Raw genomic sequence first — 57,671 nt, 5'->3', positions numbered from 1 at the left:
GATTGAACGGGCAGAACAATTAAAACAATTGATTGAAGCACAGTTTTCACCAAGCGAAGTCATCTTGACGATCGCCGGCGCAGCGATCGGTTCACATACTGGACCGGGACTCGTCGTCATTGGGTATGACCTTCCACGTTAACAGCATTCATTCTTACTTCATTTAAAACAAGTCTGACTCAAAAAAAATGACTCGTCTGTTCACGCCCTTTCCTCAGGCGAGACACAAGCCAGTTTTCCTGCTTCATTCAAGCAGGAAAACGGGTCTTGTTTGTCTCTGATAGCGCATAAATGCGCTTATTCCTGTAGGAGTTGCGTGTGACGCGTCATTCTTTTTATTACAAGATAGGGGTGGCAGATCATCATTCTGCCACCCCTATCTTTATAGAGACTGATTTTTGAATCAGCTCCGTTTTTTATGAATTGTATCCAAAGAACAGCAGTGCCATGCTTAATCCAAGCGAAGAGACGATGAACACGATCGCCATCCCACCCATTCCGAAGACTAACAGTTTCGGTAAATCACGTCGCTTCTTAAGAAGGGCAGTCAATAACCCGACGTTGATCAAGAAGACGACGAGGAACGGAAGCAACAGCATCCAACGCTCTTGCAGTAGAAATAAACTATCCATTTCTTTGCTCCCTTCTTTCAGACCCCAAGAATGGTCGGAATAGATTCAGACATAAGAAACGGAATAAGACATAAGCGAACAGAAGTGTCGATACTACTTCGAAACCAACATATCCGACATCACGCCACGTGATTCCTGTCGTCACCCCAGCGAACCAGTACGGGAAGTCGACCGTCAGCAAACTGCACATCAAAGCGAGAACGGCTTCCTGACGTGTTTGTCGATCGTAAAGTGAGTAAGATACCTTCTTCATGTTAAATATATTCGCGATTCCGTCATCCGATGTGTACCCTTTGATGATTCCAATGACGCCACCTAGTACCGCCAGTGCATACCATGGAAGCGGCCAAGCGACATGAAAAAGCAGGAGTGCGAACACAATCAATAAGACGCGGATTGCCATCAGTCTTCTGTTTTCGACGCTGCCACCGCATCATGGGAATTCAAGTTGACCGTCAACGGTTTTGCTGTTCCTTTACCGGAGAAGTTCTCGATCAACTCTTTGACATCTAATCCTGACGACGCTTTTAACGTTTCTTGCAGTGACGCCATCAAATCCGTTGCGTAACCGGTGACACGGTTCGCACCGCCACCTTCACCACTACCTGTATCAACGACTGTGATTTTATCGATGTTGCCGAGTGGTGCTGCAATCTCTTTCGCGTACTCTGGCATCATCCGAATGACCATGTCGAGAATCGCTGCTTGTCCGAATTGTTCGAACGCCTGCGCGATTTTTTCTTTTGCTTCTGCTTCCGCAAGACCTTTCAAACGAATGATCTCCGCTTCTGTTTCCCCTTGCGCCCGCTCCGCGTCCGCTTTCGCAAGACCATCCAGACGAATTCGTTCTGCATCTGCTTTTGCCGATGCCTCGATCCGGTATTTCGTTGCATCTGCTTCCGCATATTGCTTCGCACGGTCCGCTTGGGCAGCTTGCTCAATCGAGTAACGATCGGCATCGGCGCGTTTTTTGACTTCCGCATCATATTGTTTCTCACGACGGAGGATTTCGCGTTCTTCGAGCTCGATTTGTTTTTGACGCTCGATGATTTTGATTTGCATCTGTTGTTCGGTGACTTCTTGTTGCGCGCGTGCATTCTCAAGATCATACGCTTGGTCGGCTTTCGCCTTCGCGATATCTTGTTCACGGCGGTAATCTGCCATCTTCAATTGATTTTCTTTTTCCGCTTCAGCGATTTCTGTCGCACGTTCGAGTTCTGCTTTTTTCGCATCTTTTGAAGCTTCCGCCCGTTTGATGCGTGTCTCTTTTTCCGCGTCCGCTGTTGCGATGTCCGCATCTCGGCGCACCTGTGCAATCCGCGGTTTCCCGAGTGACTCTAAGTATCCGTTCTTGTCACGGACGTCTTTGATCGTAAACGAAACGATGACGAGTCCCATCTTCGCAAGATCTTGTGAAGCGACCCGCTGGACTTCTTGTGAGAACTTATCACGGTTCTTATAAATTTCTTCGACGGTCATCGAACCGAGAATCGAACGCAAGTGTCCTTCAAGAACTTCACGCGCTTCGCCTTCTCGCTCCTCCTTTGATTTTCCGAGGAACTGCTCCGCTGCCGTCGCAATCTCAGAAATCGAGCTACCAATCTTGATGATCGCTGTACCGTCAGCCATGACCGGTACACCTTGCTCCGTATAGACTTCAGGTGTCGTGACTTCGAGTTTACTCGACAACAAACTTAGTGGTGTCGCCTGTTGGAAGACAGGTAACACGAATGTTCCGCCACCTCGAATAATTTTTACTCGGTTGCCGGACTCATCGGTATTGACGTTGCGTCCTCCGAGATAACTACCGGATACGATCAACGCTTCTTCTGGACCGACCGTTCGGTACTTCGTAATGAATAAGACGATCAATGCAACGATCAACGCGACCGCGACGATCGATACGATTAATACTGGATTCATAAAAACATCTCCTTTTTCCATTGATGGGGATACGTCACGACAGACGCGACGCCTTGTTTGATCTCGATGACGAGCACCTTCGTGCCTTGTGGTAAAGCAGGTCCTTCAAACAGGACGGCTGACTTCGATACGCGTCCTGAGACGTCATCGAGTAAGATTTCACCATATCCTTCAGTCGGAATCGGCACGATGACGGTTGCACTGCGTCCTTCTAGCATCTGTTCCGAAAATCCAAGCGACTGTTCGGCTTGTGCCATCGGAACGAATAAAAAGATATGCATCAGCGTCGTCACTAATAACGCAATCACACTACTGATGATTAAAATCAATATCGAACGAAGCGGACTGAGCTGTTCGAGTCCGAATCCGATCGCTGACGTGATGATGACAAAAGATAAGATCAACGTGGGATGAAAGATTTGGTCGACGCCTGGAATGACGTCTGAGAATAGGATGGACACAAACACACCACAAGCAGCGGCCGCTAACGCATATAAATAAAGTGTACTAACGTCCATCTTCGTTCACCTCGATGTAAGGATGTGAGCCATACAGTTCGTGGTAAGCCCTTAGATAAGCAGTCCGGTTTTCCTCAAACAATAAACGAGCCAATTCTTTGTCTCGTTGATCGATTGCCTCTTCTTGACGGCGTAAGTATTTTTTCTGTGCGGCAAAATGACGTGCTAATCTTGCCTCAATCGACGGTTCTCGTTCACGCTGCAACTCCTGCTTCATCGCTCCACTCCTTTCTGAAGTACTGGCTTTCTTTCTCTTCTACGCTTATTTTTTAGAAAATGTTTCAAAATGAATTCCATTTCTTTTCCTTTCATTAAAAGAAAAAACGCTCGTCCCATACAGAGGACAAACGTTTTTGAATAATTAGCGTTTATGAACGATTTGGTCGACGAACAATCAGACCGTAATAGAGGATGAGCGCCAGGCAATCTAAGGTCATGATGATCAACCCCATCGGAACAGCCGATTGCTCTCCCATGATCCCGACGAGTGGTGACACGAGCGAACCGACGAGCATTGGCAAGAGCCCTAGAAGAGCCGAGGCACTGCCTGCCGTTGCTCCGTAATTTTGCATCGCTAAGGTAAAACCGAGCGTCGAGATCAAACCGACGCTTGAAACGACGAAAAACAGTGGAATCATGACGAAGATCAGCTGATTCGTTAACGTCAAGGCGAGGAACAATAAGATGCTCGCACTCGCAACGATCGTCAAACTGATTCGCATCAGCCGCTCTGAATCGACACGACCCGCAAGGCGACCAGCAATCTGTGCTGCTAAGATGATTCCGATTCCGTTTAAACCGAACAAAAAACTGAACTGTTGCGGCGAAGCGCCATAAATATTTTGTAAGACGAACGGTGAACCGGAGATGTAGGCGAACATCGCGCCCATGACGAATGCTTGCGCGAACGCATAGCCAATGAAGACGCGATCCGTCAACAAACGTCCGAACGTCTTCAACGTCGTCGTCAGGTTTCCTTCAACACGTCTATCAAGCGGAAGTGTTTCCGGTAAACGGAGTGCGACAGCAAGTAACATCATCGTGCTTAAAATCGCAAGCAAGTAGAAGACGAAATGCCAGTCACCGAACCGAAGAATTTGTCCACCGATGACGGGTGCGAGAATTGGTGCTGTTCCGTTGACGAGTGACAAGGCAGCAAAAAACCGCGTCAATTCAGGTCCGTCAAACAAGTCACGAACGATTGCCCGGGAAATGACGATTCCTGACGCTCCAGCTGCCCCTTGGATGAATCGAAGCGCGATCAACACTTCGATCGTCGGTGCCATCGCACAGGCGAGAGAAGCGAGCAGATATGCGAGCAGAGCAACCATCAGCGGTCGTTTACGTCCGCGAACGTCACTCAGCGGACCAACAATCAATTGTCCGAGCGCCATTCCGAGCATACAAGCCGTCAAACTCAATTGAATCAGTGATGCACTCGCATCAAACGAGCGTGACATATCTGGAAAAGCAGGTAGATACATGTCGATCGAGAGCGGTCCGAGCGCAGCAAGCGAACCGAGGATCAAGATCAACGTTAAGCGGCGTGGGGTCATGGTTTCTTTCGTCATGACGTCACGTAATCCAAATCATGCAAGACATAAGCGAGGAAAAAGACGACCGATGGATTTTCATATGTCATCTGAACCTTTTTAAGTTGTGCGCGGTAACCGGTCTCATACTCGACCCCGTTCAACTTCCGTTCCATGTTCATTTTAATCAATGCGTCGAGTTTATCGATCACATCGACCATCTGTCCTTCGTATGTCTCGTCTTTTGCTTCAACGACGAACCGACGGAACGGTGCTCGGATTTCTTTCGGTAGATTATTGATCAACGTCTCTCCTTCTGCCCGTTCGTAAGCTTCGAAGGCTGCTGCTGTGACCGGTGTCGCATGTTTGACAGGTCCAAGAACATCTCCTGTCGTTCCTTCAACGAGATCATGACACAAGAGACGCGAGACGACTTCTTCGATGTCGATCGTGACGCCGTACTTCTCTGATTCAATCAGACCATTGAAGATACCAAGCGAGGCTGCTCGAAACGCATGTGTCGCGTCGTTATCATCAATCGTGTTGAAACGTCCTTTCCAGCGCCGAATCGTATCCATCATCAAGACGTTTTCAATGAAATGAGACATCTCGTCCTCTTCCATGACCGACTGTGTCAAGCGACGGATCGAAACGAGTGGATGTCGTTCCAGAACAGCCTGTAATTCCGCTGCCTTTTGTTCGAAAAAGACGGACTCTGTCATCCGTGCTTCCCTTCGTGCGTACAACATCGCATCGAACGTATCGATGGCTTCGACGATCCGTCCTTCCGGTGATTCATCTTCTGCATGTACGAGGTATGTCGTGAACGCTGGTTGAAGCGACTTTGAGAGTAAGGCAACGAGCTGTTCACTTGCTTGTTGTTCCATTGCCTGAATGTGTGCATGTAACGTTGGCTCTTTTTTTGTCCGGTGTTTGATTGGTCCGGTGATGACTTCGTTCATGTCATGGAATAGAGCTTTTCCGAGCAATGTCAGGCGATCGACTGGTGTTTGCCCGTCTGCTTCTTCTAAATAGCTTGCCATCAAACTGAATAAGGCAACACGAAAGCTGTGACTGGCTGCGTTATCCGGAAAACGTGGTGCATATTCATCCCACCGTGGAACGTTTTGCATCCGCGTCAGCATTCGAATGAAATTACCGTTTTGCATGAAATCTCTCCTAACGAAAGACGGACAGAGAGTACCCTGCCCGCCATTGTATTATTTTGCTGATTTGGTTGAACTGCTTCCGCTACGGAACCAACCAATGATTAAAATCAGAGCAAGTACGACCCAGAAGATCGTTTGCCATAGTGTACTCTCTGGAAACTCATGCGGCAAGACGTCGATTGACGGATGCGCGAGTGTCATGACGACCAGTTTTACACCAACCCATGCAACAAGCCAAAAGGCAGCTTCTTCGATGCCTGGTCGCTTTTGGAGCAAGACGACGAACCAGCTCGCGAAGTAACGCATGATGACAAGACCGATGATCCCACTGAAAAAGACGACCCAGAATTGTCCTGTGTTCAAACCACCGATCGTTCCACCAATCATCGGTAGTGTCGTCGCCATCGCGACAGCGGCAAGCGTTGAATCGACCGCAAACGCTAAATCAGAGAACTCAACTTTCACGACCGTCCACCAAAAGTTCGGTGAGGCTTTTTGTGAGGCAATCGTGTCCGGTACTTGGTGTTTATTCGATCGTGCCTCGACGATTCCTTTAAACGCGACATAAAAGAGATAAATCGCCCCGAGTGCTTGAAGTTCCCAAATCGTCGCTAAGTACGAAGCAAAGAAGATTGCCACGAAACGTAAGACGAGTGCTCCGACGAGACCATAGAAAAGCGCCTTTTTACGTTGATCGTCTGGTAACGGTCGGACGAGGACCGCCATGACCATCGCATTGTCGGCGGATAGTAATCCTTGCAAAATGATCAGTACGAGCCCGACGGTCGCATACTGTGTAATTAATCCAATATCCATACTAACGAATCCCCTTTATTGTTCAGTCTATTTATTATATGCCGGTCGATCGGAAAGAAAAAGATGAAAGCTCGACTCAAGTACTTAACCTTGTGTTTTATTCCCATTGTTTAAGAAAACCTAACACAAAAAAACGACCCGTCATCGACGGATCGTTTCCATTTCTTATAAGTTTTGATCAACTTTCTTTTCAGCATCTGGATTTGGTTTCGTTTTTGGTGAAGAGAACCAACCCCAAAGAGCAAGACCGACCATGACTGTCCAGAAGAAAGCCTGCCACGGTGTACTGTGGGCAAATCCTTCAGGAAGTTTTAAGGCTTCAAAGATTGTTCCTTCGATTGATGCGTGGTATTTCGGGTGTTCGAGCGCAAGAACGGCTAGCTTCACACCAACCCAGGCAACAATCGCAAACGCTGCTGTCTCAAGACCTGGGCGATCTGCGAGCAATTTAACAAAGACACGTGCTGCGAAACGCATCAAGACGACACCCATCAAACCACCTGTTAAGATGACGATGAAGTGACCTGTGTTCAAACCACCGATTTCGCCTGATCCCCAGTTTGGAAGGGCAACGGCAAGTGCTACTGCTGCAAGAATCGAATCGACAGCAAACGCTAAGTCTGCGAATTCGATTTTCGCGACTGTCCGCCAGAATTCACCTTTTGAAACTGGCTCTTCCGACTTCGGTTCTTCATCTAGCTCATTTTCAGCCCCATGGTTCTCACCGAGCTTTCTGGCTTTAACGGTCTTATAAATATGCCGTAGTCCCATGATGAGCAAGTACGCCGCTCCAAGTGCTTGGATTTGCCAAATATCGACGAGGAACGAAATCGCGAACAATGCCGCGAATCGTAAGACGAACGCTCCAGCTAGTCCATAAAAAAGTGCTTTCTTTTGTTGTTCTCCTGGTAAGTGCTTGACCATGACCGCGAGTACGAGTGCATTATCCGCTGAAAGTAATCCTTCAAGCGCGATCAAGACGAGTACGACCCAGGCATACTGTAATAGTAACTGCCAATCCATCTCTGTCATCCCTTTCTCTTACTACCTGTAAAATAAAAAACTTCAATTATTGACCATGACGAAAAAACAATGATTACACGTTCACCTGAACATATACTATAGGATAGTATACCCGATTGCAAGTAAGTTATTCCTATAGATATAGAATGTGTCGATTTTGAGTCGTGCGAGTTTCGTTTATCGAACGTTCGTGATAAAATTCAAGACAATACTTCTAGCGATGAAAAGATGAAACACATTTGCGGAATCATCAGACTTGCTCGTCTCTAGCATTCCTGTCATGTTATTACTATTGAAACACTACAAAAGGACAAAGGGGCCAATGAATATGTCTACCTACCCGATTACGTTACCAACAAAAGAAGAGCGCCATAAGCTGTTCGGTTCGGTACCACCAATCAAAGGAACAAAACCGACTGAAAAAGATAAGATGGTCGACTTGCAAAATACACCGAAGAACTTCCTGTTTGCACTAGATGCTGTCGGAATCTCAAACGTCAAACATCCTGTCGTCATCCAAGACGGAGACAAAACACAAGCGACAGTCGCGACGTTTGAACTGTCGACATCACTCGTACAAGACCGTAAAGGGATCAACATGAGCCGTTTAACGGAGCAACTTGATCAATACCATAACGAAGGTTGGACGGTCACGAACGAGTCACTCATTCAATTCGCGCGTGATTTAGCAGATCGCATGGAACAAACGGAAGGTCAATTGACGATCCGTTATCCATGGTTCTTCACACGTAAAGCACCTGCAACAGGTCTTAGCGGCTTGATGAATGCTGAAGTATGGCAAACGGTCAGCGTCAACACGGAAACAGACGAAGCGACATTGTCTGTCGGCTTGACGATCAACGTCACGACACTTTGCCCATGTTCAAAAGAAATTAGCGAATACAGTGCTCACAACCAACGTGGTTACGTCACGATGGAAGCATCGTTACGTGATGAAGCAGAAGACTTTGACTGGAAACAATCATTGCTTGATGCTGCTGAATCCAATGCCTCAGCGCCACTTCACCCAGTACTCAAACGTCCGGATGAAAAGCGCGTGACAGAGATGGCATACGAAAACCCACGTTTCGTAGAAGACATGGTTCGCTTGATTGCTGCTGACCTGTACGAAATGGACCCAATCGCTTCGTTCTACGTCGAATGCCGTAACGAAGAAACGATTCACCAACATGACGCGATCGCACGGATCACGTTCGATAAAGACGCACAATAAGTAAGTCTGCCGTACTCTCTCTTAAACCGAGCGAGTACGGCTTTTTTGTATACCGGCATTGCTCTCCGTTTTGCGAGCGTTTACACTTAACTCGAATGGAGGAATGCACATGTTGGAACTGATTCCTTTTTTACTCGAACGACTCGGTATCATGATCATCTTAGCGTTCATCCTCGCCCAGTGGGGACCGACACGACGGCTGCTGCGTCAACCGGAAGCGGGCTGGCAATTTCGTGTCCTCGTCCTGTTTTTTGCGACGTATGGCATTTTAAGTAACTATACAGGGGTCAAAGTCGACTTAGCTGAATTCTTACCCCATGCTTGGCTCGAAGAAGTCGACGGAACATCAGCGATTGCGAACACACGAACGATGATCGTCGTCATCAGCGGATTGCTCGCTGGTCCGCTCGGTGGCTTGATGACCGGACTCATCGTCGGGGTTCACCGGTATTCCCTCGGCGGATTCACAGCGTTCGCTTGTGCGCTTTCCACCGTCATCGCCGGCGGTGTCAGCGGTCTCTTACGCTCCTATTGGCGCGACCGCCTCAGTAGCCAAGCGTTATTGCCCGTGTGTTTGACTGCTTTTTTAATGCTGTTTGAAATGTCGTTGATTTTACTATTCGCCCGCCCCTTTGATGCGGCAGTCGAACTCGTCCAGTTCATCTTCTTACCGATGACACTGATCAACGTCCTCGGTGTCTGGTTGTTCTTATCGATCATCCGCCTTGCTGCGCGAGAAGAGGAAACGGTTCGGGCACGAGAAGCCGAACGGTCGTTGCATATCGCCGATTTGACGCTCCCGCATCTGACGCGTGGTCTACATATCCATACGGCAGAAGCTGTCGCGGAAATTCTGTTGCAGCAAACGCGAGCCGAAGCCGTCTCACTGACGGATCGTTCCGTCATCCTGGCCCATATCGGTATCGGGAGCGACCACCATCAAGCTGGCAGTCACTGGACGACGAAACCGACCGAGCATGTCTTGCAGGACGGACAAGTTCGTCTTGTGACGGAACGACTCGATATCGGCTGTCCCGTAACGGATTGTCCGCTTCAAGCCGGCATCATCGCTCCGCTCATCGTCGGGGAAACGACAATCGGGACGTTGAAAGTCTATTATCCTCATGCCGAATTGCTCGACGCCGTCGAAGTCGAACTCATTGAAGGGTTAGCGAAATTGTTCTCGACACAACTAGCACTCGGGAATGCAGAGCGGCAAGCCGGTTTACTGAAAGATGCCGAGATCCGGGCACTCGAAGCACAAATTCATCCCCACTTCCTGTTTAATGCGATCAATACGATTTATGCACTGTGCCGGACGGATGTCGAACAAGCACGCACGTTGTTGCTCGAATTGTCGACGTTCTTCCGCAGTAACCTCCAAGGCGCACGATCGACGAAAATTCCGCTCCAAAAGGAACTCGAGCACATCGAAGCATACACATCTCTTGAAGCCGCTCGTTTTCCGAATCGTCCGTTTCTCGACATTGATTTAGCAGACGAGACGACGGCTTTACTCGTTCCACCGTTCATCTTACAACCGTTGATCGAAAATGCGTTCCTTCATGCGTTTTCTTCTGAACAGACAGGATATGTCGGTGTGACGGCATGGTGTGAGGCAGAGCAGCTGTGTCTCGAAGTCGTCGACAACGGACGCGGCATTGACGCTTCGCGCCTTGCTCGTCTCGGTCGAGAAGTCGTTCCGTCCTCGGGCACCGGTACCGCATTATTCAATACGGCAGAACGGATTCGAAGTTTATATGGTGAAAAGGGACAGTTTACGATCACGAGTGACGGTCAAAACGGCACGACGATCGCGATTCGTCTCCCGATTGAAGTCAGAAAGGAGATCCAGCATGCGCACCTTGTTGATTGAAGATGAACCGCTCGCACGTGACGAGCTCCGTTATCACGTCACTGCAGCCGGTCTTGAAGTCGTCGGGGAAACCGGCAGTGTCGAGGAAGCCGAACGACTCGTTCGCTCCCTTCAACCCGACTTAGTCTTTCTCGATATCGAGCTAACGGACGGAAGTGGTCTTGAAGTCGCCAAACGCTTGAAATCGATGCCACGTCCTCCGGCTCTTTTGTTTGTGACGGCATATGATGCTCATGCGCTTGAAGCGTTTGAGCTCAATGCCTATGACTACATCTTGAAACCATATGATCCGGCACGGATTGTCCGTGCGATTGAAAAAGTTGCGCGACCGCTTCCGAAAAAAGCACCTCGACTTGAACGTTTAGCCGTCGAGACGGGCGAACAACTGAAATTATTGTCTCCTCAAGATATCGATTACATCGTCGCTGAGAACGGGAAGACGAAGATCGTCACGGAACATGAGGCGTATCCATCGAACGAGACCTTACTCGAACTCGAACGAAAGCTTCAAGATCATCGCTTTTTACGGGTTCACCGCTCGTACCTCGTCAACTTATCAGCAATCGATGCCATCGAACCTTGGTTCAACGGAGCCTATAATTTAAAAATTCATCAGATTGATGTGCCAGTCAGTCGGACGTATGTCAAACTACTGAAAGAAGCGCTCGGTATTTGAGCGCTTCTTTTTTGTGATTCAAGGTCCATTTTCAACCTTTCATCGAACGAAACCGACAACTCATCTAAAAATCAAAGAAAGCGCTTCCATAACTTGTATACTAAATCCATCATAGTTCATTCAAGAGGAGGAATTTTAGATGAGCGCTACTCCAATCGTTATTGCTGTCATCTGTATCTTATTAATCGCGTATCGTCTCTACGGCACGTTCATGGCTGCGAAAGTCTTAAAAATCAAAGATGATCGCGAAACGCCCGCTCATAAACTAGCGGATGGAAAAGATTACGTCCCAACGAACAAATGGGTCTCGTTCGGACACCATTTTGCGGCAATCGCTGCTGCCGGTCCACTCGTCGGACCTGTCCTTGCTGCGCAGTTCGGATATCTCCCCGGCTTACTGTGGCTCTTAATCGGTGCCGTCATCGGTGGAGCGGTCCATGATATGGTGGTTCTTTTTGCCTCGATGCGCCAAGACGGTCAGTCGCTGTCTGAAGTCGCTAAAAAAGAGCTGGGACCAGTCGCTGGTTTTTGTGCCGGTCTGGCGATGCTCTTCATCATCACGATTACGATGGCCGGTCTATCGATGGTCGTTTTGCACGCACTTGAACATAACCCATGGGGTACATTCGCTGTCTTCTCGACGATTCCGATCGCGATGTTCGTTGGGATTTACTTACGTAAAGGTGGCAATCTAGCACTTGCTTCAACAGTTGGTTTCTTACTGATTTTAGCGGCAATTGGTTTTGGTCCTCAGTTAACAGAAACATTCATCGGTGACTGGTTCGACCTTTCATCCCGTCAACTCGCGATTGCTTTACCGATTTATGCGTTCTTTGCTGCTGCACTGCCAGTGTGGCTCTTACTCGCACCTCGCGACTATTTATCGAGTTTTATGAAAATCGGTGTTTTCCTTGCTTTGATCGTTGGTGTCTTCATCATCAACCCGGACATTCGATTCCCAGCATTTACGAAGTTCGTTGATGGTGGTGGTCCAATCATCGCTGGTCCAGTCTGGCCGTTCATCTCGATCACGATTGCCTGTGGTGCGATCTCTGGTTTCCACGCTTTCGTAGGTTCTGGTACGACACCGAAGATGATCAATCGGTGGAGTGACATCAAACCGGTTGCTTTTGGTGCCATGCTCGTCGAATGTCTCGTTGCCGTCATGGCATTGATCGCTGCGACATCTCTTGAAGTCGGTGATTACTTCGCCATCAACTCAACTCCTGAAGTATTCGCGACACTCGGCATGAGCACGGTCTATCTTGATGATCTATCCCGTGAAATCGGTCTCGATCTGGCAGGTCGAACAGGTGGTGCCGTCTCACTCGCTGTCGGTATGACGTTCATCTTCCGCGCCATCCCATGGTTCAAAGAAATTGCCGGTTTCTTCTTCCAATTCGTCATTTTGTTCGAAGCGGTCTTCATCTTAACCGCAATCGATGCAGGAACACGTGTCGCCCGTTACTTGATTCAAGATTTCTTCGGGGAGTTCTACAAACCACTCAAACGTGTCGACTGGATTCCAGGTGCGATCTTCGCTTCGGCACTCGGGACGTTCTTCTGGGGCTATCTCCTGTTTTCGGGTGACATCGGTTCGATTTGGGCATTATTCGGGGTATCGAATCAGCTGATGGCGTCGATCGGCTTGATCATCGGAACGACGATCATCTTGAAAATCGCCGATAAAAAAGTCTATGCGCTGACGACATTCATCCCGCTCGTCTATCTTCTGATCACAGTAACGTTCGCGGATATCTGGATGGTCGCAAACGTCTATGCGAATCCCGATTCTCCAGGGTTCAGCATCTTGAATACGGTCTTGTCCGTAACGATGGGACTGCTCGCGATCGTCATCACGATCTCAGCCGTCAAGAAATGGATTGAACTGTTGAATTCACCTCGTTGGGAAAATCAAAAACGATCTGCGTAAGCGGATTGGTCATATGACAAAAGGCAGTGGACGCATCCACTGCCTTTTTCGTATCTAATTTTTAAAACGGATTATAAAAGCGATTACCATCATAGAAAGTGACGACGAATGACAAAACCGTCAAAAGTAGCACACAGCCGATCGCGACATAATCGATTCGTGTCATCGTCTGTTGGTTGTACCACGTCCGCTTTCGTCCGGCACCGAATCCACGGAGATCCATCGCATTGCTGACGGTCTCAATCCGCTCGAGACTCGTAAATAGCAACGGAAGTAAAATCTGGATGCTATTGCGTGCCCGCTGCCAAAGGGAGCCGTGTGAGACAGCAATCCCTCGTGCTTCTTGAGCGTTCGCGATCGTCCGGAAATCAGATTGAACGTCCGGAATATAACGGAGCGCTAAGGAGACCGCAAAGGCAATCTTATACGGAACACCAATCCGATTCAAAGAAGAAGCGAACTCCGTCGGATGGGTCGTGACGAGAAACAACACAGCAATCGGAACGATCACACTGTATTTTAAGATTAAATTGAACAGATAAAATAATTGTTCTGCGGTCATCGTAAATCGTCCGATTCCTTCAAGTAAGACGTGACGCGATCCGTAGATTGCTACGCCTTGCTCTGGTTCAAACAGATAAACGGCGAGCGCATTAATCAGGACGAATAGCGCTGTAAAGATCAAGACGAATCGGACTTCCCGAAACTGGATACGCGACAATCGGAATAACACGATACTGACTAACCCCATTACAAGTAAGACACGTGTATCATAGGTGAACATCGTTGCTGTCGTAAATAATAAGAATCCGATCAGTTTCGTCGTTCCCGTCAATCGATGAATCGGTGACGTTTTTTCAATATAACCAAGCATTTCTACAGCCATTGTTCCCGCTCCTTTCGCTCCGCCGTAATCACGGACTCGACGAATCGTTCCGGGTCTATATCGAGATATTGCGCTATCGTAAAGAGTGATGTTTGTTTTAAATGGGCGTGATGCAGTAATTGTTCTTGATTCAGCAGTCCAAATGATGTTCCAGCATAACGGATACGCCCAGCTTGCACGAGGCAGACTTGATCGCTGTATTCTAAGACGAGGTGCATATCATGTGTGATGATGAGTAACGTCATTCCGTCCTGCTTCAATCCTTCTAAAAAGTCCATCATATCCGAATAATGCCGATAATCTTGACCGGCTGTTGGTTCATCGAGAATCAAGATATCCGGTCGTCGAACGAGAATCGAAGCGATCGTCACCCGTTTCTTCTGACCAAAACTCAGTGCCTGAATCGGCCAATTGCGAAACGGATACAATCCACAGCGACGTAACGTCTGCTCGAGACGCTCGTTTTCTTCCGCCTCACTCAATCCGAGAGCCTGCATCCCGTAGCGAATTTCTTCCTGCACGAGGTGTTTTGAAATCATATGATTCGGGTTTTGCAGGACGAATCCGATCGTTCCTGCTCGCTCTGCGATCGATTGGTTCGTGATGTCGGTTCCGTCCAGTAAAATCCGACCGCCTGTCGTCCGTTGATAACCACTCAACACTTTCGCAAGCGTGGATTTTCCGGCACCATTCTGACCGACGATCGTCGTCAGCGTTCCCTTTTGAAAAGAGGCTGTCACATTCTCAAGCACTGGCGTTCCTTGGCGATAATGAAACGCCAACTGCTCAAGTTCAAGCAATGCAGTAGAGGTTTCAGTCTCTTTTTGAGCAGCTTTCTCTAAACGCTCCAACACGTTCGTCTGGTTGAATCGCTTTAAAAAGGGATCGATGCGGCTAGGCTGGTCTGAAGGTTGAACGGCAAGCCCAGCCCAGCGTGCGGCACTGACATAGAGAGGTTCACGTAAAATCGCTTGTTGAAGCACGCCATTGCTTAAGATAATATCAGGATGGTCATCGGCAATGATTTCCCCATCGACCATGACGATGATGCGGTCAAACGGGATAACTAGAACATCTTCGATTCGATGTTCGACGACGATCAGTGTGCGATTCGTATCGCGCTGCAAACGATCCATTAGCATCATCGCCTCTTGTCCTGCTACCGGATCGAGATTCGCGAGCGGCTCATCAAACAGTAAAATGTCCGCATCTTCGACGAGGACTCCGGCTAATGCCGCCCGCTGTCGTTGTCCACCTGATAGATCATTCAATCGTGCTTGCAAGAGCATCTCGACGTCCGTCATTCGTGCGACGCGTTCGACGATTTCTTGCATTTCTGGTCGCCTGGTCTGTTTGTTCTCGAGCGCAAAGGCGATGTCTTCGCCAACCGATAAACCGACGAACTGCGCATCTGGATCCTGTAACACCGTTCCAATATGCAACGAACGATCAAATAACGATAACTCCCGGGCATCCTGATCCTTGATCAGGACCTGTCCTTCCCACGTTCCAGGGTACGAGAACGGAATCAACCCATTGATGCACTGGGCGAGCGTACTTTTTCCTGAACCCGACGGTCCAACGATTAAGATGCGTTCTCCTGCTTGAATCGTTAATTGAATCTGCCGGAGTGTCGGTTCCGACTGACTCCGATATGTAAATGAAAAATCCTGAAATTCAATCACGTTTGTCATGTCTTTCTCCCCCCAAGCCAAATGAGCTATGATCCTGCCGACTCTTCGCACAGGATCATAGCTCATTCGGTCAAACTTCGCGTTTCAAGCTGCCTGCTTTACTTCTTGTTTTCGCATACGTGACGAGCAACAACGTTCCAATGACACCGACTGTCAAGATATTTGATGTCGCAGCGACAGCACCTTGGACGAAGACTTTATTCGCTGGCTCCGAGTAAATTAAGATATCGAGTACCGGTGCAATGATGATCCAACCGATCGCTTGCACGATGGCTTGTGTCGCATTGAATAAGACGATTTTACGTGTCGTCAATCCACCTTCTTCTAAGCGAATCCGGTTAGCGATCAATCCGATACCAAACCCGACGAAGCCGGAGACGATGACCCAGCTCCACCACGGGGAACCATATAAAATCGCATCTTTTAATCCATGACCGATTAAACCAATCAAACCGGCTGTGACCGGTCCGAACAAAACTGCCATGAATGCGAGAAATGCATAGGCTGTCTCGATTGACGTGTTCGGTACGCCTGTCGGAATCGCAGCGAATCGACTTAAAATGATGAATACAGCTGCTCCGATCCCGGTTGCGACGATCTGTTTTGTCGTAAATCCTTTCATGTTCGATCTCCTCCTTTGATTTGTTGTACGTTAACACTCCAATCATTTCCGATCCCAACCTCAAATGCATGCGCAAACGAACCTTGATTCAAGGCAAGAGCAATCTGATCTAGCGAATTGATGTAAACGACGCCTGAACCGACTGGTACGTCGGCGAACGAATGACCAAAGAGCAGTGTCTGTTCATAGACGATTCGTTCCCGATACGAAATCATTACCTTGACGTGGCTGCCGATATCGAGACCCGCCTGACGGACGAGAGCGACCGGAATATTCGTCCAGACATTTCCGAAGCGAACATCGAGAATCTCGACGATACCAGTAACACCGGTATCTGACGACGAGGCAACTGTCCGGTCGAGCAAAACGATGTCCGAAGCAGGTAAAACAGGTCCCACTTCCTCGAAGGTGATGACATGGCTTGATAATCGAGCTCCCGTGAAGGCAAAGATATCTCGTCCGTGAAACGTATACGATTCCCCCATCCGCGGTAAGCGATGCCGTCGATCATCGAGTTGCCTCACTTCAGCAATGTATCCGGCTTGCCAAAGATGCGTCAACGTCCCGTTATCCGGTGTGATGATGTATTGATTCGCATGCGTCCGCGCGACGACACTCTTTCGACTTGATCCGACTCCTGGATCAACAACAGAAACGAACACCGTTTGCTCCGTCCAGTACGGTACCGTCTGCAGTAACCGATAGGACGCTTCCCAAATGTGGAAGGGCGGAATGTCGTGCGTCAAATCAAAAATCCGAATCTCTGGATTGATGCTGTGGGCTACTCCATACATCGCACTCACTGCCCCGTCACTCACGCCAAAGTCTGATTGCAATACCAATGCTTCTGCCATCTCGTCATCCTCCTCCTGCGCGAACGTCCTCACAAAAAAAGACACCACGCCCTCATCTCTCAGGACGTGATGTCTGATCACGTGGTACCACCTTCGTTCATGGCTCAACTCACGTTCAGCCACCTCTAGGAGTACGAGACTCCATGGAATGCTAACGGTATCCGTCCTACCGGTCGGTTCTACTGATGAACACGGTTCACGTTCTTCCGACTGCTCCGGGACCATCTTCAAATGACGAAATCGTCTCATTTCCAGCAACAGAGACTCTCTATCGATTTCTGATCACTTTACTCTTCCCGTCTACGCATGCAGATTTAGTTGTCTGAAAATTTAAATTAATCGTACAACCGTTTCATTCCTGACGCAAGGCTTTTTATTCAGAAATTTTTAAATTCGTCGTCCGGATCGTTCCCCATGGTGACACATCCGCACGGACTTCTAGTGCTTTAGCTTTCTCGTATTGTTTTCCGCTTCCCTGTTCGACATAATACTGCGTCAACTGTGGAATTGACACGTATTGATCGTAATAGTCGCCAGCAACACTTCCGAAGAATCGTTCATTCGAAATCCGGTCGATTTGAGCATAACCAGAAGCATCTGTCTTGAAGCTGACATAAACACGCCCATTTTGAATCGTCGGACCTGGTTTTAAATCCGGATACTGAAGCATCACGTATTCACCGTAAACGGGATCAAACGGATCAAACGGCTCTGCCCGAAAACGGTACGATGTTCCGAACCAGGAGGTCGCAAAAAAGCTGACGATCAACAGACCAACGGCGCACGTCTGCAATACAGGCATTAGATAGCGCTTCATGACGTCACACCTCCTCTACGGCGTAACCACCATAAGACACCGGACAATAGGAAGATGAGGAGCGCACCGATGAGGAAAAACAAAGACATGTTCAAACGATCCCACGCATAGATGACGTATATCGCGATTTGAACGAGAATGAAATAGAGGAAGGCTGGCCAGATGACGGCATGACGACGTTCTTGATACAACAGATACAGTAGCGCGGATAGTTCAACGAGAATGGCGAGTAGAATGGCCTGTTCATCAAGCCACAGGACTCCAACGAATCCAAGCGGAACGATAAACAATAAGGAGCGACGTTTTTGATAGAGGAAAATTCCTAACCCGATGGATACGATAGCTAGCAGAATCGCTTCTGTCATGGATGGTAATGCGGCATTTGATTCCGCACGTACAGACAGATAGACGATCGAACTGATGGCAGCAACGACCAGATAGACCATTTCGACGATCCGGCGATTGGACTCCTCACGAACAAGCCAGAGAACGGGAACGAGTAAAAATAGCGTCCAGACCGGCCACAGGAATCCGTCATATGATACAAGGAGAAACAAGGAGAGACCACTGAAGAAGAGAAACAGCCAGCTAAACAAAAGCGATGGCAGACGTTGACTGAAGTAAAACCAACTGAACGACAGCACGACCATCAGACCGAACGATGTCCAGTCGAGATAACTCGCCTGTTCTTGACCAAAACCACCGAGACTCGTGAAGATCGTCCATCCGGAAAGGAAGGCGACGACACCGTATGCTTCATGACGCCAAAGCACATAATGCGCTAACGCGGCGACAAACACACACCATCCGAGTAATGATCCTTCCATCGGCAAGTGGAAACTTTGAACAACGACGAGAATCGAGGCGCCAAACGCTAGGATTCCACCGATTCGGAAGACAATCGGATGCAACATACTCCGACGTTCCGAAAGATCCGCCATGACGTAACAGCTCCACATGAGTGCTACGACAAGTCCGATTTTCCATCCGATCGGCATGACTTGCCAGTTAGCGGCTAAAAAGCTGAACACAGCCAATACGACGAACGTACCCCCTACAATCAACAAGAGCGGTAGACGTTGCTTTTCCTTACGATTGTTCTCATAATCGATGATTCGTTTGACGGTTGCTTCGTCCAAAAGCCCCGCTTCACTCCACTCTCTCATCTTGCGTGACTTCTTCATCGCACCCACCTCCTTCGAAGTGTTTAGATATTTATTAAATTCCCGATTTAGTACCATCTCAAGCCCGGATTCACAAGGATTCCAAGCTATTTGTTCAGTTCGTCACAAAATGGTGACAGACAAAAAAAGCAAGGAAGACTAGCTTCCTTGCTTTGTGTAATCGATGTCTTAAACACGGAAACGGGCAACGAGAACCTGTAATTCTTCCGCCATATCGGATAATGCTTTGGCTGATTGCGAAATCTCTTCCATCGCACTCAACTGTTCTTCTGTCGTCGCTGCGACTTGTTTCGACGCCGATGAATTCTCTTGCGCGATATGTGCGATTTCGGTTGCAGAGGCAGAAACCTCTTGAACGTTCGCTGCGATTTCCTCGACAGTTGCTGTCACATCTTCGATTCGCGGTGTCATCTCTTGCGTCCGTTCGAGAATCTTCTGGAATCGTTCTGCTGATGCTTCTGTCGTCGATAAACCGGCTTTCGTCTGTCCTGATACTTCTTTCATCATCGTGACTGACTGATCTGTCTCCTGCTTGATGTTTTGAATCAGCTGTGCAATCTGCTTCGTTGAATCCTGTGACTGCTCTGCTAGTTTACGCACTTCACTTGCGACAACGGCGAACCCTTTTCCGTTTTCGCCTGCCCGTGCTGCTTCAATCGCCGCGTTCAGTGCCAATAAATTCGTTTGTTCGGCAATGCCGTTGATGACATCGACGATTTTCCCGATTTCATTCGAACGATGTGCGAGTGAACTGATGACGCCACCAAAGTTTTGAACAGAGGCATCGATTTCTTTCATCTGCTGGACATTTTGCAGTACAGCAACCGTTCCGTTCTCGGCTTCTGTTGCCGTTGAACGTGATAGCTCTGACACATCGGTTGAGCTCTCAGCAATTCGCATGATGCCCGCTGTAATCGACTGGAGCGAAACGGCATTCGCATCGAGTTGACGTTTCGATTGATCCGCCCCTGCTGCGACCTGTTGAATCGATCCCGCGATCTGTTCCGATGCGGATGTCGTCTGGGCAGAGTTCGCCATTAATTCCTGCGACGAGCCGGCCACTTGTGTGATCGACTGGTCGAGATTGATGATGATCGAGCGGAGTGAATCGACCATGACGTTAAAGCTTTGCGCAACTTGCCCGACCTCATCGTTTGATTCAACGATGACGGGTTCCGTCAAATCACCAGATTGAATCCGTTCTGCCCCACGTGTCAAATGACCGAGTGGGCGTAAGATCGAGCGAAGGATGAAGTAAATGAAGACGGCTGCGACGAGTAACATTCCGCCGATGACTGCGAGCGTCGTCCACAGAATACTCGACGTCGCATCGGTGATTTCATGATCGTACAGGGTTCCGGCAACCTTCCACTTCGTTAAATCGTTCGTCATGAAGTCCATCTGTTTACCTTCATTTTTGAATTCATACGAAAATTGTCCGGCTGGGTCATCGTAGAGTGGCGCAACCCAGTTCCCTGTTGCCTTTTCACCTGGTTTTAGCGTCGGGTGCGTAACGAACTTCTTATTCGAATCGAGAATCGTCACATAACCCTCTTTACCAATTTTAATCTTTTTCGCGATTTCCGCGATGCGGTCGACATCGACATCAATCGCCACGACACCTCTTCCGTTTCCGGTCGTTTGTGACAATGTCACCATCATCTTGTTCGAGGCAGCATCGACGTATGGATCCGTTATGACGACTTTTCCACCGGCTGCTTCAGCCGATTGGTACCACGAGCGCTCACGTGGGTCATAATCCTCGGGCATGACTTGTTCCGGGAAAATGTTCATATCCCCTTCTGTCGTCGCGAAATAGATGTTCGCCGCTTGCGGATGCATGTCGAGATATTCAGTCATTTTTTCCTTCAACGCTGCATTTTGTTTTCCTTTTTGATAGAGCGTCCCGTCAATTCGGTCCGCAAAAAAGGCGACATCGCGTCGCATCGGATCAATGATATTCTGAATCTCATCGTTCATTCGATCGACTCCACCATGTGCCGATTGTAGAATTTGCTCCGTCATTGTTTGTTTCGCCTGATTGTAGGCAACAAATCCGATCACGAGCGCTGGGATTACTAATAGGAGAATCGATGTCAGAATTAATTTTTGTTTGATACTCATCGTTCGTTTGATCTTTTGTTCCATGTGTCACTCCATTCTCGAGTGCAAGGACTCGCTATTCTACCTTCTTTATCGGAAGAATAGCGAAGAATATTCATAGTAAAAATAATAATCGTTCATTGATTCACATGAAAAAAAGACGACCCGTATGGAGTCGTCTTCCTTGGTAGACCTTACCCTTATGCTTCTTGATCGCCCTTCCAGTTCATCATGCCGCCTTCGACGTTGACGATGTCGTATCCATATTGCTCGAGGAAACGACCGACGTTTTCGCTTCGCGCGCCTGCTTTACAGATTAAGTAGTAGGTTTCACCCTCTTGCAGCTCCGTATAGCGTTCGCCGATCTCAGACATCGGAAGGAAGCGGACGTTCGGAATATGTCCTGCATCGTATTCATCCTGCTCCCGGACGTCAACGACGTGTAACGCCTCGCCTGCCTCTAATCGTTCTTGTAACTCGTCTACATGAATCGTTTTCATTTCGTATGACCTCCTGTATGGTTCTGGCGTAAGTGTAGCAAATTCATCATCAAAATAAAACGAAACCGTTTGATGCGAAGCGATGAAAAAGCGGATCCGTTTGCGGATCCGCTCGTTTCATTATTCTCCTGATGCTTTCCGGATCGATTGACGTGTCTCTTTATGCATTCCCCGTGCATAATAGACGGCAATCAAAATCGCGTACCACAGTGGTCCAACGACCAGAGCGATCCGTGTACTTGCGTCAAATGCCATCAAGACGATGACACCAGCAAGTGCCGCAAGGGCGATATAGTTCGCGACCGGGAAGAACGGAACAGCAAATTCTGCTGAACCATGTACCTTCCGCGCCCGCATCTGAGCGATCAGAATCATCGCCCACGTCCAGACGGCGCCGAACGTTGCGATACTCGTAACGATTGCAAAAACATCTTCCGGTAAGAAGTAGTTCAAAGCGACACCGACGAGCAACGCGACACCTGAAAGAATCGTCGCTAGAGCCGGTACACCGTTTTTCGAGATTTTCGAGAAACGACGTGGCGCTTCACTGTTCTCGGATAAGTTCATCATCATCCGGGCTGTTGAAAAGATACCGGAGTTACATGACGAGAGTGCTGCCGTTAAGACAACGAAGTTGATGATGCCGGCTGCTGACTCAATACCGAGCGATTGAAATAGTAATACGAACGGACTACTATTGTTCGCACCGACTTGATCCCACGGATAAATCGATAAAATGACGAAGAGCGCTCCGATATAGAATACTAAGATCCGAAGGAAGACGTTATTGACGGCTTTTCGAATCGTTTTCTTCGGATTCTTCGCTTCCCCTGCTGTGACCCCAATCACTTCAATTCCTAAGAACGCAAACATGACCATCTGCATGGCAAGAAGTACTCCACCGAATCCGTTTGGTAAGAATCCACCATGTGACCACAGGTTCGAAATCCCAACCGGTGTGCCGCCGTTTCCAAGACCAATGACAATCGTCAAGGTCCCTAAGATGATCATGGCGACGATCGCGACGATTTTAATCAACGCAAACCAAAATTCGAATTCACCATAAAATTTAACAGCAATGAAGTTGATGCTTGTCATCAAGACAAGTGCTGCTAGTGCCCATACCCACCCCTGAGAATCCGGGAACCATACTTTCATGTAAATACCGACTGCTGTGATTTCCGCCATACACGTAAAAATCCAGAGTAACCAATAATTCCAACCTGTTAAAAAGCCAGCTAATGGACTGACATACTTCCGGGCATACTCCGCAAAACTACCAGCCACCGGCTCCCGCACTGCAAGCTCCCCAAGTGCTCGCATGATAATGAAAATGATGACACCACCAATCAGATAACCAAGTAAGATCCCTGGTCCTGCTAATTGGATCGCTTTTGCTGACCCTAGGAAGAGTCCGACACCGATTGCCGCCCCCAGCGACATCAGTGTAATATGACGTTCTTCCAGTCCCCGATTCAACTCTGTCTGTTGTTTCATTTTTACGACGTCCTTCCCGTCTCTGTTTGTTTCTTAGCAGTTCCCCGTACCGCTACGTTGTCAGTATAAAGAAGATGTGTCGATTTTGTAAACGTTTTCAATGTATATTTCTTACCAAACCCACATACTCGGAATATTCTGATTACGTTAGCAGTATAAAAAAGGAACCACCTGCTACTATGTAGTATACAGGATGGCTCCTTTCGGAAAGTTACAATTGTTATTCAACTTTAGCAAGTGGTACATCCGGTGACTCCGACTTACTCGTCAATCGGAAGATTCCATTTAGCAATAATGCCGTTAGCGATCCTGCGACGATTGGGCTGTCCGTCAAGACACGGATTTGCGATGGTAGACCGGCGACGATTTCTGGATTCATACTGATTCCTAAACCAATTCCGAGCGCGAGTGCCACTGTGATGACGTGTTCATTCTTCGAGAAATCCACCCGCGACAGAATACGAATCCCGCTCGCTGCGACCGTTCCGAACATGATCAACATCGCCCCACCTAGGACAGGTTTTGGAATCAACGTCGTGAACGTCGCCACTTTTGGTAAGAAGCCGAGCAAGATTAAAAATCCGCCCGCAAATAAAATGACTTTACGTGTCTTCACGCCAGTCAACTGAACTAGACCGACGTTTTGGCTATAGGTCGTATACGGGAAACTATTAAAGATACCGCCAACGATCGTCGCGACACCCTCTGCCCGGTAGCCACGTGCTAGGTCTTTATCCGTCAAACGGCGATCCGTGATCTCACCAAGTGTCAAGAACACACCTGTCGATTCAACCATCGAGACGAGACCAACGAGCGTCATCGTCAAGATCGCCGTCGCATTGAATGTCGGAACACCGAAGTAGAATGGCGTCACCATTTGGAACCATGACGCTTCCGCCACCGGACTGAAGTCGATCATCCCCATGCCAAACGCAACGAGTGTACTGATCATCACAGCAATCAAGACGGCTGCTGCTTTTGAGAAGACCGTTCCGTAACGATTCAAGATTAAAATCAAGACGATCGTCAGTCCAGCGAGTCCGAGATAACGTGCGTCACCAAAGTCCTTTACGCCCTGTCCGCCTCCGATGTCATTGATTGCAGCCGGAATCAAGGAAATGCCGATGATCGTCACGACAGAACCGAGGACGACTGGCGGGAACAGGACGGCGATCTTACTAAACCAGCCTGAGATGACGAGAATGATCAACCCACTCGCAATCAACGCACCATAAATCGCCGTGATCCCTTGAAAACTACCGATCGCGATCATCGGACCGACTGCGGTGAAGGTACAACCGAGGACGACCGGAAGACCGACGCCTGTATATTTCGTGACGAGCACTTGTAGTAAGGTCGCTACGCCACACATGAAGAGATCAATCGCAACTAAATAAGCAAGTTCTTCTCCCGACAATCCGATCGCACTACCAACGATCAGCGGAACGACAGCTGCTCCTGTGTACATCGCAAGCACATGCTGAAGTCCGAGACTAGCGGCTTTGAAGTTCGATAGTCTCATACGGTCACCGAGTCAACGAACGTCGCTTTTCCGTCCTTCAACGACTCCACACGAGCGAGTGACTCGACGCGGAACCCGGCTTCGATTAACTTTTGACGTCCCGGTTGGAACGACTTTTCAATGACGATCCCAAAACCGGCAACTTCCGCACCTGCTTGCTCAACAAGGCGAGCAAGACCAAATGCCGCTTCCCCGTTCGCGAGGAAATCGTCGATGATCAAGACACGTTCACCCGGTTGTAGGTATTTTTCTGCAACCGTAATCGTACTCGTCTGTTGTTTCGTAAACGAGAAGACTTCAGCTGAAATCGTTCCTTCATTCAAGGTGACGGATTTCGTCTTACGAGCATAGACCATTGGTACCCCTAAACGGAGCGCCGTCATCATTGCCGGGGCAATACCACCCGCTTCGATCGTCAAAATCCGCGTGATACCGGCATCTTGGAAGCGATCCATGAACTCATAGGCGATTTCCCACATCAAGGTCGGGTCGACCTGGTGATTTAAAAAGGCATCCACTTTCAATACTTGATCCGATAAGACGATTCCCTCTTGATTAATCATGTCGTGTAGACGTTTCATACATGCATTCTCCTCTTTAAAAACGAAAAAACGTACAGCCGCTACCCGGGGGCAGCCACTGTACGCTAAAAAAGAGAGCAGTAACTCACCACCCGTAGTCGGACCGTTACGGCGATCCGGTAGAGACTCGTGGGCCAATTCCCACTATTATACGAGCGTTGCTATACGTTTACGTTTCGTGATTTTCGTGATGTGTACCATTGTACGGGGTTTAGCGAAAAAGTAAAGACTTTTTCACACCGTGCTTAGGCTTGGCGTTCTTCGACCGCTTGTGCTGCCGTGATGATCGCAAGTTTGTAGACATCTTCTTCGTTACAACCGCGTGAAAGATCGTTGACCGGTTTGTTCAAACCTTGAAGGATCGGACCGATTGCTTCGAATCCACCAAGACGTTGTGCGATTTTGTAGCCAATGTTTCCAGCTTCAAGACTTGGGAAGATGAAGACGTTCGCTTGACCTGCAACATCTGATTCTGGTGCTTTTGATTTCGCGACGCTTGGAACGAATGCTGCATCGAATTGGAGTTCCCCATCGATCGCAAGCTCTGGTGCACGTTCTTTAGCAATGCGTGTTGCTTCAACGACACGCTCTGTCTCTGGTGATTTTGCTGAACCTTTTGTTGAGAAGCTGAGCAATGCCACTTTCGGATCGATCCCGAATGTTTTCGCTGTTTTCGCAGATGCGATCGCGTTCTCTGCTAGATCGTTCGCATCTGGTGCGATGTTGATTGCGCAGTCTGCGAAGACGTATTGCTCATCGTCACGTACCATGATGAAGACACCTGATGTTTTTTTATAGCCTTCTTGCATTTTGATGATTTGAAGTGCTGGACGAACTGTATCGCCTGTTGCGTGCATCGCACCCGATACAAGACCTTCTGCTTGTCCTGTGTGAACGAGCATCGTACCGAACGTGTTCACGTCTTTTAAGATGACAGCACGTGCTTGCTCTTCTGTTGCTTTCCCTTTACGACGCTCAACGAACGATGCGACGAGCTCATCAATTCCAGCGTAAGAAGCAGGATCGATCGTATCGAGTCCCGTGACATCGATTCCGTTCGCTGCTGCTGTTTCTTCGATTTGTACACGTGGTCCGATGACGATCGGTGTGACGAGACCGTCTTTCTTCAAACGGACAGCTGCGCCAAGAACACGCGCGTCAATTCCTTCTGGGAAGACGATTTTCGGTTGGTGCGCTTTAATCTTTTGTTCTAACATATCGAATAATTGCATGAGTTTCTCTCCTTTTTAGGTAAACACGACGTCGTCGATTTGATCGATTTTCTTTTCCATCGTTTATTATACACAGTTCTCAATCGTTGTTAAAACAATTTGCAAAAAAGTTATCTAACAAAAGCACTGAAGCCATATTCACTGACTATTACAGTCATTTTCAAGAATGGTACAGAGACTATTTCCAAGCAACTTAATCTCCACTTCCCCTTTTACCCACTCTCTGCTTTTTTCATGTGTTACGATCTCATGGACAAAGACCTTTTCGGGCGAAGCGTTTCAATAGAATGTGATAAGATAGGATATGGAAAAAGACAATTTATTTCAGACTCAGGAGGTCATCCCATGCAACACCAAACATCTGAACCGACTGCTACGCAACAAGCCGCTGAAACACTCGACGGCTGGTATACATTACATGATTTCCGCCGGATCGATTGGTCACGCTTGAAACAAGTCGACGCGACAGACCGCGCGCGCATGATTGAGGAGTTCCAAGCCTTCCTCTCAGAGCTTTCTGGTGTCGAAGCGACAAAAGACGGAAGCCACGCACTTTATACAATCATCGGTCAAAAAGCCGATCTCGTCTTGATGGTTCTTCGTCCAACGATGGAACAAATTCAAGACGTCGAAGTCAAAATGCAGAAACTCGATCTCTATGATTACTTGATCCCGACGTATTCTTACGTTTCTGTCGTCGAACTCGGTACGTACCGTGGTTCAGGCGAAGGAAACCCATACGAGAACCCTTACGTGCGTGATCGTCTCTATCCAATCTTGCCGCAAGCGAAGCACATCTGCTTCTATCCGATGAGCAAGTCACGTCGCGATGGCGACAACTGGTACACGCTTTCAATGGAGAAACGAAAAGAGCTCATGTATCGTCACGGTATGATTGGTCGGAGTTATGCTGGGAAAATTCAGCAAATCATCGGTGGATCAACTGGATTTGACGATTGGGAATGGGGCGTTACGCTCTTCTCAGACGACATTCTTCAGTTCAAGAAAATCGTCTATGAAATGCGTTTTGACGAAGTCAGCGCGAAGTACGGTGAGTTTGGTGAGTTCTTCATCGGGAACCGTCTCGAAAGTGAACAATTAAATACTCATTTTGCACTTTAATGTGTTGAATGACGTTTGATTGAAATATCTCATGGGAATATACTCCTTGCGGCTACAAAACAGGCTATAAAATAGTAGGTTGATTACGTAAGGAGGAATTACCATGGGGAATGCTATGAACCGATCGACACGATCGCGTGAATTGCAATTCGCTGTGCTTTCAAAAGAGCTGAAACCGGTTGCAGATCGCGTACTGGATCGCTATGAGCAAGCATTATCGAAGCTAAACAAAACTCAAACGACAAAACGATGAATTCGTTTTGATACCTACGCCTACTCCATCGCGAGTAGGCGTTTTTCATACAAAAAAAGACCGTTTTTCTTCATGACGGAAGAAAAACGGTCAATCCTCATAATCCTTTGTAGGCACCAATCGCGACAAAGATCCATGCTGCGATGAACAAGACGCCACCAATCGGTGTGATGGCACCCAGTTTTGTTACATTCGTCAATGCCATGACGTACAGACTACCGGAGAAGAAGACGATTCCGGCAAGCATCAGCCATGCAGCCAACGACCATTGCGGGATCGATGCTTTTAATAAGAGTCCCCCGAGTGCTAGAATACCGAGCGAGTGTACCATCTGGTAAAGTACGCCTGTCTGCCAGTTCGCGAGCATCCGTTCCGTCAACATATCTTTTAAGGCGTGTGCACCGAATGCACCTAGTGCGACCGATAACATCATCGAGATCGCGCCAATCATAATGAAAACTTTCATGCTTATTCTCCCCCTAACCGTCGTGCTGGTAAATTCCATTCATAATAATACGATAGCATACGTAAAACGGTGATGAGTCCGAGCAATGTGAACAAATGTAGAGGATTCGTCAATTGGAAACGATCAATCACGAGTGCTGCCATGACGGCCCACATCGCATAGATCTCTTTATGCAAGACGAGTGGTTTCCGACCAGCGAGTAAATCGCGAATTACTCCACCACCAACACCAGTCAGCACAGCAGCTGAAATCGTTGCTGACAATGGCAGTCCTTTTGCTGTCGCCATCAAAGCACCTTGAATCGCAAACGCAGACAATCCGAGCGCATCCGCGAGGACGCCCCAACGTGTCCAGTGCGGCAAGAACAACTGGGGTAACACGAAGATCAACAACGCAACGAGAATCGCGACTAAAAAGAGACCACCTTGCGACCAGAGAGCCGATACCGGTACACCAATCAGTAAATTACGAATAGCACCACCGCTGAATGCTGTGATCAAAGCAAGTAACCAGACACCGAATAAATCATATTTTTCTTCCATCGCAACAATCGCACCACTCATCGCAAAAGCGACCGTGCCGATGATATTCAATAAGTCCCAGGACATGCGCACATTTCACCTTTCTACAAAGAAATTCCAATACTTACTATACTCTCTTTTTAGTTTCCGTAAAGCATTAATTTTCTGTCACCGTTTCGACCGTTTGCGAGTGACGTTTTTAGGTAAAGTAACCTATACTGAAACAAACTGTACAGGAAGCTAGGTGACCGTATGAAACGTTGGGCGCTTTATCGCATTGTCGTCATCGTGACGATGTTCGCACGTTACATCTTTACGATCTATCGATTCACCCGGAAAAACCGGCCAGGTACGAACAACGAAGAGTTTGAGCGCATCATGATCCGGATTGCGCGTGACTATAAGAAAAAAGCATTACGGTTAGAAGGGTTACTGATCAAGCTCGGTCAGTTCTTGTCGATTCGAGCCGATCTATTTCCTCCGTCCGTCTTGATGGAACTGACCGAACTCGTCGATAAAGTTCCTTCAAGTAAACTTGGAGAGTCACGTAAGATCATCGAAGAGGATTGGGGTATGCCGATCGAAGAGATCATCTCGGATATCAGTTCCCGTCCTGTCGCTTCTGCCTCGATTGGTGAGGTGTACAGCGGAATCTTAAAATCAAATGGTAAAAAAGTTGCGATCAAAGTTCAGCGACCGAACATCGAACAAATCATCAAAACCGATTTCCGTGCCATGCGTATCGTCATTGCCATGTTACGCCGGACTTCATTAAACAAATCGACTGATTTACAAAGTCTGTATCGCCAAATGGTCTTCGTCATCGGTGATGAATTGAATTACCGAACTGAATTAAAAAACGGTCTCTACTTTAAAAAAATGTATGAGACGAATCCTGTCATCTATATTCCGAGTTATTATGAAGAACATTGTACGAATCGTGTGCTCGTCATGGAATGGATTGACGGAACACGTATCACCGATCTCGATTATTTAGCGGAACATCAGATTGATCGTGACGAACTAGCGCGTAATCTCTTCTTGAACGCTGGTGAGCAATTACTGTTCGGCGGGAAATTTCACGCTGACCCACACCCGGGCAACGTCCTCGTCCAGTCCGACGGCAAAATCGTCTTGCTTGATTTTGGGATGATTGGAGCGACAACGCCTGATGACATGCGAGCGATTCAACGAATCCTCCAATCCTTCGTCACATTAGATTATGATGCGATCGTCGATGGTCTCGAAGATTTACGATTCCTGTTGCCGAATGCGAATAAGCAAAATATCCGACAAGCAATTGAAAAAGCGGTCACGTTCTATCTCGAGAGTGATATGGAAAACGTCGATACGAAACTGATTGAGAAGGTCTTATCCGATATCGAATTGCTCGTCCGAAACGAACCGATCCAGCTCCCTGCCGAGTTTGCGTTCTTCGGTCGTGCTGCCTCGACGATTCTTGGGATTCTTCAGATTCTTTCACCGCAAATCAACCTGCTCGAATTAGCCAAACCCATGGTTCGACGTTGGCTCGATGACGAAGGAAAAAACCAAAATCGTTATCTCCAGATTGCCGGCTCTTACGGTGCGCGATTGCTCGCCTTCCCGCGTCTTGTTAACGATGCCTTAAGCGAACCGACACGTTGGCGCATCATGGAGCAACAAAAGTTCTCTCGTGTCGCGAACATCGAGTCACTCAAAATCCGACAGTGGACGAGTTCACTCGTCGGAATCATCAGTCTGCCTTTTAGTTATCTCGGCTATTATTTTACGCAATACGACGTCATGGGCATTTCCTTGACGATCGCCGTCATCGCTTTATGGAATGGTCGACGGATCGGACGACAAATCGTCCGGATCGCTGATGAACCGTTCCGTTAAATAGAACGACAATATGCGTCCACTTCGGTGGACGTTTTTTATTTCAGAATAATTCCTCTTCGCGCTTCGAGGTTTTTCCTCGCGTCTCGCGGGGTACAGCTTCAAGTAGAGAGATAATAGTAAGGAGAGGTGAAACACTTGATTGATATTTTAATTGCCATCGTTCCTGCATTAATGTGGGGATCGTTGCCGCTCGTCGTCTCGAAAATCGGAGGTTCAACGGCGCAACAAATTATCGGTACGACTCTGGGTGCATTGCTTTTCGCGATCGTCACCTTCTTTTTTGTCAGCCCAGAGATGTCGACGACTGCTTGGGTTGCCGGATTCTTTTCTGGTGCCTTCTGGGCGCTCGGTCAAAAAAATCAATTTGCCGCATTCCGTCAAATGGGTGTATCAAAGACGATGCCCATCTCAACAGGGATGCAACTCGTCGGAACATCGTTGTTTGGTGTTCTCGCTTTTGGAGAGTGGTCAACGACAACTGCGTTGATTCTCGGAATCAGTGCCCTTGTATTGATCATTGCCGGAGCAGCTTTCACGTCTTACAAGGAAGATAAGAGTAAAGAAGATGAGAATATCGGAAAAGGACTGACGCTTCTTCTCATCTCGACTGTCGGGTATGTCGGCTACGTCGTCATTGCCCGTTGGTTCGATATCAATGGATGGGAAGCAGTCTTACCACAAGCTGTCGGGATGGTCGTGAGTGCGATTCTCCTTTCTTTACGAGAAGGAGATCTCTTCACGAAAAAAACAGCCGGCAATACAGTCGGTGGACTCATGTGGGCTGTCGGGAACGTCGCTTTACTGTTTGCCACAGCAAAAGTCGGAGTCGCAACGAGCTTCTCCTTATCTCAAACAGGAGTCGTCATCTCAACGATTGGCGGTGTCCTCTTACTAAAAGAAACGAAGACAAAGAAAGAAATGACCTTCGTCATCATCGGTTGTATTTTAGTCGTTGCTGGTGGGATCATGATTGGATTTACGAAACAATAATGAAGGAGTGAAGCATCATGTATGAAAGTTTAAAGGGAAAAGTAGCCATCGTGACAGGTGGATCAATGGGAATCGGTGAAGCCATCGTCCGCCGTTATGCAGAGGAAGGTATGCGTGTCGTCATCAACTATCGCAGTCATCCGGAAGAAGCGAAGAAAATTGCGAAATCGATTCAAGATAAAGGCGGTGAAGCCATCACGATTCAAGGAGATGTCTCAAAAGAAGACGATATGATCAATCTCGTTAAAGAGACTGTCGCTCACTTTGGTCAATTGGACGTTTTCGTCAATAACGCAGGAATCGAGATGCCGTCAGCATCTCATGAAATGTCACTCGAAGACTGGCAAAAAGTCATCGACGTCAACTTAACAGGGGCATTCCTCGGGGCGCGTGAAGCACTGAAGTACTTCGTCGAACATGATGTCAAAGGTAGCATCATCAACATGTCGAGCGTGCATGAAATCATTCCATGGCCAACGTTCGTCCACTACGCTGCAAGTAAAGGTGGCGTTAAATTAATGACACAAACCCTAGCGATGGAATATGCCCCAAAAGGAATTCGGGTCAATGCGATTGGACCTGGTGCGATCAATACACCAATTAACGCTGAAAAATTCGAAGATCCGGAACAACGAAAAGAAGTCGAGAGTATGATTCCAATGGGCAATATCGGAAAACCTGAGGAAATTTCAGCCGTTGCCGCATGGCTTGCGTCGGACGAAGCGAGTTATGTCACAGGGATCACACTCTTTGCGGACGGCGGGATGACACTTTATCCATCGTTCCAAGCAGGACGCGGTTAACCTATTTTGAATAGACAAGGAGAGAACCGCTCATGGCCACTTTTTTCTCATTGATCCGTCGCGGCAATAAGTCAGCACTTGCTGCTGCAATCGTCAACACAATCATTGCTATCATCAAGTTCGTCGCTTATATCTTGACTGGGAACGTTGCAATGTTTGCTGAAATGATGCATACGATCGGTGACGCGGCGAATCAGTTTTTCGTCTATATCGGTTCTGCTCTAAGTAAAAAAGCACCAACGAAACGATTCCCGAACGGATTCGGTCGCCTTGTTAACCTCGTCTTACTTGCTGCAATCATCGTCGTCGCCCTCCTTGCGTATGAGACGATTCGTGAAGGCATCTTGCATATCGCACACGGTCCTGGCGAAGAGACGACTGGGCTTTGGATCATTTTGACGGCACTTGGAATTGGTGTCGTCCTCGAAGTCGGCGTCTTTTATAAAGCAATGATCGAGATTGCTCATGAAACCGGGCTTAAGTCTAGAGGGCTGACACTAGTTGGTCAAAGCTTCACCCATCTTGGGCAGGCAAAACCAGCGACACGCCTTGTCTTCATGGAAGATCTTGTTGCGACTCTCGGTGGTATCATCGCAATCATCGCCGTCCTGATTTCGCATTACACATCGTTTTATCAAGCAGAGGGTATTGCATCGATTTTGATTGGTCTGATGATGTTCTACGTCGTCTATAACGTCTTTATTCAAAACGCTGCCGGTGCGCTCGGTGAGATTGATGAAGTACTGACTGCTAAAATCGGTGAAATCCTATTACGTGATGAAGCGGTTCGTGATATTGAAAAGCTTGAAGTCATTAAGGAAGGCGATCACTTCCATGTCGAAACAGAGATTGAAGTCGATCCCAACTTAACGATTGCCCAAGCGGACGACATCAAGGACCGGCTTGAACTGCAAATTCGAATTCTTAAAGGGGTCACCGATGTCACGATTTCCTTTGATGAAGATGATAAAGTACAGCAGTATCAATCTCCCTCACCACCTGTAGAATAAACAAAAAGCCATCGATTTCGATGGCTTGAGACTGAAGACGAAGTGCAATTTTTCTCTAACGAGAAGGATTGCGCTTTTTTGTTCGTTTCGCATCGCTTTCCTGGGACAAGCATCGCGCCGCTTCGCTTCACTGCAGGGTCGCTCTTACTTGTTATTCCCTAGGAATCGATGTCGAGTGAACAAAACGCTTCTCTGATCCTTCTTCCGAGTACTAAAAGAATGACGCGTTACACGCCACTCCTACAGGGAAAAGCGCAATCTTGCGCTGTCAGAGACAAACAAGACCCGCTTTCCTACTCGAATGAGCGGAAAAACGAGCTTGTTTCTCGCCTAAGGAAAGGGCGTGAAAAGACGCGTCATTCTTTTTTGAGTCAGACCATTTGTCTACAGTCTGAAGCCATCGCTTCCGTTGGCTTTTTGTGTGCGCTTATCAGCGTGCAGCGCGAACGAATCCGGCTTCTTCTGCTTCTTTTTCCGTACAGAACCGTTGCTCTGGCTTCACTTCATCGTAGGACTGACCTCCCGGTACATGGTAGATTTTTTTACCCGACCGATTGATGTTGCCTTTGATGTCGCAGGATTTCGTTTCTGTAATCGCTTGAGCGTCGAAGCCACGATTCGTAACGTAGCCATCGTGCTCCCAAATCTTTTTCTTCGCCTGCTTGGCTTCCTGTTCAATCTGTTCGAACATATCGACATAACGTGTGTCCGGCTCATAGACGAACGCTACACGTGCGAGTCCTTTTCGAAGTAACTCCTGATTCAACATCTTGTCGCCGTACCAGACGTATGCGAGTAATCTTCCATATCGATCAGTCCGGGAATGATCACGCTCCAACCGAATAGCCGTCCCGCTCGGTAAGGTCTCTTTCGTAAATGCTGAAGCTTCCGTTCCATATGGTTGAACCGGTGTATTTGGTTTGACGGTTTCTGGTGTATCGACAAGGAGTAGACGAACGTCCTCCATTTTCCCATCCGCCAACTTTACTTTTAATGTATCTCCATCGATGACGCGTTCGACCGTCGCCTTCGTGATTTTTTCGTCATCTGGTTGCTTGATTCCCAATAAGTCTGTCTCCTCTGGTGCACAACCGATGAGAACGAATAGAAAAAGCAGACTTATCATGGCGTATCGTCTCACTTCTGTTTCGCTCCTTTCCATGAAAATACGGATTCGGTCAAAGCCCGAACCCGCATACGCTATCTTGTTTATTCGTTAGTCTGCTGAAAGAACCGTTTCGACTTCATTTCGGTTCGTATAAAGTTGATAGAACGCTTCCGCTACATTTTTCGGATCAAGTGCCGTTCCACGCTTCACTTCCCCGGCAATCGTGACGGTTCCGACGTAGACACCGTCTTCCTTCAACGTATCGTGTAACATATGCGTCACTTGACGAACGCCTGCCTTCCCGATTGAAAGCCCTGGTAACGATTTGATTGCTTGCATCGCAGCGCCGCCTCCAGTAATCAGGATAGCGCCGTCTTTCCGTTCTTGCATCGACGGAGCAACGAGTTGTGCGGCATGCAGTGCACCGAGCACGTCGATTTCGAACTCTTTCGTAATCTGTTCTGCCGAGACTTCGAGGACAGACGCTTGATGTAAAATCGAAGCATTGTAGACTAAGACATCGACTTGCCCGTATTGCTCCTCTGTCCATTCGATGAGTGATGCGATATCAGCTTTTCGTGAAGCATCACATTCCACTCCGACCGCTTCCACGCCCGCTTCTTTTAGTTCCGTGATAACGGCTGTAAGTGTTTCTTGCGTCCGCGCTGCACAAACGACTTGAAAGCCTTCTTGTCCAAATCGTTTACTGATTTCATATCCGTTTCCTGGTCCTGCTCCGATGACGATTACTGTTTTCATGACGTATCTCCCCTTCTCATTTCAACTGTGATGGTTATTCCCTGAATCGCGTCATTTCATTCAAAAATCGAGCAATGAAGTGCCTTTTTCTTCTTTCTCCTGCGAAACACCCATGAAACGCGCTAACATCGGATCGACTGTTGGTGTTGCCTGAGGTGTTGACGTAGGTAGCGATATCGTTGAACTTGATGTCGCCTCAGATTCAAGTAATAGTTCACAGTACGTTTTCATTGCTGCAATCTGCTCTTTCTGCGCGGCTCCTGTCGTTTGCTCAATGCGTTGCATCGCTTGACGCATCTTTTCGATGATGTGTTGTTCCGTAATCATCTTGTATTCCTCCTTATGGTAGATTGAGGGTATGAACTTGAAAAGGATGTGTTTTCCATGATTCGTACCGCTTTAGTTGGTTTTGGTATTGCCGGTGAACATTTACATGCTCCTTATTTACACGCACCTGATTATCAGTTAGTCGCTGTTCAGTCGAGTCGTCCGGAAGCCGTCGCTGCTTATGACGCGACGCTACCTGTTTATTTGACACTTGAAGCCCTACTCGCTAAAGAACAGATCGATTTAGTCGTTATCGCAACAGCAAATGAGCTACATTATCCACTTGCGCGCCTCGCTTTGCTATCGGGCTGTGATGTACTCGTCGAGAAACCGTTCACTGTCACGCTCGAAGAAGCCGAAACGTTGACAGAACTAGCACGTGTACACGATCGGTTACTGACAGTTTATCATAATCGTCGGTATACGAAGGACTTTCGAACGCTGATGACCTTACTCGAATCCGGACGTCTCGGCACCCTCCAAACGTTTGAAGCGCATTATGATCGCTATCGCCCAGACGTTGAAAATCGTTGGCGCGAACAGGACGTACCCGGTGCTGGTCTCTTGTACGATCTTGGATCACACTTGATCGATCAAGCACTCGTCGCCTTCGATGAAATTCCGGATCGCGTCTTTTGTGACCAAACGATTCAACGGCAAGGTGGGATCGTTGATGACTATACACATCTGATTTTAGCATTCGGTACACGACGCGCTATTTTACACATCGGTTCCATCGTTCCGGCTGTTGGTCCTTCGCTAATGGTACATGGGACAAAGGCTAGCTATTTCGTCGATGAAGTCGATACGAAACGCGCGACGTATCAATTGGCTGAAGCAAACGGTCCCCTTGAAGACTTTCCTTTTGTCTCCGGGCAATTTGGGGATTATTATACAGACCTCGCCCCAGCCATTCGACAGCGAACAACCCCACCTGTCTCTCCGAAACAGGCTGAACTCGTCATGAAAATCATTGATCGTGCTCAAAAAAGTGCAAAATCGGGTACATGGATAGAAGTAGACTAACTATCCATTCAGACGAACAGGGGGAAGACAAGATGTTTTCAAGTACGGAACGGACAGCTTGGTTAGAAGAAATGGGACAAGAACTTTTAGACGTGCTCGTCATCGGGGGCGGTATCACGGGAGCCGGTATTTTGCTTGACGCACAAAGTCGAGGCATGCGGACAGGATTGATTGAGATGCAGGACTTCGCCGAAGGGACATCGAGCCGATCGACGAAACTCGTCCATGGTGGATTGCGTTATCTGAAGCAGTTCGAAATCAAACTGGTTGCCGAAGTCGGAAAAGAACGTGCCATCGTGTATGAGAACGCCCCACACGTGACGACGCCGGAGTGGATGATGCTTCCACTCGTCGAAGGCGGAACGTTCGGCAGCTTCTCGACATCGATCGGCTTACGCGTCTATGACCAGCTCGCAGGCGTCAAACGCCATGAACGCCGGACGATGCTCAGTAAAGAAGAAACATTACGTTACGAGCCACTATTACGTTCGGAACACTTAGTCGGTGGTGGTCGTTATGTCGAATATAAAACGGATGATGCCCGATTGACAGTCGAAGTCTTAAAGGCAGCCGTTGGTTACGGTGGACGTGCCGTCAACTATACGAAGGCTGAATCGCTCGTCTACCACAATGGAAAAGTTGTCGGTGTCGAAGTCCGTGACGTCTTAAGTGACAAAACGTATACGATTCGGGCGAAGAAAATCATCAATGCAACCGGTCCGTGGGTCGACGAATTACGTGAAAAAGATGGTTCGAAAGCTGGAAAATCGCTCCACCTGACGAAAGGGATTCATCTCGTCATCGATCAAGCGCATTTCCCACTCCAACAGGCTGTTTATTTCGACGTTCCAGATGGTCGGATGATCTTTGCGATTCCACGCGAAGGGAAAACCTATGTCGGAACGACTGACACGAACTATAAAGGAGATATTCTTGAACCGGGTGTCACCGTTGAGGATCAGGACTATATCCTAGAGGCGACAAATCAAATGTTCAACGTCGAGTTACGACCTGAACACGTCGAATCGACATGGTCCGGATTGCGTCCACTCATTCATGAAGATGGAAAGGACCCAAGTGAACTGTCCCGAAAAGATGAGATCTTCGTCTCGAAATCCGGGCTGATGTCAATTGCTGGTGGGAAGTTGACCGGGTACCGGAAGATGGCAGAACGCATCATCGATATGGTCGCAGACCAATTCAAGACAGAAGAAAATCGGATTTACCTCGCTTCCCGTACGCACGATATCTTGCTTGGTGGTGGTCATCCACAAGGAAGTAAAGGATTTGCCCGCTACTTGAAGGAACAACAACCCAAAGGAGAAGCACTCGGATTGTCACCGAATGAGGCGACATGGCTCATCCAACGTTACGGTACGAACGTCGAACGTGTCTACGAGTTGATTCGGACACGTGGTGACGAAGCCGCTCGTTATCAATTACCGTTACACTGGTTCGGCGCCCTTCTATATGGATTAGAAGCTGAGCTCGTCATGCAACCTGGCGACTTCTTGAACCGTCGTGCTTCGGCCGTCTTCTTTGATTTCCCTCACGCTGAACAGTACGCAGATGGTGTTCTCGCCTTGATGCGTAGCGAACTCGGCTGGTCGGCAGAAGATGAAGCGAGAGCCAATGAAAGTATTCGTCGTGAATTTGATGCGGTCCGCGTCAAAGGACCTGTTCCACTTTCCTAACATCAAAAGACCCGATCGCCTTCAGGCGATCGGGTCTTCTTGTGTGTTACTGTTCTTCTTTCGAAGCAGCGAGTTCCGCTGCTGGCATGTTGCCTGGGTGTAAATTCGAACTCTTACGTGCAAACGTAAAGTAAAGAACTAAACCGATAGCAAGCCAGATTCCAAAAGCAATCCATGTCTCGAGTTTCAAGTTGAACATCAAGAAAAGACATGCAGCGATTGCTGCGATTGGCACGTATGGCATACCCGGACATTTGAAAGCACGCGGAAGATCTGGCTGTGTCTTACGAAGAATCAAGACAGCGACAGAAATCAAGACGAAGGCTGCCAGTGTACCCATGTTGACGAGGTTCGCGATGACATCGAGTGGAACGAATCCAGCGACGAGTGAGCTACCGAGTCCGATCATCCAAGTCGCCTTGAATGGTGTTTGGTACTTCGGATGCACTTCAGAAAATACTTTCGGGAACATTCCATCACGCGAGATGGCGAACGCGAGACGCACCATTCCGTATGTCATGACGAGAATGACTGTTGTGATTCCGAGAATTGCACCAAGATCGATGAATCCAGCAACCCAGTTTTGACCTGCCATTTGAATCGCAAGTGAGACTGGGTGATCGATTCCTTCGAACTGTTGATACGGTACGATTCCTGTCATGATAGCTGCAACGATGACGTAAAGGACTGTACAAACAGCAAGTGAACCGATGATACCGCGCGGCAAGTTCTTTTGCGGATCGCGGACTTCTTCAGCTGCTGATGTGACGGCATCAAAGCCGATGTACGCGAAGAAGACGATCGCGGCACCCGAGAAGACGCCTCCCCAACCAAATGGTGTGAACGGTGCCCAGTTCGTTGGTTCGACATAACCGACACCGACGACGATGAACAATACGACGACCGCTAGTTTAATGACGACCATGATGTTGTTGACACGTTTCGTTTCCTTGATTCCCATCGACAACAATGCCGTAATGGCAAAGAGGATTAAGAACGCTGGAAGGTTGAAGTATGTCTTGGCTCCTTCGACTGCTCCAGGAGCTGCTGATAAGACCGTTGGCACATGGATGTTGAATCCTGCGAGTAAGGACTGAAAGTACCCAGACCAACCGGCTGCAACGGCACTGGAGGCGAGTCCATATTCGAGGATCAAGTTCCAACCGATGATCCAAGCGAAGATCTCTCCCATCGTTGCATACGTGTACGTATAGACGGATCCACTGACCGGAATCGTTGATGCGAATTCAGCGTAAGCAAGAGCAGCTAGACCACAGGCGATGGCAGATAGAATGAATGATACGATAAGTCCTGGTCCTGCAGTCAATGCTCCTGTTCCCGTCAAAACGAAGATTCCGGTTCCGATGATGGCGCCAATTCCTAAAAACGTTAAATCCATCGCGCCAAGATTTCGAGCAAGTCCACTGTTTCGTTTACTTGCAGCAATCATAGCGGAAACATCTTTTTTCCGCGTCAAACTCATGATGTATTTCCCCCTGTACCTGTTATGATTCGTCCTACAGAGCGAGTCGTCCGTAAGAACTTAATCAAAAATTTACGAAGTTTTCTGATAAATAGATATAGGTCATTATACCTATTTCTATTTTGTTGAACGCTTTCATTCGTTAAACAAAAAAATCCGTACAAAAAAGATGGATGTGTAACACATGTTACACATCCATCTGACAAGTCTCAGTTTGTTAGGTTTTTAATTTGTTTTTCGGGTCTTCACCCACTCCAAAAACACTTGGTAATCCAGCTTTGTTCGTGTCACGTAGGCTTCTGACCAACGCTCGATTTGCTCTAAAAAAGCAGTGTCCGAAACACCGATGGCTTGGATGATTTCAACATCCGCATGATGTGTCAAAATTTTTTCTTTAATCCCGGCGTCCTGATCCGCCCGCGCATGGATTTTCGCGGTAATTTGACCTTGAATACACAACACGTTCTCAAGGTCTTCCTGACTTTTGATATGCTTTGCTTTTAGTTTTTTCTTATATGGCGAGCGCTCACGTACATAATATTCCTTTTTCCCAATCGTCAGGTAGCCAAGATATGGATCCTCATGTGCCTGCATCGCTTTTTGGGACGTGATGATCCGGCGTCCTTGATGAACTGTTTCTGCTTCTGGACGATAGACGGGAAGGAACAACGAAGGGACAGAAGTCTGAGCTTGTTTCATCTCTAGAATCAAATCCTCTTCCCCTCCCTCCCCCTCAATTAGGAGGTAATAGCGCTCAAGACCAATCGATGCCGTTCCACTGTCTAGCTTACGAACGATATCCTTAATCGTATAGAACGATTCGTCACGACGATCCTCGGCATCAATCGTTTCGATATAGGAGGACCAAGCAGACTCAATCGCCATTCGCGTCGGATCATCTATCGCTGCCATATCTGGTAATGTACAAAAACGTCTCACGCCATCCACCAGTTCCGTCCGCTCTCCCATTAATTCCTCACGTTTCTTTTCTGCTTTTTTGATCAACTTTTTGATTGGTCCTTTTGTATTTTCTCGCGTAAAACAAACATCACTCGGATCTTTTCCAAGAGCGTACTTTTTTAAATCGTGTAAGTATTCAAGGACATAATTACGAATCGCAGGAGTCGGGTCGTATCCTGCCTCTTCAGCGAATAACCGGACGGAGACCGCCATGCGAATCAAATCATATAAATAAGATCCTAAGTATCCTTCATCAAAGTCATTGACGTCGTAGATGATCTCTCCCTTCGCATTGCCATGGACACCGAAATTCTCAAAATGAAGATCTCCCTGAATCCAGGTCGGTTTATCGCGAGGCGTATCAAAACCAAGGGGGATTCGCGTCACGTCATAATAAAACAGATGCGAACTCCCACGGAAAAAGCGAAACGGACTCAAGCTCATCTTGTCGTACTTTTCCTGACGTGCTTGCTCATCGAGCTGACGGATTTCGTGATCGTAGAAATCAAGCACCTTCGCAATCGTCATTTGTCGAATCTCTTCATATACGGGTCGAAACATTCGATTCTCTCCCTTCCATTTGAAAAAAGAGCAGTCAAAACGAAATCGTTTGACTGCTCCTTACGTGTTACTCGAAATGTTTTTTATATTCCCCATATCCTGCCGAATCAAGCTCTTCAAGCGGAATAAATCGTAATGCTGCTGAGTTGATACAATAGCGAAGACCACCAAGTTCTGTCGGACCATCATCGAAGATATGACCGAGGTGACTATCCGCATTCGCAGAACGCACTTCCGTCCGCGTCATCCCGTGACTCGTATCGAGTTCGACTTCCATCTTGTCTTCTGAGATCGGTTTAGCGAAACTCGGCCAACCACAGTTTGACTGGAATTTATCTTTCGATGTGAAGAGTGGTGTACCATCGACGATATCGACGTACAGTCCTGGACGTTCTTCATCCCAGTATTCGTTACGGAAAGCGGGTTCTGTCCCGTTCTCTTGTGTGACTTTATACTGAATTGGTGTCAGACGCTCTTTCAGTTCTTTTTCCTTACCTTGGTCCTTCCACGCTTCCTTGATGAATTTCGCGCGACCTGAGCCGACACTATACATCTGATAACGGAACGGATTCTTTTTATAATAATCTTGGTGATATTCTTCGGCTGGCCAAAACGGCTTTTCTGGACGAATCTCTACCGCGACCGGACGCGAGAAGCGTCCTGATGCGTCAAGCGCTGCTTTCGAACGTTCAGCTGCTTCACGCTGTGCTTCATCGACATAAAAGATGGCCGGTTGGTACGATTCACCACGGTCATTGAATTGACCTCCACCATCTGTCGGGTCAATTTGACGCCAGAAGATCTCGAGTAATTCTTCGTACGTAATGACGGACGGATCGTACGTGACTTCAACCGCCTCCAAGTGACCTGTCGTTTCCGAACAGACCTCTTTATAAGTCGGGTTCTCTGTATGACCACCGGTATATCCTGAAATGACCTGCTCTACCCCATCATATTTATGGAATGGCTTGACCATGCACCAGAAACAACCACCTGCAAATATTGCTTTTGCCATCTATCTTCCCCTCCTCTGTATGTGTCTATTTTACCGCGTTCAGAGAATGGACTCAACTTTCCTGCTCATTCAATCCTCTGGATTCGCTTTTAGACGACGCATGACGAAGTAAATCGCCGCAAAGACAAGAAGAAGTCCTCCGAGCGAATACCAGATGTTATTCAAACGATAAATCATTTGGTACAAGGCAAGCGTCACAAGCAATAATGCGATCGGTAAGAAGGCACGCTTGAAGTGGTACCAGTAATTCACGAAGATCGCCTCCTGTTTTTCTTTCATCTTACCCGATATGTCATGTCTTCTGCGAGAGGATTATTCTGCTTGACGGTACTCTTCTTCGAGATAGGTCCGGTACTTCGCTTCCCAAGCGTTTAGCGACACACGCCATAATACGATCGTTGCCATGACAAGTCCTAACGTAACCGGCCAGAACCAAATCGATACGATGCCTGCTGTCGAAGCCAGTCCGATTTTTGAAAACAGAACGTACGCCCAAATGATGGATGTGCATAATAAGATTGAGACCGGAATCGCGAACTTCCATGGAGTGAGCTCGACAGACTGTCGTCGATTGACCTTTCTTGACTGGACGACCGGATAACGATATCCCATGAATACCATGAACAGCACTTCAATCACGAGTAGAATACCGTACCCATGAATATAGCTAATGCCATGATCCCAGCCGAGCAGTTGTTTGAAACCGAAGACGAATAAGTAATACGCGAACACGTGAAAGACGATGACGATTTTCGCCGCAATTGCCGGAATTCGTTTCATGAAAATCCCCATTAATACGATGACGAGAATCGGAATGTTGAAAAAACCTGTGAATTGCCGGATCAAACTCCATAAGCCGTCCGGCGCGTACATCAAGAATGGTGCGATGACGAAAGAGATTAAAGCAACGATCGTTCCGAACCATTTACTGACACGAATCAAATGTTCATCACTCGCCTCTTTCGCAAACACCGGCTGATAGATATCGAGGACGAAAAGTGTTGCAATACTGTTTAGCAACGAGTTAAACGAACTGAAGACGGCTCCGAGTAAGACAGCCAAGAAAAATCCCATCAGCGAGACCGGCAGTAACTCCGTAATGAGTCGAGGATATGATAAATCACCGCTTGTTAGTGTGTTCCCATACAAGTGATAGGCAATGATCCCAGGAATCAGCATGAAGATTGGAACTAATAACTTTAAGAATCCTGTCATGAGGACGCCCTTCTGTCCTTCCTTCAAATCTTTTGCCCCGAGCACACGTTGAATGACATATTGATTGAGTGACCAATAAAATAAGTTCGCAAATAGGATACCCGTGAAAATCGAGAAGAACGGAACGGCATCGGTTGAGCTTCCGATTGCGTTCAGCTTCTCCGGTTGCACAGTCGCAATCGTCTTCATCCCTTGAAGTAAATTCCCATCACCCAGTGTGATAAAGCCGAGTACCGGAACTAGGAATCCAACGAAGACGAGCCCGATCCCGTTCAAGGTATCCGAGACAGCCACCGCACGTAGTCCTCCAAAAATCGCATAAATTGCTCCGATGATCCCGACGACCCAGACGACTAACCAAAGGGATTGCGTATAACTAAGACCAAATAGTTCCGGAACATCGAATAGCTGCAAGACAGCAATCCCACCCGAATAAAGCATCGAAGGAATCGTGACGCACATATATCCGAGTAAAAAGAGTAAGACTGTCATCCGGCGAACCGTCTCATCATACCGGTGACTTAAGTATTCTGGTAACGTCGAGATACCAAGCCCGAGAAACTTCGGGAGTAGATAAATCGCCATGATGATGGCAGCAAATCCCGCCGTGACTTCCCACGCCATACTCGACATGTTTCCCATGAAGGATTGTCCATTTAGTCCAATCAACTGTTCTGCCGACAAATTCGTCAGCAGTAGCGATCCGGCAATGAAAACGCCACTTAGCCCTCGTCCCGCTAAGAAGTATTCATCGACGCCTTGTGTTTTCCCACGCGTCAATCGGTAGGATATGTAAGCAACGAGCAACATGAAAAACGCTGCAGAACCTAATGTGAAAAATAATTCAGATGTAGTCATGCGTCTCCCCCTATTCTTTATTCATATTTCTATTTTTGAATACTTATTCATTGATTCCTTTTTTATACTTTTTCAAAACTATATTTTAGAGAACGTTTTCATTTAAGGGAATAAAAAACCTCCTTCATTTATAGAAGGTGGTTCCGATTGCAGAAAATGGACTGACTCAAAAAAAGAATGACGCGTCTTTTCACGCCCTTTCCTCATACGAGACACAAGCCAGTTTTCCCGCTCCAGTCGAGCAGGAAAACGGGTCTTGTTTGTCTCTGAAAGCGCAAAATTGCGCTTTTTCCTGTAGGAGTGGCGTGTAACGTGTCATTCTTTTTTATACCGTCAGGAGAATCAGAGAAGCGTTTTGTTCACTCGAAATCGCTTCCTAGGGAATAACAAGCAAGAGCGACCCTGCAGCGAAGCGATGCTTGTCCCTGGAAAAACGATTCGAAACGAACAAAAAAGCGCAATCTTTCTCATCAGACTCATCAGAGAAAAATTGCACTTTGTCTTCAATCTCAATCACCTTCATTTATAGAAGGTGGTTCACACATTATGATTGACGTGGATGTTCCGGGAAGTCCATCTCGTCATAACGAACGATCGACGTTCGATTTTTGAATTTATGTCCTAACCAGAAGGCAAGGAATAATGGAATACCAACATACGTTGCGGCAATTCCGACCCAATCGATTTGATCCGCAAGGAATGCTGCGTAGTTTTGACCAACGATGACGAGGAAACAAAGACCGAATGCGAACAGCGGACCAAACGGGAACGCTGGTGCAACATATGGTAAGTCTTTCAACGAGTGACCTTGTGCAAGGAATCCTTTACGGAAACGATAGTGACTGATTGCAATCCCGAGCCATGCGATGAAGCCTGTCATCCCCGAAGCATTGAGTAACCACAAGTAGACTTGTCCACCAAACATCGACGTCAAGAAACAGAGTGCACCGATTGCTCCTGTTGCGAGCAAAGCGTTACGCGGTACACCGTTTTTCGATACTTTCGCGAACAACTTCGGTGCATCCCCTTGGCGAGCAAGCGTATAAAGCATCCGAGTCGAAGCATACATACCTGAGTTTCCGGCAGATAGAACAGACGTCAAGATGACGGCGTTCATGAGTGCTGCTGAGAAGGCAAGACCCGCTTTTTCAAAGACAAGCGTAAACGGACTAACCGCTACGTCCGTAATGTCATTGGAAACCAAGTTCGGACTCGTATACGGAATGAGCATTCCGATGACGAAAATCGCGAAGACGTAGAAAAGCAAGATGCGCCAGAAGACTTGTTTGACTGCTTTTGGAACATTCTTTTTCGGATCTTCCGACTCACCCGCGGCAATCCCGACCAGTTCTGTACCTTGAAAACTGAATCCGGCAACGAGAATGATACCGATGACGGCAGGAATCCCACCGACGAACGGTGCATCGCCAAGTGCAAAGTTTTTAAAGCCAACCGGTGGCTCTGATGTAAAGACACCAAAAATCATCGCAACACCGACGACTAAGAAGACGATGACGGTAACGACTTTAATCATCGCAAACCAATACTCCGCTTCCCCGAATCCCTTAACGGAGAAGTAGTTCAAGCCAATCATGAGTAAGAGGAACAAGGCACTGAAATAAAATCCAGGAACATCCGGGAACCAATATGTCATGACGATTTGTGCTGCGACGAGCTCGACTGCGATCGTGACTGCCCAGTTGTACCAGTAGTTCCAGCCGAGCGCAAAGCCGAATGATGGATCGACGAATTTCGTTCCATAGGTCGAGAAGGATCCAGCGACCGGCATATACGCTGCCATTTCACCAAGACTTGTCATGAGGAAGTAGACCATCAGACCAACGATTGCATACGATAGGAGCGCCCCACCTGGTCCTGCTGCTGCGACGGAAGCACCGGACGCAATGAAGAGTCCTGTTCCGATCGCTCCACCGATGGCGATCATTGACATATGACGGGCTTGTAATCCACGTTTTAATCCTTCTGCTGTCGAATCTGTTGTTTGTTTCACATCTAGATTGTTCATTTCGTTCGCTTCTCTCTTTAATAAATTTTTGAGAGGACACTTTTTGAATGAAAAAACAAAAAGCGCCCTCATCTTCCAGATGGAAGATGAGAACGCAACATAATAAAATGGATGCGCCTCATTCTACCGTCGTGAAAGATAGCTCTCCACAAGTAGGTGATACCCGACTTGTGACAGTATTAGACCTATTTGATCTAATCCCAATCGATCATCTTCAAAGCGATGATTGATTTCGGCAATTCTTCCTTTCAGGTCACCTCATCTGTCGCTTGACGACATCCGTAACCGTACTCTTAAGAACTGCAACCTCCATCCCACTGGTTGAGTGAGAACTGAATTAAGTTAGTTATTACTACGCCATATTACACAAAACGCCACAAAATTGTCAATTGCCTTTTTCGAATCTGGGGTAGTCGATGGTAAAAATCCGATATGTTTAGTACACTAAATGGTAGAAGTCCACTGAGAGAAAGGATGCTGCTTGCATGCCACAGGAACGTGATTTGCTAACTTATCGACTCGAGGAACAAATGCGTGTCATTCTTCGTACCCTGCGACGTGAACTTAACCGGCTATTTGAAGGAACGGCGACCCGGAGTGAGTTTTTCATCTTACGAAGCCTTTCAGAAAATGGTCCTCAGCGCCCGACGCTTCTTGCGGAACAATTTGAGCTCGCGACGAGTCAAGTCACTGCTTTGACGGATAAGCTGTATAAACAAGGATATGTCACACGGACACGTTCGACGGAAGATCGTCGTTCAATCGTACTCGCTTTGACGGAGGACGGGGAACGTGCATTTCGGGATCTCGAAATCGTCCGGAAAAACTATTTACAAGACCGCTTCGGTACATTGACGGAAGAAGAGCTCGAAACGATGGTTCATGTCTTTGATAAAATTTTACAGACGATGGATGAGGATACCCTTACTTCATCTTCTTAAAAACGGTAGATTTTCTACCGTTTTTTCTATTTTGGTCTAAAGATTTCCCTCTGTCTAACCGTTATCTACTTGAGTATACTGGAAGTATATATATGGAAATCTGTTAGCTGGGGGAGTTGGGAGGATTTGTTGTCCATCATGAATCAATTCATCATTAACTTTTGTCTACTGTTCACAACGATTACTCTCTTGTTCTTACCGTTTCGGAATCAACCGCGTATTTCATTGAACTCCAAATGGAGCATTCGACTTATACTCGGAGCAGTCTCTGGTCTGATTGCGGTCTTATTAATGTTCAATGGGATCCAAATCGATGTCGCCCGTGTTGATTTACGTATCGTTCCCGTCGCGATCGCCATGCTGTTCGGTGGTTTCCCAAGCGCCATCGTTGCAGGAGCAATGATCATCGGGACACGTTACTTTTTAACACCAGTTGATCAAATGGAAGGATTTTATTTATCTACGCTGATCATCGTCTTATTCATCACGACGATTGGGATCATTCGTCGATTCGTCCATGTCTCGATGCGTCATTTTCAACTTATGGTGTTGGTCGGTATTCTCTATTCGTTACCCGCCATCTACATCTTGACGCACAGCTGGTCGACATTCTTTAAAATCTCGATTGCGTACGTCTTCTTTAATTTATTAGCTGGCTTTGTTGCCTTTCGATTACTGACGGAATTACGCCGTCACTTCGAAAACATCCAGTATCAGCAGAAACTCGCCATGACGGATGCTTTGACAGGGCTCGCCAATCGCCGTCGTCTGGATGACTCGCTATCGCTTGTCGGTTCGACCGATCAAGGCTATTCACTTGTGCTCATCGATATCGATTTCTTTAAGCATGTCAATGATACATATGGTCATGATGCGGGCGATGATGTGTTACGCCAACTCGGCATGACTCTCGCTTCCTTGACGCGTCCAGACGACCTCGTCGGACGGTACGGTGGTGAAGAATTTTTAATCATCTTACCAAGTACTTCGGCGAAAGAAGCGCAAAAAATAGCAGAACTAGCTCGGCTGACGGTCGCACGTAACCTGTTCCCGACAGCAGATGTACCTGATCTACAAATTACGATCTCACTTGGGATTTCACATTCCAGTGGTTCGCATACGTCACTTGAAGCATTACAACAGGCAGATAAAGCGTTGTATTATTCAAAAGAAAGTGGACGGAATCGGAGTACGATCTATACGAAAGAACTCGCATTCCGACAGGCTTAAACTGATTGGACACTTCCGCAGGGAAGTGTCTTTTTTACGTCCTCATTCCGTCTCTTTAGGAAAACCGATACTCTCAACCGTTCCAAAGACGATCATCCGACTTAATTGTTCTGCCATATACTCTGATGAATACGGTCGACCGTTTCGTAACCAAGAAATCAACAATCCCAACTGTCCACCAATGACATAGTTCAATAATAAGTCCCGATCGACGAACGTAGCTTCTTCTGTGATTTGCGGTCGAAACACAAGACGATAGTTATCTTTCAATGTATCGAGAAAACGGGAGATGAACGTTTTGATCGGTCCTTGAACGAGCATCGTTTGATAGAATAATTCATTTTCTTCGATATGAATGAACAAACGAGCAAAATAGCGACTCACCTGCTCGACTGTCGGAAAGACAGTTCCTGTACCCGTGATCCGAATTGCTTGTTCAAGTGCCTTCATTTGCTCCTCAACGATTTGGTCGAGCAAATCATACTTATCCGTATAGTGTGCGTAGAAGGTCGAACGGTTCACACCGGCTCCATCCGTCAGCATTTTGACAGTAATACTCGAGAAGCTGTGCGTCTTCAATAAACGAAATAATTCCATTGTAATACGGTCACGTGACCGTTTTGGTCGGGGATCACGGCTCTCATTCATCCATATTTCACTCCTTTTCCATCCTCTTTTCATTAATGAATCCGTTATCATCTATTTTTCCAACATTTTGTCGGAAATTGTCGGTTGTTTGTTAGCTAATGATCCATATAATTAACTATATTAATTACTCCTCCCCCCAGAGGAGTACTTTTTTTGAATCGATTGTACACAAGAAAGGATGCTAACACACCCATGAGTATGAAAAAATTATTGATCATCAATATCGTGACACTCATCGTTTTAATCGGTGGTGGTGTTGTCGGATACTACTATTACGATCAAGCAACGAGCTATGTCAAAACAGACAATGCGAAAATCGACGGTAAGATGATAACGGTTGCGAGCCCAAGCGCTGGTAAATTAACAGACTGGTCTGCGAAAACAGGCGAATCACTCGCCAGTGGAGCAACAGTCGGACACGTCATGACGGCACAAGCCGGACAAAAACCGACGGACCTCTCGGTTTCAATGCCCTCAAAAGCAACGATCGTTCAGTCGATGGCGACAAAGAACGGCTTCGTCGCAGCAGGTACACCTCTCGCCTATGGTTTTGACTTAAACGACCTTTGGGTCACAGCGAACATCGAAGAAACAGAAATCGATGAAATCAAAGTCGGACAAACAGTGGATGTCTATGTCGACAGCTATCCGGACACGACACTTTCTGGTGAAGTCGAGCAAATCGGTATGACGACGGCTTCCACGTTCTCAATGATGCCTTCTTCAAACGGAAACGCGAACTACACGAAAGTCGCACAAGTCATTCCAGTTAAAGTATCACTCTCGCAAGAAAAATCACTCGACATTCGACCTGGTATGAATGTGACCGTCCGCATTCATAAGGATTAAGGAGGGACGTTCATGTCTACTACCTTCTTGTTCGGATACAGTGCGTTCACGATTCTGATCATCATCGGCGTAAACTGGATTGCCCGTCGAAGTCGCTCATCCGACACGGCACTGGCGACGGACGGACCGACACTTGAGGAATCCCTCGAGACGGAACCGACGATGACCGTGACACCACCAGTCGCAGCACCTTCTAAACAGGTATCGACTGAAAACGTCAGTATTCCGAAAGTACTGACGGTCTTACTCATCGGTATGTTCATTGCTATTTTGAACCAAACGTTGATTAATGTCGCGTTACCAGTTCTGATCAATGACTTCAACGTGTCGACGTCCACTGCCCAGTGGTTGACGACGGGCTTCATGCTCGTTAACGGGATTTTGATTCCGATCAGTGCCTTTTTGATGCGAAGCTATACGTTCCGCCAGCTGTTCCTCGCTTCGATGACACTGTTTTTCTTCGGATCGGTCATCTGTTCGATGGCAATGAACTTCCCGGTCATGATGATCGGTCGTGTCGTTCAGGCAGCGGGGGCTGGTATCTTGATGCCACTCGGATCAAACGTCTTCATGACATTGTTCCCACCGCATAAGCGCGGTGCTGCCATGGGAATGCTCGGAATCGCGATGATTCTGGCTCCTGCTGTCGGACCTACGATCACGGGATATGTCATCCAAAACTATGACTGGCACGTCATGTTTTATGCGATGTCCTTCTTTGGATTAGTGACGTTGTTACTCGGTACGGCTTGGTTCCGCCTGACGCAGCCACTCTCGAAACCTTCTTTTGACGCACTGGGCGTCTTATTCAGTACGATCGGATTCGGGAGTCTCCTTTACGGATTCAGTGAAGCCGGGAATGACGGCTGGGATAGCCCGATCGTCATCAGCACGATCGTCATCGGCTTAATCGGAATTGCTGCTTTTGCGATGCGTGAGCTGTCGATGGAAGATCCGATGTTGAATATTCGTGTGTTGAAAGTACCGGAATTTTCGTTCACCCTCTTCATCAACGTCATCGTCACGATGGCGTTGTTCGGTGGGATGTTACTTTTACCGATTTACCTTCAAAGCATTCGCGGTTTTTCACCGGTCGATTCAGGTCTTCTCCTTTTACCCGGATCACTGATCATGGGTATCACCGGACCGATTGCCGGTCGTTTATTTGACCGCTTCGGTATTCGTCCGCTCGCTATCTTCGGTTTGACGTTGATGACGTACGGGACATGGGAATTGACGCAATTGAACATGGATACGTCGTATTATTCCATCATGGGCATCTACATGCTTCGGTCATTCGGTATGGCATTCATCATGATGCCGATCATGACTGCCGGTATGAACGCTTTACCGATGAAGATGATCCCGCATGGAAACGCGACCCAAAACACACTTCGTCAAGTCGCCGGCTCCATCGGAACGGCAATTCTCGTCACCGTCATGACCCGTCAAACGACGGCTCACTTGGCAGACGACGCGAATCAGTTTACGACGCTCGACCCGACGCTTTCACAACATTTAAACGATCTTGGACAACAGCTGGGTAGCTCACAAGCCGCTTCAACGAGTTGGTTTACGATGTTGACGAAACAAGCGACGATCCAAGGGATCACCGATGCGTTCTGGATTGCGACCGTCTTATCTGCGCTTGCACTGATTCTGTCCTTCTTCTTGCACGGAAAAAAAGAACCGAATCTGGATTGATTGACGAAAGGGACTGACTCAAAAGTCAGTTTCCACAAAGGTAAGGGTGGCAGAATGATGATCTGCCACCCTTATCTCATAACAAAAAGAATGACGCGTTTCACGCAACTCCTACAGGAAAAAGCGCATCTTTGCGCTGTCAGAGACAAACAAGACCCGCTTTCCTGCTTGAATGAAGCAGGAAAACTGGCTTGTGTCTCGCCTGAGGAAAGGGCGTGAAAAGACGCGTCATTCTTTTTTGAGTCAGCCTCTTTTCTTATACTTTACGAAAAGTTCTTCTTTGCACTTCAGCCTTAAAATCGATACACTAGGAACAATGAGTTTCATATCTAAAGGAGATGCTTTATGGTTGCCTTTCTGCAATTTTATGCGTTCATCTTTGCTTGTTGTTTTGCTTGGCAAGTTGGTCGACCATCCCCTTGGTCACAAAAGATCGTTCGTGCCTTTTTAACAAGTGTCAACGGGCTCTTCGTATTCGCACGTGCCTCGATTTCAATTTTTTTATTGGTTGGACCACTATTACTCGTCACCTATCTTGTCTTCCCACGGTTAATCGCTTTTGAAAATGGTTTAGCGATGGTGATCAGCGTGCTCGTCATCGGACTGGTTGATCGTCTCGTCAGTCTCGTCGTCCTGCCACTCATGCGTTCCTTTTTCTTAAAACGTCAACGCGTCATGCCACAATCGGTGGAAATGGTGCTTTATACGATGGCAATGGCTGTCTTGCTCTTCATTCAGCTTCATGCTGTTCCTGGCGTTCAAATTCATGTAGCATTAACGATTTTCCTTGGTTTTACGATCTACTTCGCCCATTATCTATTTGCCCTATACCGGATTCGTCTTATGAAAAAAAAGCTAACGACTGTTGCTCAAGATCAAGACGAGGAACGAAAAGCCTCTTAATCCGAATGCAACGAAAGATGATTTCCTCACGGGAATCGTCTTTTTTTGTTTTCTGACAAATAACGTTGACAATGATAATCGTTATCATTTATAGTGAAAAAGTACTCAGTGAGGAGATGAAACGGATGCATGCCCAACAAGTGATTGAAACACGCCGGTCGATCCGGTCTTATACGGAACAACCCGTTCCGGTCGAATTGGTAGAAGCATTACTCGACACGGCGATTTATGCCCCGAATCATAAATTACGAGAGCCTTGGCGCTTTGTTCTCGCAATCGAAGACGGACAAACACGGTATGTCGATGCCTTGATGGAATTGCTGACAGCGCGTGGTCAATTCGAGACGAAAACGTCTGAACAACGTCAACAGGCTGAACAAAAATTACGGGAAGTCCCGGTTTATTTAACGGTACTTTGTCAGGTACAAGGGACGCCGGATCAACAGCTAGAGGATACACTTGCAACAGCTGCGATGATTCAAAATCTGCAGTTGGTAGCAACAGAACGAGGTCTTGGATGTTGCTGGAAGAGCGGAAAACACTGGTTCACACCAGAGTATGCCTCACTCGTTGACGCTTCTGAAAACGAACGCGTTCTCGGCGTCATTCAAATCGGCTGGCCTGCCATCGTTCCACCTGTCAAACCTAGAACGTCCGCAAAGGACAAGTTGACGCACTTTTAAGAGGTGCGCATTCTGCGAGCTACCCCTGCTCGCGCCAATCAAGCCCCAATTCAAAAATAAAAACGTTCCGATGACGTCTCTCTCCCCAAACGGAGACGCAATCGGAACGTTTTTCTGTATTCACACTGGTGTTTTCGTATAGACAGGCGCCTCTGGAATCGTGTCATATAACATATGGTCGACGATTCGTTTGGTCGCTTCTCCGTCCTGATACGTAAAGAACTGATTCGCAAATGTCTCGATTTTCTGTGTATCGAATTGCCCACGTTTAATCCAAGCAATGACGTCTTCGAACGTCGACACGATTGGTCCCGGTACGAACGTTTCATATGGGAAGTAGAAATCGCGTTCTGCTTTATACGACTGAAGATCGTTAACGAGAAAAATCATCGGCTTCTGCAACAAGGCAAACTCGAAGATGACAGACGAATAATCCGTAATCAGAATATCCGCAATCTGCATCAGATCATTGATGTCCGGGTAGTCTGTCATGTTAATGATTTGATCCGCATACGCGTCCGGTACGACTGGTGGATTGAGAACGAACGGGTGCATGCGAAGCAAGAGGACTGTATCCGGTCCAAGCTCACGACGGAACTTCTCAAAATCGAGCTCTTGATCGTAATGTGCCGTTGTTTGTCCATTTCCTCGGAACGTCGGCGCGAGTAAGATGATTCGTTTCTTGCGCCATTCTGGATATCGGTCATAGAGCTTTTCTCGAACACGGGCTTGGCGTGCTGTGTTCAGTAGCTGATCCGTCCGTGGAACCCCTAAGGGATAGATCCGTTTCTGCTCCATTCCGAAAGCATCCGCATATGGTGCGATACATGCTTCACCGGAAACATAGACCTTGCTATAGTTCCGGTGAATCTGGACCATCTTCAAATAATCATCATCCGGCGAATAGGATTTATCAAGCACACTATAGCCGAACTTTTTAAAGGCTCCACAGGCATGCCATAGCTGAATGACTTCTGTCCCTTCCCGTAAGGACGACACATAGACAGGGTAATAATAATCATCGATGATGAAGTAACGAGCAGTCGCTAATTCGTACGTCGCTCGCATCATATGAAAGACATATTGAATTTGCCCCGCCAACGATTGAGGGAATCGCTTTAACAAAAAAACGTATTCATACCCTAAGTCGCGACGTTCGAGTTCATCGTAGACGGCACGAAAGTTATCGACAAGACGATCGGAACGATACGTCGCAAAGACGACTTTTTTCGGTTGAATTGGTAACCGTTTCGTCAACCAGTACGTCATAGCAAGCAGATAGTGGACCGTCCGTCGTTGCAATAACCGAATTTTTTGTTTCATAGACGATTCTCCTCTTTTTCAGCGCACATCGTTACATGCACCATTCCATGACCGTCTTTCCGAACCGGTTCGTCAAATCGTTTTCAAACGCTTTATGAATGTCTTCGATTTGTCGGATTTGGAATACGCCTGAAACCAGGTTCGATAAATAAGCTGGAATATCAGGATGTGCTTGATACAATTCCATCGTCCGTGCGAAATCAGCCGGTGTACTCCGACTTGAACCGTAGACACGAAGTCCTTTTTCAAGAATCATCCGCGTGTTGATCGCGACGGCATCTTCTGATACGCCAAGTAACGCCATCGTGCCTTCCGGAATAATATAGTCGATCATCTGATTGATCGCATATTGGCTGCCAATTCCCCCAACACATTCGAAACCGTGGTTGAAGGAGACATCGGCTGGAATCTGATCGATGTGGTACGTCTCGTCTGCAAACGAGAAATAGTCAAGCTTCGACTGCGTTTTGCCAAAGACGAGTAATTTCGCTTCCGGATACAACTTACGTAGCAAGAGTGCTGTGATGAAGCCAAGATTCCCGTCACCCCACACTCCGAACGTCTCGCGACGAGGATGGGCAATCTTTTCGAAACGAGTCAAGGCATGGACCGATACACTGACGAGTTCAGTGAATGCCGCGACTTCAGGGTCAAGATCAGCCGGTACTTCGACAAGGCGGTCTGCTTTTAAGAACACATAGTCTTGCATATAGCCATCGTATCCACTCGAACGGAAACGACTCGTTCGCAAATAGTTTTCACCGATGATGTCATCTTCTTCCGTCGGTGTATTCGGAACCATCGCGACGAGTGTTCCCTTCTTGAATGTTCCACTCGGATCATGTACGACTTTTCCTATGCCTTCATGAATCATGGCCATCGGTAATTTTTTCGCCAATACTTCCGCACTACGGCTACCCGTGAAGTAGCGTTGATCCGCGTGACAAATCGATAAATACGTTGGACGCACGACAACACGATCGGTATTCAATGACCGTTCATCATACGTCACTTCGATTTGACGCGGGGCGACGAGTTGATAGACTTGGTTAATCATTGATGAATCCGCTCCTTCAAGATAGCATTCGCAATCCGTAGGTCGTATGGTGTCGTCACTTTAATATTGAACAGTTCACCCGTGACGAGCGCCACATCTTCTCCTTTAAGTAAAAGAATCTTACAAGCATCCGTTAAAATCGCTCGTTCTTCCGTCGAAAGCGACTCATAATGCGATTTCAACTTCGTGATCTGGAAACTTTGTGGTGTCTGTCCTTGATACATTTGATCACGAACCGGAATATCCGTGATCGTTTTACCGTTCGTTGAAGCGACGATCGTATCGATTGCTGAAATGACCGTATCGCATGAGCCGAATTCTTGTGCTGCTTCAATGTTTTCTTTAATAATGCGGTGCGTCAAGAACGGACGGACGGCGTCGTGTGTGACGATGATATCTTCCTCAGACAGACCGTTTTTCTCTTCGATCCAGTTCACCGCTGCCATGATCGATTCATTTCGATCCTGTCCACCCGGTGTAATTACGAGGCGTTCATCTTTTCCGATGTATTTCTCCAAAATATCGCGCGTATAGTTAATCCAAGCAGTCGGTGTGACGATGATGATGCGGTCAAAATCCTCATGTAATAGGAATTTCTCTACTGTATGGACGATGATTGGACGTTCTCCGATCGATAAGAATTGTTTCGGTCGATCGACATTCCCCATCCGTGTTCCTTTTCCTCCAGCTAAAATGGCTGCATAAATCATCTTCTGACGCAGTGTCTCGTTGGCTCTTTCAAACGAGACGACCTGCTTCCCTCCCTTATGAAATAATCGAATTTCGGTTTTCTTTCCCTAACGTTCAGGGTATGTGTAATGATGCAGTCTGTGTTGAAGTGTTATTTTACAAAAACACAAAAAAATAAAGAAATCCCTATTAATTTTAATGTCTCACGATATAATGAGTGGTGATTTCTAGTTTCACTATACTATGTTCACGTAAAATTTAAAAATCTATCATGATTGTGTAAATGCATTGTAATTATTCAAGCGAGGAGAGATGGTTTTGATAGAAGAGACACTGACCCCTACCTTACATGCTGAGGTCACCTACTTGGAATTAGCTGGAACGACGTTTCGTTTCGAAGCACGTTTAAGTGGATTGGCTGATTTTTTGCGTGCCGAACAAACGTTATTTGAAAATCCTACATCGCAACAGCAACCTGAACTTGAGGAACATGACGATGAGTATATTCAGTCTGAACCTACTGAAGCATTGGTACCGCTTGAACGTGCCATCGTCTTTCGTAATAAACGAAACAAACGGACGTTCATTTGCCGCTTTCCGTTCGAAGGTGACTGGACGGAAGAGTCCTTTACAGGCGAATTGAATCTGAATCATATCACGCCGACCGGTCGTCCATTGCCGATGGGCTATTTTGATGCGTTCTTCGCCATCGTCCAAGGAAAGACGATCTTACATGAA

At 47.4% G+C, this 57,671-nt stretch carries 56 protein-coding genes and 2 riboswitches (2 of these 58 running past the window's edge); of the genes, 20 read left to right on the top strand and 36 right to left on the bottom strand.

The window, feature by feature from the left end:
• Window positions 1–142, top strand: the final stretch of a protein-coding gene (locus AYO36_RS11625; protein WP_064300505.1) for a DegV family protein. Its footprint begins 707 nt before the window's first position; the window shows 142 of its 849 coding nt (coding positions 708–849); its start codon lies beyond the left edge, outside the window; the stop codon is at window positions 140–142.
• A 274-nt stretch (window positions 143–416) separates the two neighbouring features.
• Here AYO36_RS11625 and AYO36_RS11620 read toward each other — a convergent pair whose 3' ends face one another.
• From AYO36_RS11620 to AYO36_RS11580, 9 genes are all read right to left on the bottom strand, one after another.
• Entirely contained in the window at window positions 417–632 is a 216-nt protein-coding gene (locus tag AYO36_RS11620; RefSeq protein ID WP_029343203.1) for a hypothetical protein, read from the bottom strand.
• Entirely contained in the window at window positions 625–1,035 is a 411-nt protein-coding gene (locus AYO36_RS11615) for a hypothetical protein (RefSeq protein WP_064300504.1), read from the bottom strand. Before AYO36_RS11615 ends, AYO36_RS11620 begins: the two co-directional genes overlap by 8 nt.
• Window positions 1,035–2,555 (bottom strand): flotillin lipid rafts scaffold protein FloT, encoded by a 1,521-nt coding sequence (locus AYO36_RS11610; protein ID WP_023466783.1) that lies wholly within the window; start codon window positions 2,553–2,555, stop codon window positions 1,035–1,037. The genes AYO36_RS11615 and AYO36_RS11610 overlap by 1 nt, the downstream gene beginning before the upstream one ends.
• On the bottom strand, window positions 2,552–3,073 hold the full coding sequence (locus tag AYO36_RS11605) for an NfeD family membrane protein (protein ID WP_064300503.1): 522 nt from the start codon (window positions 3,071–3,073) through the stop codon (window positions 2,552–2,554). The genes AYO36_RS11610 and AYO36_RS11605 overlap by 4 nt, the downstream gene beginning before the upstream one ends.
• The gene (locus AYO36_RS11600; RefSeq protein ID WP_064300502.1) at window positions 3,063–3,290 is read right to left on the bottom strand and encodes a hypothetical protein; all 228 of its coding nucleotides are present in this window, start codon (window positions 3,288–3,290) and stop codon (window positions 3,063–3,065) included. The genes AYO36_RS11605 and AYO36_RS11600 overlap by 11 nt, the downstream gene beginning before the upstream one ends.
• Before the next feature lie 151 nt (window positions 3,291–3,441).
• On the bottom strand, window positions 3,442–4,644 hold the full coding sequence (locus AYO36_RS11595; protein ID WP_064300501.1) for a multidrug effflux MFS transporter: 1,203 nt from the start codon (window positions 4,642–4,644) through the stop codon (window positions 3,442–3,444).
• Window positions 4,641–5,774: a YfbR-like 5'-deoxynucleotidase gene (locus AYO36_RS11590; RefSeq protein WP_023466777.1), complete on the bottom strand. Its 1,134-nt coding sequence runs from the start codon at window positions 5,772–5,774 to the stop codon at window positions 4,641–4,643. Before AYO36_RS11590 ends, AYO36_RS11595 begins: the two co-directional genes overlap by 4 nt.
• Window positions 5,775–5,825: 51 nt before the next feature.
• A complete protein-coding gene (locus AYO36_RS11585) occupies window positions 5,826–6,590 on the bottom strand; it encodes a TerC family protein (RefSeq protein ID WP_029343196.1) in 765 nt (254 codons plus the stop codon).
• Between the two features lie 165 nt (window positions 6,591–6,755).
• The gene (locus tag AYO36_RS11580; protein ID WP_041255251.1) at window positions 6,756–7,613 is read right to left on the bottom strand and encodes a TerC family protein; all 858 of its coding nucleotides are present in this window, start codon (window positions 7,611–7,613) and stop codon (window positions 6,756–6,758) included.
• Between the two features lie 328 nt (window positions 7,614–7,941).
• Here AYO36_RS11580 and folE2 point away from each other — a divergent pair, with 328 nt between their 5' ends.
• The 4 genes from folE2 to AYO36_RS11560 all read left to right on the top strand — a co-directional run bounded on the left by folE2 (window position 7,942) and on the right by AYO36_RS11560 (window position 13,332).
• A complete protein-coding gene (gene folE2 / locus AYO36_RS11575) occupies window positions 7,942–8,847 on the top strand; it encodes a GTP cyclohydrolase FolE2 (protein ID WP_023466774.1) in 906 nt (301 codons plus the stop codon).
• 109 nt (window positions 8,848–8,956) lie between these two features.
• Window positions 8,957–10,723, top strand: coding sequence for a LytS/YhcK type 5TM receptor domain-containing protein (locus AYO36_RS11570; protein WP_064300500.1), 1,767 nt, complete (start codon window positions 8,957–8,959; stop codon window positions 10,721–10,723).
• Window positions 10,704–11,399: a LytR/AlgR family response regulator transcription factor gene (locus tag AYO36_RS11565; RefSeq protein WP_029343193.1), complete on the top strand. Its 696-nt coding sequence runs from the start codon at window positions 10,704–10,706 to the stop codon at window positions 11,397–11,399. Before AYO36_RS11570 ends, AYO36_RS11565 begins: the two co-directional genes overlap by 20 nt.
• A gap of 139 nt (window positions 11,400–11,538) precedes the next feature.
• Window positions 11,539–13,332, top strand: a complete 1,794-nt coding sequence (locus AYO36_RS11560) for a carbon starvation CstA family protein (protein WP_023466771.1) — start codon at window positions 11,539–11,541, stop codon at window positions 13,330–13,332.
• Between the two features lie 61 nt (window positions 13,333–13,393).
• On the opposite strand, the gene AYO36_RS11555 is transcribed toward AYO36_RS11560, so the two are convergent.
• The 12 genes from AYO36_RS11555 to pta form a co-directional block, all read right to left on the bottom strand.
• Window positions 13,394–14,218 (bottom strand): energy-coupling factor transporter transmembrane component T family protein, encoded by an 825-nt coding sequence (locus tag AYO36_RS11555; protein ID WP_064300499.1) that lies wholly within the window; start codon window positions 14,216–14,218, stop codon window positions 13,394–13,396.
• On the bottom strand, window positions 14,209–15,912 hold the full coding sequence (locus tag AYO36_RS11550; protein ID WP_064300498.1) for an ABC transporter ATP-binding protein: 1,704 nt from the start codon (window positions 15,910–15,912) through the stop codon (window positions 14,209–14,211). The genes AYO36_RS11555 and AYO36_RS11550 overlap by 10 nt, the downstream gene beginning before the upstream one ends.
• A gap of 70 nt (window positions 15,913–15,982) precedes the next feature.
• Complete coding sequence (locus AYO36_RS11545) at window positions 15,983–16,534, bottom strand: ECF-type riboflavin transporter substrate-binding protein (RefSeq protein ID WP_058704610.1); 552 nt, start codon at window positions 16,532–16,534, stop codon at window positions 15,983–15,985.
• Entirely contained in the window at window positions 16,531–17,388 is an 858-nt protein-coding gene (locus AYO36_RS11540; protein WP_064300497.1) for an SAM hydrolase/SAM-dependent halogenase family protein, read from the bottom strand. Before AYO36_RS11540 ends, AYO36_RS11545 begins: the two co-directional genes overlap by 4 nt.
• A 373-nt stretch (window positions 17,389–17,761) precedes the next feature.
• Window positions 17,762–18,205: a GDYXXLXY domain-containing protein gene (locus tag AYO36_RS11535; protein ID WP_047391952.1), complete on the bottom strand. Its 444-nt coding sequence runs from the start codon at window positions 18,203–18,205 to the stop codon at window positions 17,762–17,764.
• Window positions 18,202–19,389 carry a DUF2157 domain-containing protein gene (locus tag AYO36_RS11530; RefSeq protein WP_064300496.1) on the bottom strand — a complete coding sequence of 396 codons (1,188 nt, stop codon included), beginning with the start codon at window positions 19,387–19,389 and terminating at the stop codon, window positions 18,202–18,204. Before AYO36_RS11530 ends, AYO36_RS11535 begins: the two co-directional genes overlap by 4 nt.
• 168 nt (window positions 19,390–19,557) lie before the next feature.
• Window positions 19,558–21,537: a methyl-accepting chemotaxis protein gene (locus AYO36_RS11525; RefSeq protein WP_064300495.1), complete on the bottom strand. Its 1,980-nt coding sequence runs from the start codon at window positions 21,535–21,537 to the stop codon at window positions 19,558–19,560.
• Between the two features lie 155 nt (window positions 21,538–21,692).
• Complete coding sequence (locus AYO36_RS11520) at window positions 21,693–21,992, bottom strand: rhodanese-like domain-containing protein (RefSeq protein WP_023466762.1); 300 nt, start codon at window positions 21,990–21,992, stop codon at window positions 21,693–21,695.
• A gap of 120 nt (window positions 21,993–22,112) precedes the next feature.
• Window positions 22,113–23,489: an amino acid permease gene (locus tag AYO36_RS11515; RefSeq protein WP_064300494.1), complete on the bottom strand. Its 1,377-nt coding sequence runs from the start codon at window positions 23,487–23,489 to the stop codon at window positions 22,113–22,115.
• A 220-nt stretch (window positions 23,490–23,709) separates the two neighbouring features.
• Window positions 23,710–25,011 (bottom strand): nucleobase:cation symporter-2 family protein, encoded by a 1,302-nt coding sequence (locus AYO36_RS11510; protein ID WP_064300493.1) that lies wholly within the window; start codon window positions 25,009–25,011, stop codon window positions 23,710–23,712.
• The gene (locus tag AYO36_RS11505; RefSeq protein WP_023466757.1) at window positions 25,008–25,592 is read right to left on the bottom strand and encodes a xanthine phosphoribosyltransferase; all 585 of its coding nucleotides are present in this window, start codon (window positions 25,590–25,592) and stop codon (window positions 25,008–25,010) included. The genes AYO36_RS11510 and AYO36_RS11505 overlap by 4 nt, the downstream gene beginning before the upstream one ends.
• 75 nt (window positions 25,593–25,667) lie before the next feature.
• Window positions 25,668–25,767: riboswitch (purine riboswitch) on the bottom strand.
• A 70-nt stretch (window positions 25,768–25,837) separates the two neighbouring features.
• The gene (gene pta / locus AYO36_RS11500) at window positions 25,838–26,824 is read right to left on the bottom strand and encodes a phosphate acetyltransferase (RefSeq protein WP_055969917.1); all 987 of its coding nucleotides are present in this window, start codon (window positions 26,822–26,824) and stop codon (window positions 25,838–25,840) included.
• A gap of 345 nt (window positions 26,825–27,169) precedes the next feature.
• On the opposite strand from pta, the gene hemQ reads away from it, so the two are divergent.
• Both hemQ and AYO36_RS16920 read left to right on the top strand, forming a co-directional pair.
• Window positions 27,170–27,946: a hydrogen peroxide-dependent heme synthase gene (gene hemQ, locus AYO36_RS11495; RefSeq protein WP_050677313.1), complete on the top strand. Its 777-nt coding sequence runs from the start codon at window positions 27,170–27,172 to the stop codon at window positions 27,944–27,946.
• A 103-nt stretch (window positions 27,947–28,049) separates the two neighbouring features.
• Entirely contained in the window at window positions 28,050–28,199 is a 150-nt protein-coding gene (locus AYO36_RS16920) for a hypothetical protein (RefSeq protein WP_023466754.1), read from the top strand.
• 97 nt (window positions 28,200–28,296) lie between these two features.
• On the opposite strand, the gene AYO36_RS11490 is transcribed toward AYO36_RS16920, so the two are convergent.
• Together AYO36_RS11490 and AYO36_RS11485 are read right to left on the bottom strand one after the other, a co-directional pair.
• A complete protein-coding gene (locus AYO36_RS11490) occupies window positions 28,297–28,665 on the bottom strand; it encodes a DUF423 domain-containing protein (RefSeq protein WP_023466753.1) in 369 nt (122 codons plus the stop codon).
• Between the two features lie 2 nt (window positions 28,666–28,667).
• The gene (locus AYO36_RS11485; RefSeq protein ID WP_064300492.1) at window positions 28,668–29,273 is read right to left on the bottom strand and encodes a trimeric intracellular cation channel family protein; all 606 of its coding nucleotides are present in this window, start codon (window positions 29,271–29,273) and stop codon (window positions 28,668–28,670) included.
• A 165-nt stretch (window positions 29,274–29,438) separates the two neighbouring features.
• Here AYO36_RS11485 and AYO36_RS11480 point away from each other — a divergent pair, with 165 nt between their 5' ends.
• The 4 genes from AYO36_RS11480 to AYO36_RS11465 all read left to right on the top strand — a co-directional run bounded on the left by AYO36_RS11480 (window position 29,439) and on the right by AYO36_RS11465 (window position 33,873).
• Window positions 29,439–31,067 carry an ABC1 kinase family protein gene (locus tag AYO36_RS11480; protein WP_064300491.1) on the top strand — a complete coding sequence of 543 codons (1,629 nt, stop codon included), beginning with the start codon at window positions 29,439–29,441 and terminating at the stop codon, window positions 31,065–31,067.
• A gap of 141 nt (window positions 31,068–31,208) precedes the next feature.
• Entirely contained in the window at window positions 31,209–32,060 is an 852-nt protein-coding gene (locus tag AYO36_RS11475; RefSeq protein ID WP_174316738.1) for a GRP family sugar transporter, read from the top strand.
• 17 nt (window positions 32,061–32,077) lie between these two features.
• A complete protein-coding gene (locus tag AYO36_RS11470; RefSeq protein WP_058265461.1) occupies window positions 32,078–32,863 on the top strand; it encodes a glucose 1-dehydrogenase in 786 nt (261 codons plus the stop codon).
• 32 nt (window positions 32,864–32,895) lie between these two features.
• Window positions 32,896–33,873 carry a cation diffusion facilitator family transporter gene (locus tag AYO36_RS11465; protein WP_064300490.1) on the top strand — a complete coding sequence of 326 codons (978 nt, stop codon included), beginning with the start codon at window positions 32,896–32,898 and terminating at the stop codon, window positions 33,871–33,873.
• Window positions 33,874–34,303: 430 nt separating this feature from the next.
• Here the strand turns inward: AYO36_RS11465 and AYO36_RS11460 are convergent, their stop codons facing one another.
• From AYO36_RS11460 to AYO36_RS11450, 3 genes are all read right to left on the bottom strand, one after another.
• Window positions 34,304–34,939: a thermonuclease family protein gene (locus tag AYO36_RS11460; protein ID WP_231884710.1), complete on the bottom strand. Its 636-nt coding sequence runs from the start codon at window positions 34,937–34,939 to the stop codon at window positions 34,304–34,306.
• 150 nt (window positions 34,940–35,089) lie between these two features.
• Window positions 35,090–35,740: an SDR family NAD(P)-dependent oxidoreductase gene (locus tag AYO36_RS11455; protein ID WP_064300488.1), complete on the bottom strand. Its 651-nt coding sequence runs from the start codon at window positions 35,738–35,740 to the stop codon at window positions 35,090–35,092.
• Between the two features lie 60 nt (window positions 35,741–35,800).
• Complete coding sequence (locus tag AYO36_RS11450) at window positions 35,801–36,067, bottom strand: DUF5327 family protein (RefSeq protein WP_050677319.1); 267 nt, start codon at window positions 36,065–36,067, stop codon at window positions 35,801–35,803.
• A gap of 57 nt (window positions 36,068–36,124) precedes the next feature.
• On the opposite strand from AYO36_RS11450, the gene AYO36_RS11445 reads away from it, so the two are divergent.
• Together AYO36_RS11445 and AYO36_RS11440 are read left to right on the top strand one after the other, a co-directional pair.
• On the top strand, window positions 36,125–37,093 hold the full coding sequence (locus AYO36_RS11445; protein WP_064300487.1) for a Gfo/Idh/MocA family oxidoreductase: 969 nt from the start codon (window positions 36,125–36,127) through the stop codon (window positions 37,091–37,093).
• 32 nt (window positions 37,094–37,125) lie between these two features.
• Window positions 37,126–38,787, top strand: coding sequence for a glycerol-3-phosphate dehydrogenase/oxidase (locus AYO36_RS11440; protein WP_064300486.1), 1,662 nt, complete (start codon window positions 37,126–37,128; stop codon window positions 38,785–38,787).
• A 46-nt stretch (window positions 38,788–38,833) separates the two neighbouring features.
• Here AYO36_RS11440 and bcaP read toward each other — a convergent pair whose 3' ends face one another.
• The 6 genes from bcaP to AYO36_RS11410 form a co-directional block, all read right to left on the bottom strand.
• Window positions 38,834–40,270 carry a branched-chain amino acid transporter BcaP gene (gene bcaP, locus AYO36_RS11435; protein ID WP_064300485.1) on the bottom strand — a complete coding sequence of 479 codons (1,437 nt, stop codon included), beginning with the start codon at window positions 40,268–40,270 and terminating at the stop codon, window positions 38,834–38,836.
• Between the two features lie 225 nt (window positions 40,271–40,495).
• A complete protein-coding gene (locus AYO36_RS11430) occupies window positions 40,496–41,791 on the bottom strand; it encodes a DUF2252 domain-containing protein (protein WP_064300484.1) in 1,296 nt (431 codons plus the stop codon).
• A 67-nt stretch (window positions 41,792–41,858) separates the two neighbouring features.
• Window positions 41,859–42,806, bottom strand: a complete 948-nt coding sequence (gene msrA / locus AYO36_RS11425; protein ID WP_064300483.1) for a peptide-methionine (S)-S-oxide reductase MsrA — start codon at window positions 42,804–42,806, stop codon at window positions 41,859–41,861.
• 69 nt (window positions 42,807–42,875) lie between these two features.
• Complete coding sequence (locus AYO36_RS11420; protein WP_035399267.1) at window positions 42,876–43,058, bottom strand: hypothetical protein; 183 nt, start codon at window positions 43,056–43,058, stop codon at window positions 42,876–42,878.
• Between the two features lie 60 nt (window positions 43,059–43,118).
• Window positions 43,119–44,879 carry a solute:sodium symporter family transporter gene (locus tag AYO36_RS11415; protein WP_064300482.1) on the bottom strand — a complete coding sequence of 587 codons (1,761 nt, stop codon included), beginning with the start codon at window positions 44,877–44,879 and terminating at the stop codon, window positions 43,119–43,121.
• A gap of 544 nt (window positions 44,880–45,423) precedes the next feature.
• Window positions 45,424–46,905, bottom strand: coding sequence for an amino acid permease (locus AYO36_RS11410; RefSeq protein ID WP_055969897.1), 1,482 nt, complete (start codon window positions 46,903–46,905; stop codon window positions 45,424–45,426).
• Window positions 46,906–47,036: 131 nt separating this feature from the next.
• Window positions 47,037–47,225: riboswitch (Lysine riboswitch) on the bottom strand.
• A 165-nt stretch (window positions 47,226–47,390) separates the two neighbouring features.
• Between AYO36_RS11410 and AYO36_RS11405 the strand changes: the two genes are divergently transcribed.
• The gene (locus AYO36_RS11405) at window positions 47,391–47,846 is read left to right on the top strand and encodes a MarR family winged helix-turn-helix transcriptional regulator (RefSeq protein ID WP_058265451.1); all 456 of its coding nucleotides are present in this window, start codon (window positions 47,391–47,393) and stop codon (window positions 47,844–47,846) included.
• Window positions 47,847–47,984: 138 nt separating this feature from the next.
• Entirely contained in the window at window positions 47,985–49,076 is a 1,092-nt protein-coding gene (locus AYO36_RS11400; protein WP_231884709.1) for a diguanylate cyclase, read from the top strand.
• 42 nt (window positions 49,077–49,118) lie between these two features.
• Here the strand turns inward: AYO36_RS11400 and AYO36_RS11395 are convergent, their stop codons facing one another.
• Window positions 49,119–49,724 (bottom strand): TetR/AcrR family transcriptional regulator, encoded by a 606-nt coding sequence (locus tag AYO36_RS11395; protein ID WP_050677328.1) that lies wholly within the window; start codon window positions 49,722–49,724, stop codon window positions 49,119–49,121.
• Between the two features lie 192 nt (window positions 49,725–49,916).
• Between AYO36_RS11395 and AYO36_RS11390 the strand changes: the two genes are divergently transcribed.
• The 4 genes from AYO36_RS11390 to AYO36_RS11375 all read left to right on the top strand — a co-directional run bounded on the left by AYO36_RS11390 (window position 49,917) and on the right by AYO36_RS11375 (window position 53,863).
• A complete protein-coding gene (locus AYO36_RS11390) occupies window positions 49,917–50,573 on the top strand; it encodes an HlyD family secretion protein (RefSeq protein WP_035399222.1) in 657 nt (218 codons plus the stop codon).
• Between the two features lie 12 nt (window positions 50,574–50,585).
• Window positions 50,586–52,277 carry a DHA2 family efflux MFS transporter permease subunit gene (locus AYO36_RS11385; protein WP_064300480.1) on the top strand — a complete coding sequence of 564 codons (1,692 nt, stop codon included), beginning with the start codon at window positions 50,586–50,588 and terminating at the stop codon, window positions 52,275–52,277.
• Window positions 52,278–52,622: 345 nt separating this feature from the next.
• Window positions 52,623–53,180: a hypothetical protein gene (locus AYO36_RS11380; RefSeq protein WP_023466728.1), complete on the top strand. Its 558-nt coding sequence runs from the start codon at window positions 52,623–52,625 to the stop codon at window positions 53,178–53,180.
• A gap of 125 nt (window positions 53,181–53,305) precedes the next feature.
• A complete protein-coding gene (locus AYO36_RS11375; RefSeq protein ID WP_023466727.1) occupies window positions 53,306–53,863 on the top strand; it encodes a nitroreductase family protein in 558 nt (185 codons plus the stop codon).
• A gap of 120 nt (window positions 53,864–53,983) precedes the next feature.
• Here AYO36_RS11375 and AYO36_RS11370 read toward each other — a convergent pair whose 3' ends face one another.
• Genes AYO36_RS11370 through AYO36_RS11360 form a run of 3 tightly spaced genes read right to left on the bottom strand, consistent with a single transcriptional unit; the run spans window position 53,984 to window position 56,953 of the window.
• Window positions 53,984–55,186 carry a CDP-glycerol glycerophosphotransferase family protein gene (locus tag AYO36_RS11370; RefSeq protein WP_082874235.1) on the bottom strand — a complete coding sequence of 401 codons (1,203 nt, stop codon included), beginning with the start codon at window positions 55,184–55,186 and terminating at the stop codon, window positions 53,984–53,986.
• 31 nt (window positions 55,187–55,217) lie between these two features.
• Complete coding sequence (locus tag AYO36_RS11365; protein ID WP_064300479.1) at window positions 55,218–56,243, bottom strand: ribitol-5-phosphate dehydrogenase; 1,026 nt, start codon at window positions 56,241–56,243, stop codon at window positions 55,218–55,220.
• Window positions 56,240–56,953 (bottom strand): IspD/TarI family cytidylyltransferase, encoded by a 714-nt coding sequence (locus tag AYO36_RS11360; protein ID WP_056064491.1) that lies wholly within the window; start codon window positions 56,951–56,953, stop codon window positions 56,240–56,242. Before AYO36_RS11360 ends, AYO36_RS11365 begins: the two co-directional genes overlap by 4 nt.
• A 298-nt stretch (window positions 56,954–57,251) precedes the next feature.
• Here AYO36_RS11360 and AYO36_RS11355 point away from each other — a divergent pair, with 298 nt between their 5' ends.
• On the top strand, window positions 57,252–57,671 hold the beginning of the coding sequence (locus AYO36_RS11355; RefSeq protein ID WP_231884708.1) for a CDP-glycerol glycerophosphotransferase family protein. The gene runs 1,347 nt beyond the window's last position; the window shows 420 of its 1,767 coding nt (coding positions 1–420); its start codon is at window positions 57,252–57,254; its stop codon lies off the right edge, out of view.

Origin of the sequence: Exiguobacterium sp. KKBO11, assembly GCF_001644945.1 — a bacterium.
In the GTDB taxonomy this organism is placed as follows: domain Bacteria; phylum Bacillota; class Bacilli; order Exiguobacteriales; family Exiguobacteriaceae; genus Exiguobacterium_A; species Exiguobacterium_A abrahamii.
Note: the sequence above shows the minus strand (reverse complement) of the source record. Positions and strands in the feature narration are given on the sequence as shown.

Coding starts and splice junctions, on each gene's coding strand:
- AYO36_RS11620 (WP_029343203.1), bottom strand. CDS start 632: ATGGATAGTTTATTTCTACTGCAAGAGCGTTGGATGCTGTTGCTTCCG.
- AYO36_RS11615 (WP_064300504.1), bottom strand. CDS start 1,035: ATGGCAATCCGCGTCTTATTGATTGTGTTCGCACTCCTGCTTTTTCAT.
- AYO36_RS11610 (WP_023466783.1), bottom strand. CDS start 2,555: ATGAATCCAGTATTAATCGTATCGATCGTCGCGGTCGCGTTGATCGTT.
- AYO36_RS11605 (WP_064300503.1), bottom strand. CDS start 3,073: ATGGACGTTAGTACACTTTATTTATATGCGTTAGCGGCCGCTGCTTGT.
- AYO36_RS11600 (WP_064300502.1), bottom strand. CDS start 3,290: ATGAAGCAGGAGTTGCAGCGTGAACGAGAACCGTCGATTGAGGCAAGA.
- AYO36_RS11595 (WP_064300501.1), bottom strand. CDS start 4,644: ATGACGAAAGAAACCATGACCCCACGCCGCTTAACGTTGATCTTGATC.
- AYO36_RS11590 (WP_023466777.1), bottom strand. CDS start 5,774: ATGCAAAACGGTAATTTCATTCGAATGCTGACGCGGATGCAAAACGTT.
- AYO36_RS11585 (WP_029343196.1), bottom strand. CDS start 6,590: ATGGATATTGGATTAATTACACAGTATGCGACCGTCGGGCTCGTACTG.
- AYO36_RS11580 (WP_041255251.1), bottom strand. CDS start 7,613: ATGGATTGGCAGTTACTATTACAGTATGCCTGGGTCGTACTCGTCTTG.
- folE2 (WP_023466774.1), top strand. CDS start 7,942: ATGTCTACCTACCCGATTACGTTACCAACAAAAGAAGAGCGCCATAAG.
- AYO36_RS11570 (WP_064300500.1), top strand. CDS start 8,957: ATGTTGGAACTGATTCCTTTTTTACTCGAACGACTCGGTATCATGATC.
- AYO36_RS11565 (WP_029343193.1), top strand. CDS start 10,704: ATGCGCACCTTGTTGATTGAAGATGAACCGCTCGCACGTGACGAGCTC.
- AYO36_RS11560 (WP_023466771.1), top strand. CDS start 11,539: ATGAGCGCTACTCCAATCGTTATTGCTGTCATCTGTATCTTATTAATC.
- AYO36_RS11555 (WP_064300499.1), bottom strand. CDS start 14,218: ATGGCTGTAGAAATGCTTGGTTATATTGAAAAAACGTCACCGATTCAT.
- AYO36_RS11550 (WP_064300498.1), bottom strand. CDS start 15,912: ATGACAAACGTGATTGAATTTCAGGATTTTTCATTTACATATCGGAGT.
- AYO36_RS11545 (WP_058704610.1), bottom strand. CDS start 16,534: ATGAAAGGATTTACGACAAAACAGATCGTCGCAACCGGGATCGGAGCA.
- AYO36_RS11540 (WP_064300497.1), bottom strand. CDS start 17,388: ATGGCAGAAGCATTGGTATTGCAATCAGACTTTGGCGTGAGTGACGGG.
- AYO36_RS11535 (WP_047391952.1), bottom strand. CDS start 18,205: ATGAAGCGCTATCTAATGCCTGTATTGCAGACGTGCGCCGTTGGTCTG.
- AYO36_RS11530 (WP_064300496.1), bottom strand. CDS start 19,389: ATGAAGAAGTCACGCAAGATGAGAGAGTGGAGTGAAGCGGGGCTTTTG.
- AYO36_RS11525 (WP_064300495.1), bottom strand. CDS start 21,537: ATGGAACAAAAGATCAAACGAACGATGAGTATCAAACAAAAATTAATT.
- AYO36_RS11520 (WP_023466762.1), bottom strand. CDS start 21,992: ATGAAAACGATTCATGTAGACGAGTTACAAGAACGATTAGAGGCAGGC.
- AYO36_RS11515 (WP_064300494.1), bottom strand. CDS start 23,489: ATGAAACAACAGACAGAGTTGAATCGGGGACTGGAAGAACGTCATATT.
- AYO36_RS11510 (WP_064300493.1), bottom strand. CDS start 25,011: ATGAGACTATCGAACTTCAAAGCCGCTAGTCTCGGACTTCAGCATGTG.
- AYO36_RS11505 (WP_023466757.1), bottom strand. CDS start 25,592: ATGAAACGTCTACACGACATGATTAATCAAGAGGGAATCGTCTTATCG.
- pta (WP_055969917.1), bottom strand. CDS start 26,824: ATGCAATTATTCGATATGTTAGAACAAAAGATTAAAGCGCACCAACCG.
- hemQ (WP_050677313.1), top strand. CDS start 27,170: ATGCAACACCAAACATCTGAACCGACTGCTACGCAACAAGCCGCTGAA.
- AYO36_RS16920 (WP_023466754.1), top strand. CDS start 28,050: ATGGGGAATGCTATGAACCGATCGACACGATCGCGTGAATTGCAATTC.
- AYO36_RS11490 (WP_023466753.1), bottom strand. CDS start 28,665: ATGAAAGTTTTCATTATGATTGGCGCGATCTCGATGATGTTATCGGTC.
- AYO36_RS11485 (WP_064300492.1), bottom strand. CDS start 29,273: ATGTCCTGGGACTTATTGAATATCATCGGCACGGTCGCTTTTGCGATG.
- AYO36_RS11480 (WP_064300491.1), top strand. CDS start 29,439: ATGAAACGTTGGGCGCTTTATCGCATTGTCGTCATCGTGACGATGTTC.
- AYO36_RS11470 (WP_058265461.1), top strand. CDS start 32,078: ATGTATGAAAGTTTAAAGGGAAAAGTAGCCATCGTGACAGGTGGATCA.
- AYO36_RS11465 (WP_064300490.1), top strand. CDS start 32,896: ATGGCCACTTTTTTCTCATTGATCCGTCGCGGCAATAAGTCAGCACTT.
- AYO36_RS11455 (WP_064300488.1), bottom strand. CDS start 35,740: ATGAAAACAGTAATCGTCATCGGAGCAGGACCAGGAAACGGATATGAA.
- AYO36_RS11450 (WP_050677319.1), bottom strand. CDS start 36,067: ATGATTACGGAACAACACATCATCGAAAAGATGCGTCAAGCGATGCAA.
- AYO36_RS11445 (WP_064300487.1), top strand. CDS start 36,125: ATGATTCGTACCGCTTTAGTTGGTTTTGGTATTGCCGGTGAACATTTA.
- AYO36_RS11440 (WP_064300486.1), top strand. CDS start 37,126: ATGTTTTCAAGTACGGAACGGACAGCTTGGTTAGAAGAAATGGGACAA.
- bcaP (WP_064300485.1), bottom strand. CDS start 40,270: ATGAGTTTGACGCGGAAAAAAGATGTTTCCGCTATGATTGCTGCAAGT.
- AYO36_RS11430 (WP_064300484.1), bottom strand. CDS start 41,791: ATGTTTCGACCCGTATATGAAGAGATTCGACAAATGACGATTGCGAAG.
- msrA (WP_064300483.1), bottom strand. CDS start 42,806: ATGGCAAAAGCAATATTTGCAGGTGGTTGTTTCTGGTGCATGGTCAAG.
- AYO36_RS11415 (WP_064300482.1), bottom strand. CDS start 44,879: ATGACTACATCTGAATTATTTTTCACATTAGGTTCTGCAGCGTTTTTC.
- AYO36_RS11410 (WP_055969897.1), bottom strand. CDS start 46,905: ATGAACAATCTAGATGTGAAACAAACAACAGATTCGACAGCAGAAGGA.
- AYO36_RS11405 (WP_058265451.1), top strand. CDS start 47,391: ATGCCACAGGAACGTGATTTGCTAACTTATCGACTCGAGGAACAAATG.
- AYO36_RS11400 (WP_231884709.1), top strand. CDS start 47,985: ATGAATCAATTCATCATTAACTTTTGTCTACTGTTCACAACGATTACT.
- AYO36_RS11395 (WP_050677328.1), bottom strand. CDS start 49,724: ATGAATGAGAGCCGTGATCCCCGACCAAAACGGTCACGTGACCGTATT.
- AYO36_RS11390 (WP_035399222.1), top strand. CDS start 49,917: ATGAGTATGAAAAAATTATTGATCATCAATATCGTGACACTCATCGTT.
- AYO36_RS11385 (WP_064300480.1), top strand. CDS start 50,586: ATGTCTACTACCTTCTTGTTCGGATACAGTGCGTTCACGATTCTGATC.
- AYO36_RS11380 (WP_023466728.1), top strand. CDS start 52,623: ATGGTTGCCTTTCTGCAATTTTATGCGTTCATCTTTGCTTGTTGTTTT.
- AYO36_RS11375 (WP_023466727.1), top strand. CDS start 53,306: ATGCATGCCCAACAAGTGATTGAAACACGCCGGTCGATCCGGTCTTAT.
- AYO36_RS11370 (WP_082874235.1), bottom strand. CDS start 55,186: ATGAAACAAAAAATTCGGTTATTGCAACGACGGACGGTCCACTATCTG.
- AYO36_RS11365 (WP_064300479.1), bottom strand. CDS start 56,243: ATGATTAACCAAGTCTATCAACTCGTCGCCCCGCGTCAAATCGAAGTG.
- AYO36_RS11360 (WP_056064491.1), bottom strand. CDS start 56,953: ATGATTTATGCAGCCATTTTAGCTGGAGGAAAAGGAACACGGATGGGG.